Annotated in this window: 53 protein-coding genes (1 of these 53 cut by a window edge); 41 read left to right on the top strand and 12 right to left on the bottom strand. The window is 60.3% G+C overall.

Features of this window, described 5'->3' with window-relative positions:
• Both clpA and clpS read right to left on the bottom strand, forming a co-directional pair.
• Positions 1–1,616: the 5' portion of an ATP-dependent Clp protease ATP-binding subunit ClpA gene (clpA, locus tag AC07S6_RS23915; protein WP_003192090.1), read on the bottom strand. The gene continues 655 nt to the left of window position 1, outside the view; the window shows 1,616 of its 2,271 coding nt (coding positions 1–1,616); the start codon lies at positions 1,614–1,616; its stop codon lies off the left edge, out of view.
• Between the two features lie 29 nt (positions 1,617–1,645).
• Complete coding sequence (clpS, locus tag AC07S6_RS23910; protein ID WP_005789091.1) at positions 1,646–2,014, bottom strand: ATP-dependent Clp protease adapter ClpS; 369 nt, start codon at positions 2,012–2,014, stop codon at positions 1,646–1,648.
• Between the two features lie 219 nt (positions 2,015–2,233).
• Here clpS and cspD point away from each other — a divergent pair, with 219 nt between their 5' ends.
• Positions 2,234–2,518: a cold shock domain-containing protein CspD gene (cspD, locus tag AC07S6_RS23905; protein ID WP_495113178.1), complete on the top strand. Its 285-nt coding sequence runs from the start codon at positions 2,234–2,236 to the stop codon at positions 2,516–2,518.
• A 61-nt stretch (positions 2,519–2,579) separates the two neighbouring features.
• On the opposite strand, the gene icd is transcribed toward cspD, so the two are convergent.
• Positions 2,580–3,836, bottom strand: a complete 1,257-nt coding sequence (gene icd, locus AC07S6_RS23900; RefSeq protein ID WP_089042248.1) for an NADP-dependent isocitrate dehydrogenase — start codon at positions 3,834–3,836, stop codon at positions 2,580–2,582.
• Positions 3,837–4,319: 483 nt separating this feature from the next.
• On the opposite strand from icd, the gene AC07S6_RS23895 reads away from it, so the two are divergent.
• From AC07S6_RS23895 to AC07S6_RS23775, 25 genes are all read left to right on the top strand, one after another.
• The gene (locus AC07S6_RS23895) at positions 4,320–6,545 is read left to right on the top strand and encodes an NADP-dependent isocitrate dehydrogenase (protein WP_495113177.1); all 2,226 of its coding nucleotides are present in this window, start codon (positions 4,320–4,322) and stop codon (positions 6,543–6,545) included.
• 641 nt (positions 6,546–7,186) lie between these two features.
• The gene (locus tag AC07S6_RS23890) at positions 7,187–7,573 is read left to right on the top strand and encodes a hypothetical protein (protein ID WP_495113176.1); all 387 of its coding nucleotides are present in this window, start codon (positions 7,187–7,189) and stop codon (positions 7,571–7,573) included.
• Between the two features lie 686 nt (positions 7,574–8,259).
• Positions 8,260–8,706, top strand: a complete 447-nt coding sequence (locus AC07S6_RS23885; RefSeq protein WP_495113175.1) for an NUDIX hydrolase — start codon at positions 8,260–8,262, stop codon at positions 8,704–8,706.
• Positions 8,707–8,765: 59 nt separating this feature from the next.
• Complete coding sequence (gene mnmA, locus AC07S6_RS23880) at positions 8,766–9,890, top strand: tRNA 2-thiouridine(34) synthase MnmA (protein WP_034127883.1); 1,125 nt, start codon at positions 8,766–8,768, stop codon at positions 9,888–9,890.
• On the top strand, positions 9,887–10,510 hold the full coding sequence (gene hflD / locus AC07S6_RS23875; protein WP_003192101.1) for a high frequency lysogenization protein HflD: 624 nt from the start codon (positions 9,887–9,889) through the stop codon (positions 10,508–10,510). Before mnmA ends, hflD begins: the two co-directional genes overlap by 4 nt.
• 125 nt (positions 10,511–10,635) lie before the next feature.
• Positions 10,636–12,006: an adenylosuccinate lyase gene (gene purB / locus AC07S6_RS23870; RefSeq protein ID WP_014718906.1), complete on the top strand. Its 1,371-nt coding sequence runs from the start codon at positions 10,636–10,638 to the stop codon at positions 12,004–12,006.
• Positions 12,007–12,090: 84 nt separating this feature from the next.
• Positions 12,091–13,257 (top strand): ribosomal protein uL16 3-hydroxylase, encoded by a 1,167-nt coding sequence (locus AC07S6_RS23865; protein ID WP_014718907.1) that lies wholly within the window; start codon positions 12,091–12,093, stop codon positions 13,255–13,257.
• A complete protein-coding gene (locus tag AC07S6_RS23860; protein ID WP_495113174.1) occupies positions 13,250–13,672 on the top strand; it encodes a GNAT family N-acetyltransferase in 423 nt (140 codons plus the stop codon). Before AC07S6_RS23865 ends, AC07S6_RS23860 begins: the two co-directional genes overlap by 8 nt.
• 148 nt (positions 13,673–13,820) lie before the next feature.
• The gene (locus tag AC07S6_RS23855) at positions 13,821–14,558 is read left to right on the top strand and encodes a secretin N-terminal domain-containing protein (protein WP_495113173.1); all 738 of its coding nucleotides are present in this window, start codon (positions 13,821–13,823) and stop codon (positions 14,556–14,558) included.
• 493 nt (positions 14,559–15,051) lie between these two features.
• The gene (aceA, locus tag AC07S6_RS23850; RefSeq protein ID WP_003174717.1) at positions 15,052–16,377 is read left to right on the top strand and encodes an isocitrate lyase; all 1,326 of its coding nucleotides are present in this window, start codon (positions 15,052–15,054) and stop codon (positions 16,375–16,377) included.
• Positions 16,378–17,020: 643 nt separating this feature from the next.
• Positions 17,021–17,434, top strand: coding sequence for an NADH-quinone oxidoreductase subunit A (locus tag AC07S6_RS23845; RefSeq protein ID WP_003192109.1), 414 nt, complete (start codon positions 17,021–17,023; stop codon positions 17,432–17,434).
• A 10-nt stretch (positions 17,435–17,444) separates the two neighbouring features.
• Positions 17,445–18,119, top strand: coding sequence for a NuoB/complex I 20 kDa subunit family protein (locus AC07S6_RS23840; protein WP_003174719.1), 675 nt, complete (start codon positions 17,445–17,447; stop codon positions 18,117–18,119).
• Positions 18,120–18,191: 72 nt separating this feature from the next.
• Positions 18,192–19,976: an NADH-quinone oxidoreductase subunit C/D gene (gene nuoC / locus AC07S6_RS23835; RefSeq protein ID WP_003192111.1), complete on the top strand. Its 1,785-nt coding sequence runs from the start codon at positions 18,192–18,194 to the stop codon at positions 19,974–19,976.
• A 2-nt stretch (positions 19,977–19,978) separates the two neighbouring features.
• Positions 19,979–20,476, top strand: coding sequence for an NADH-quinone oxidoreductase subunit NuoE (gene nuoE / locus AC07S6_RS23830; protein WP_003232080.1), 498 nt, complete (start codon positions 19,979–19,981; stop codon positions 20,474–20,476).
• Entirely contained in the window at positions 20,473–21,828 is a 1,356-nt protein-coding gene (nuoF, locus tag AC07S6_RS23825) for an NADH-quinone oxidoreductase subunit NuoF (protein ID WP_032896666.1), read from the top strand. Before nuoE ends, nuoF begins: the two co-directional genes overlap by 4 nt.
• Positions 21,829–21,963: 135 nt before the next feature.
• Positions 21,964–24,678, top strand: coding sequence for an NADH-quinone oxidoreductase subunit NuoG (gene nuoG, locus AC07S6_RS23820; RefSeq protein ID WP_495113172.1), 2,715 nt, complete (start codon positions 21,964–21,966; stop codon positions 24,676–24,678).
• Positions 24,675–25,682 (top strand): NADH-quinone oxidoreductase subunit NuoH, encoded by a 1,008-nt coding sequence (gene nuoH / locus AC07S6_RS23815; protein WP_003174724.1) that lies wholly within the window; start codon positions 24,675–24,677, stop codon positions 25,680–25,682. Before nuoG ends, nuoH begins: the two co-directional genes overlap by 4 nt.
• Positions 25,683–25,693: 11 nt before the next feature.
• Entirely contained in the window at positions 25,694–26,242 is a 549-nt protein-coding gene (gene nuoI, locus AC07S6_RS23810; protein WP_003174725.1) for an NADH-quinone oxidoreductase subunit NuoI, read from the top strand.
• Between the two features lie 9 nt (positions 26,243–26,251).
• Positions 26,252–26,755 (top strand): NADH-quinone oxidoreductase subunit J, encoded by a 504-nt coding sequence (gene nuoJ / locus AC07S6_RS23805; protein ID WP_003174726.1) that lies wholly within the window; start codon positions 26,252–26,254, stop codon positions 26,753–26,755.
• Between the two features lie 2 nt (positions 26,756–26,757).
• Positions 26,758–27,066, top strand: a complete 309-nt coding sequence (gene nuoK / locus AC07S6_RS23800) for an NADH-quinone oxidoreductase subunit NuoK (protein ID WP_003174727.1) — start codon at positions 26,758–26,760, stop codon at positions 27,064–27,066.
• The gene (nuoL, locus tag AC07S6_RS23795) at positions 27,063–28,916 is read left to right on the top strand and encodes an NADH-quinone oxidoreductase subunit L (protein ID WP_014718912.1); all 1,854 of its coding nucleotides are present in this window, start codon (positions 27,063–27,065) and stop codon (positions 28,914–28,916) included. The genes nuoK and nuoL overlap by 4 nt, the downstream gene beginning before the upstream one ends.
• A 55-nt stretch (positions 28,917–28,971) precedes the next feature.
• Positions 28,972–30,504, top strand: a complete 1,533-nt coding sequence (gene nuoM / locus AC07S6_RS23790; RefSeq protein WP_495113171.1) for an NADH-quinone oxidoreductase subunit M — start codon at positions 28,972–28,974, stop codon at positions 30,502–30,504.
• A 7-nt stretch (positions 30,505–30,511) separates the two neighbouring features.
• Positions 30,512–31,975: an NADH-quinone oxidoreductase subunit NuoN gene (gene nuoN / locus AC07S6_RS23785; RefSeq protein ID WP_003174731.1), complete on the top strand. Its 1,464-nt coding sequence runs from the start codon at positions 30,512–30,514 to the stop codon at positions 31,973–31,975.
• 237 nt (positions 31,976–32,212) lie between these two features.
• A complete protein-coding gene (locus AC07S6_RS23780) occupies positions 32,213–32,563 on the top strand; it encodes a toxin (RefSeq protein WP_495113170.1) in 351 nt (116 codons plus the stop codon).
• Entirely contained in the window at positions 32,553–32,867 is a 315-nt protein-coding gene (locus AC07S6_RS23775) for a helix-turn-helix domain-containing protein (RefSeq protein WP_014718915.1), read from the top strand. The genes AC07S6_RS23780 and AC07S6_RS23775 overlap by 11 nt, the downstream gene beginning before the upstream one ends.
• A gap of 58 nt (positions 32,868–32,925) precedes the next feature.
• Here the strand turns inward: AC07S6_RS23775 and AC07S6_RS23770 are convergent, their stop codons facing one another.
• Together AC07S6_RS23770 and AC07S6_RS23765 are read right to left on the bottom strand one after the other, a co-directional pair.
• Positions 32,926–33,678, bottom strand: a complete 753-nt coding sequence (locus AC07S6_RS23770; RefSeq protein ID WP_038450526.1) for an outer membrane beta-barrel protein — start codon at positions 33,676–33,678, stop codon at positions 32,926–32,928.
• Positions 33,679–33,803: 125 nt separating this feature from the next.
• The gene (locus tag AC07S6_RS23765) at positions 33,804–34,637 is read right to left on the bottom strand and encodes an arylamine N-acetyltransferase family protein (protein WP_072446046.1); all 834 of its coding nucleotides are present in this window, start codon (positions 34,635–34,637) and stop codon (positions 33,804–33,806) included.
• Positions 34,638–34,757: 120 nt separating this feature from the next.
• Between AC07S6_RS23765 and AC07S6_RS23760 the strand changes: the two genes are divergently transcribed.
• A complete protein-coding gene (locus AC07S6_RS23760; RefSeq protein ID WP_003192128.1) occupies positions 34,758–34,994 on the top strand; it encodes a DUF6555 family protein in 237 nt (78 codons plus the stop codon).
• 30 nt (positions 34,995–35,024) lie between these two features.
• Here AC07S6_RS23760 and AC07S6_RS23755 read toward each other — a convergent pair whose 3' ends face one another.
• Complete coding sequence (locus AC07S6_RS23755; protein ID WP_032902837.1) at positions 35,025–35,225, bottom strand: DUF6021 family protein; 201 nt, start codon at positions 35,223–35,225, stop codon at positions 35,025–35,027.
• A gap of 12 nt (positions 35,226–35,237) precedes the next feature.
• Positions 35,238–35,417 (bottom strand): hypothetical protein, encoded by a 180-nt coding sequence (locus AC07S6_RS23750; protein ID WP_032902836.1) that lies wholly within the window; start codon positions 35,415–35,417, stop codon positions 35,238–35,240.
• A gap of 114 nt (positions 35,418–35,531) precedes the next feature.
• Here AC07S6_RS23750 and AC07S6_RS23745 point away from each other — a divergent pair, with 114 nt between their 5' ends.
• Positions 35,532–36,053 (top strand): DUF3087 family protein, encoded by a 522-nt coding sequence (locus AC07S6_RS23745; RefSeq protein WP_495113191.1) that lies wholly within the window; start codon positions 35,532–35,534, stop codon positions 36,051–36,053.
• A 20-nt stretch (positions 36,054–36,073) separates the two neighbouring features.
• Here the strand turns inward: AC07S6_RS23745 and AC07S6_RS23740 are convergent, their stop codons facing one another.
• Positions 36,074–36,934, bottom strand: coding sequence for a Dyp-type peroxidase (locus tag AC07S6_RS23740; protein ID WP_495113169.1), 861 nt, complete (start codon positions 36,932–36,934; stop codon positions 36,074–36,076).
• 138 nt (positions 36,935–37,072) lie between these two features.
• Here AC07S6_RS23740 and AC07S6_RS23735 point away from each other — a divergent pair, with 138 nt between their 5' ends.
• Both AC07S6_RS23735 and AC07S6_RS23730 read left to right on the top strand, forming a co-directional pair.
• Positions 37,073–38,689 (top strand): NADP-dependent glyceraldehyde-3-phosphate dehydrogenase, encoded by a 1,617-nt coding sequence (locus AC07S6_RS23735; RefSeq protein WP_034127893.1) that lies wholly within the window; start codon positions 37,073–37,075, stop codon positions 38,687–38,689.
• 163 nt (positions 38,690–38,852) lie between these two features.
• Positions 38,853–39,914: an FUSC family protein gene (locus tag AC07S6_RS23730; protein ID WP_186527170.1), complete on the top strand. Its 1,062-nt coding sequence runs from the start codon at positions 38,853–38,855 to the stop codon at positions 39,912–39,914.
• Positions 39,915–39,924: 10 nt separating this feature from the next.
• On the opposite strand, the gene AC07S6_RS23725 is transcribed toward AC07S6_RS23730, so the two are convergent.
• Positions 39,925–41,685: a hypothetical protein gene (locus tag AC07S6_RS23725; protein ID WP_197883282.1), complete on the bottom strand. Its 1,761-nt coding sequence runs from the start codon at positions 41,683–41,685 to the stop codon at positions 39,925–39,927.
• Between the two features lie 397 nt (positions 41,686–42,082).
• A complete protein-coding gene (locus tag AC07S6_RS23720; protein ID WP_034127895.1) occupies positions 42,083–42,814 on the bottom strand; it encodes a TetR/AcrR family transcriptional regulator in 732 nt (243 codons plus the stop codon).
• 355 nt (positions 42,815–43,169) lie between these two features.
• Between AC07S6_RS23720 and AC07S6_RS23715 the strand changes: the two genes are divergently transcribed.
• From AC07S6_RS23715 to AC07S6_RS23700, 4 genes are read left to right on the top strand one after another with little or no spacing between them, the layout of a single operon-like run.
• Positions 43,170–43,877 carry an ABC transporter ATP-binding protein gene (locus tag AC07S6_RS23715; protein WP_127880712.1) on the top strand — a complete coding sequence of 236 codons (708 nt, stop codon included), beginning with the start codon at positions 43,170–43,172 and terminating at the stop codon, positions 43,875–43,877.
• Positions 43,874–45,073: an ABC transporter permease gene (locus AC07S6_RS23710; protein ID WP_197883278.1), complete on the top strand. Its 1,200-nt coding sequence runs from the start codon at positions 43,874–43,876 to the stop codon at positions 45,071–45,073. Before AC07S6_RS23715 ends, AC07S6_RS23710 begins: the two co-directional genes overlap by 4 nt.
• Positions 45,066–46,544 carry a TolC family protein gene (locus tag AC07S6_RS23705; protein WP_096143817.1) on the top strand — a complete coding sequence of 493 codons (1,479 nt, stop codon included), beginning with the start codon at positions 45,066–45,068 and terminating at the stop codon, positions 46,542–46,544. The genes AC07S6_RS23710 and AC07S6_RS23705 overlap by 8 nt, the downstream gene beginning before the upstream one ends.
• Entirely contained in the window at positions 46,534–47,796 is a 1,263-nt protein-coding gene (locus tag AC07S6_RS23700) for an efflux RND transporter periplasmic adaptor subunit (RefSeq protein ID WP_495113168.1), read from the top strand. Before AC07S6_RS23705 ends, AC07S6_RS23700 begins: the two co-directional genes overlap by 11 nt.
• Before the next feature lie 170 nt (positions 47,797–47,966).
• Here the strand turns inward: AC07S6_RS23700 and AC07S6_RS23695 are convergent, their stop codons facing one another.
• The gene (locus tag AC07S6_RS23695; protein ID WP_495113167.1) at positions 47,967–49,361 is read right to left on the bottom strand and encodes an FAD/NAD(P)-binding protein; all 1,395 of its coding nucleotides are present in this window, start codon (positions 49,359–49,361) and stop codon (positions 47,967–47,969) included.
• 22 nt (positions 49,362–49,383) lie between these two features.
• On the bottom strand, positions 49,384–49,947 hold the full coding sequence (locus tag AC07S6_RS23690; RefSeq protein WP_057974919.1) for a helix-turn-helix domain-containing protein: 564 nt from the start codon (positions 49,945–49,947) through the stop codon (positions 49,384–49,386).
• Positions 49,948–50,039: 92 nt separating this feature from the next.
• On the opposite strand from AC07S6_RS23690, the gene AC07S6_RS23685 reads away from it, so the two are divergent.
• From AC07S6_RS23685 to AC07S6_RS23655, 7 genes are all read left to right on the top strand, one after another.
• A complete protein-coding gene (locus tag AC07S6_RS23685; protein WP_495113166.1) occupies positions 50,040–50,969 on the top strand; it encodes a DMT family transporter in 930 nt (309 codons plus the stop codon).
• Between the two features lie 205 nt (positions 50,970–51,174).
• Entirely contained in the window at positions 51,175–54,096 is a 2,922-nt protein-coding gene (locus AC07S6_RS23680; protein ID WP_014718932.1) for a monovalent cation/H+ antiporter subunit A, read from the top strand.
• Positions 54,096–54,440, top strand: coding sequence for a Na+/H+ antiporter subunit C (locus AC07S6_RS23675; protein WP_003192163.1), 345 nt, complete (start codon positions 54,096–54,098; stop codon positions 54,438–54,440). Before AC07S6_RS23680 ends, AC07S6_RS23675 begins: the two co-directional genes overlap by 1 nt.
• Positions 54,437–56,119: a monovalent cation/H+ antiporter subunit D gene (locus tag AC07S6_RS23670; RefSeq protein ID WP_014718933.1), complete on the top strand. Its 1,683-nt coding sequence runs from the start codon at positions 54,437–54,439 to the stop codon at positions 56,117–56,119. The genes AC07S6_RS23675 and AC07S6_RS23670 overlap by 4 nt, the downstream gene beginning before the upstream one ends.
• On the top strand, positions 56,116–56,604 hold the full coding sequence (locus AC07S6_RS23665; RefSeq protein WP_014718934.1) for a Na+/H+ antiporter subunit E: 489 nt from the start codon (positions 56,116–56,118) through the stop codon (positions 56,602–56,604). Before AC07S6_RS23670 ends, AC07S6_RS23665 begins: the two co-directional genes overlap by 4 nt.
• The gene (locus AC07S6_RS23660) at positions 56,601–56,879 is read left to right on the top strand and encodes a K+/H+ antiporter subunit F (RefSeq protein WP_003192168.1); all 279 of its coding nucleotides are present in this window, start codon (positions 56,601–56,603) and stop codon (positions 56,877–56,879) included. Before AC07S6_RS23665 ends, AC07S6_RS23660 begins: the two co-directional genes overlap by 4 nt.
• Complete coding sequence (locus AC07S6_RS23655) at positions 56,876–57,214, top strand: Na+/H+ antiporter subunit G (RefSeq protein WP_495113165.1); 339 nt, start codon at positions 56,876–56,878, stop codon at positions 57,212–57,214. The genes AC07S6_RS23660 and AC07S6_RS23655 overlap by 4 nt, the downstream gene beginning before the upstream one ends.
• Positions 57,215–57,295 lie beyond the last annotated feature (81 nt).

The raw sequence follows: 57,295 nt of genomic DNA, 5'->3' as shown, positions 1-57,295 counted from the left end.
CCGATCAAGCGCGACACAGTGTGGCGCTCCATGTACTCGGACATGTCGAAACGGACCAGTTCGATGCCCATGGCCTTGGCCAACTGGCGAGCCGCCTCGGTCTTGCCGACGCCGGTCGGGCCTGCGAACAGGAACGAACCGACTGGCTTGTCCGGCGACTTGAGGCCCGCACGGGACAACTTGATCGCCGTGGACAGCGAGTCGATGGCCGCATCCTGGCCAAACACGGTGAGCTTGAGGTCGCGCTCCAGGTTACGCAGCAACTCCTTGTCGGAACTGGTGACGTGTTTTGGCGGAATCCGCGCGATCTTGGCCACGATGTCCTCGACCTGAGGCACGTCGATGCGCTTCACGCGCTTCTCGACCGGCTGCAGGCGCTGGTAGGCACCCGCTTCGTCGATCACATCGATGGCCTTGTCAGGCATATGCCGGTCATTGATGTAGCGCGACGCCAGCTCAGCCGCCGCACGCAAGGCCTCATCAGTGTATTCGATGCCATGGTGCGCTTCAAAACGCCCCTTGAGCCCACGCAGGATGCCGATGGTATCTTCAACCGAAGGCTCGGACACGTCGACTTTCTGGAAGCGACGCGCCAGGGCACGGTCTTTTTCGAAGATGCCGCGGAATTCCTGGAACGTGGTCGAACCAATGCAACGGATATCACCCGAGGACAGCAGTGGCTTGAGCAGGTTGGAAGCGTCCATCACCCCACCGGAAGCTGCACCGGCGCCAATGATGGTATGGATCTCGTCGATGAACAGGATGGCCTGTGGACGCTTTTTCAACTCACCGAGCAACGCCTTGAAGCGTTTCTCGAAATCGCCACGGTACTTGGTCCCGGCGAGCAACGCGCCCAGGTCAAGGGAATAGACGACACTGCTGGCCAGCAGGTCTGGCACCTGGTTGTCGACAATGCGTTTGGCCAGGCCTTCGGCAATCGCGGTCTTACCCACGCCCGCCTCGCCCACCAGCAACGGGTTGTTCTTGCGACGACGCGCAAGTATCTGCGCTACACGCTCAACCTCATGCTCACGCCCCACCAGCGGATCGATCCGCCCCTGACGCGCCATTTCATTGAGGTTGCTGGCATACGCATCCAGCGGATTGCTTGAAGAAGAAGACTCACCACCCTCCTCGTCCTGCATATCCTGCTCACCCTCGGAATGATCGCCATGCCCAGGCACCTTGGAGATACCGTGGGCGATGTAATTGACTACATCAATACGGGCAACGCTCTGCTGCTTGAGCAGGAACACGGCCTGGCTTTCCTGTTCGCTGAAAATTGCCACCAGCACATTCGCGCCCGTGACTTCACGCTTACCGGAGCTCTGTACGTGGAACACAGCACGCTGCAATACCCGCTGGAACCCCAGGGTTGGCTGGGTTTCGCGGTCCTCGTCATGCACGGGGATCAGTGGCGTGGTGGAGTCGATAAACTCCTGCAGGTCATGCTTGAGCTTGTCGAGGTTGGCGCCGCACGCACGTAGAACGGTGGCGGCAGCTTCGTTATCCAAAAGTGCCAGCAGCAGGTGTTCGACGGTCATGAATTCATGACGCTTCGAACGAGCCTCCTTGAAGGCAAGATTGAGGGTGACTTCGAGCTCGCGGTTTAACATAGCTTCACCTCATACCCAAGTGGTCGGCGTTAACCGTCCTTCTCGATTTCACAGAGTAGCGGATGCTGGCTTTCCCTGGCGTACTGGTTGACCTGCATGGCCTTTGTCTCGGCGATGTCGCGGGTAAACACTCCACATACTGCCCGTCCTTCTGTGTGAACGGCCAGCATTACCTTGGTCGCCAACTCGCGGTTCAGGTTAAAAAACACCTCGAGCACTTCGACGACGAAATCCATCGGTGTGTAGTCATCATTGAACAAAACCACCTTGTACATCGGCGGCGCCTGTAAAGCAGGCTTGGCCTCCTGAACAGCAATGCCTGCAGAACCGTCGTCGTCATGTTCCTGATCCGGGCGATCCTGATTGAATGTTAGTCGAATCTGGCTGTTTGCATGCATGGGAAAGAAAGGTTCGTCAGTGGTTCAATTACAGTGGTGGGGGCGGCCTGTCAGAATTTCAACTCTGACCCTTTGGTCACCTTGACTATCGGCGAAACGGTGTTACAACGAATAGAGCCCACAGTGGGTAAAAAAGGTCCGCGCAGTCAACCTTATTTATTCGGGTTAGGACGGATAGACAGGATGATACTCCAGTGATGGAGTCTGGTGCAGAGGGATATGGCGATGCTAAGCGGTAAGGTCAAGTGGTTCAACAATGCCAAGGGTTACGGCTTCATTAATGAAGACGGCAAGAGTGAAGACCTTTTTGCGCATTTCTCAGCGATAGATATGGATGGGTACAAAACGCTGAAGGCGGGTCAACCGGTGTCCTTTGATATCAAACAGGGCCCAAAGGGCTTGCATGCGGTGGATATCAAGTTAGTCACAACCACGTCCACGGCAGGAAAAACTGCAGCACCCGGTCAAAAGTCAAAAAAAGAAACAGGCTTGATCAGCCACTGAACAACGCACTGAAAACAAACCGGCCGCCCATTCATCAGGGCGGCCGGTTTTTTCCGCCTGCTTACATATGCTTGATTAGCGCATCACCGAAGCCCGACGACGACAGCAACGTAGCGCCATCCATCAGACGCTCGAAGTCATAGGTCACGGTCTTGGCCGAAATCGCGCCATTGGTGCCCTTGATAATCAGATCCGCCGCCTCGACCCAACCCATATGCCGCAGCATCATTTCCGCCGACAGGATCAATGAACCAGGGTTGACCTGATCCTTGCCCGCATATTTAGGCGCAGTGCCGTGGGTGGCTTCAAACATTGCCACGGTGTCCGACAGGTTGGCCCCCGGCGCAATACCGATACCGCCCACTTCCGCCGCCAGGGCGTCGGACAGGTAATCACCATTGAGGTTGAGGGTCGCGATCACGTCATATTCGGCCGGGCGCAGCAGGATCTGCTGGAGCATGGCGTCGGCAATAGCATCTTTGACCACTACATTCTTGCCGGTCTTGGGGTTCTTGAACTGCATCCACGGCCCGCCATCGAGCAAGGTCGCACCGAACTCTTCAGCCGCCACCTCATAGGCCCACTCCTTGAAGGCACCCTCGGTGAACTTCATGATGTTGCCTTTGTGCACGATGGTCAGCGAGTCGCGGTCGTTATCCACCACATACTGCAAGGCCTTGCGCGCCAGGCGCTTGGTGCCCTCTTTGGAGACCGGCTTGACGCCAATCCCGCAATCCTGGTCGAAACGGATCTTGGTCACGCCCATTTCTTCCTTGAGGAACTTGATCACCTTGATCGCTTCCGGCGAACCGGCCTTCCACTCGATGCCCGCGTAAATATCCTCGGAGTTCTCACGGAAGATGGTCATGTCCACGTCGCCAGGCTTTTTCACCGGGCTGGGCACGCCTTCAAACCAGCGCACCGGGCGCAGGCACACGTACAGGTCAAGTTGCTGGCGCAGGGCCACGTTCAGCGAGCGGATACCGCCACCCACCGGCGTTGTCAGCGGGCCCTTGATGGACACCACGTAATCCTTGACCGCATCCAGGGTTTCCTGGGGAAGCCACGTATCCTGGTCGTAGACTTGAGTGGCCTTTTCACCAGCGTACACCTCCATCCAGGAGATTTTGCGCTTGCCGCCGTAAGCCTTTTCAACAGCGGCATCGACCACCTTGATCATCACCGGGCTGATATCGACGCCAATACCGTCACCTTCGATGTAGGGGATGATCGGTTGGTCAGGAACATTGAGAGAATGGTCTGCATTGACGGTGATTTTGTCGCCGACTGCCGGAACCTGAATCTTCTTGTATCCCATGCTGAACTCCATCTATGGATTGAACATCTGGCTGCGTTCGAGCCTACTCCAGATAAATGGCGACTGAAACCTCACGCCATGCTCATTTGCACCGAAAACAGCACATTTGGTGGCCTACAAGCCTGAAAGCAAAGGGAAAAGCGCCAATCTTGAGCACATCCCACCACCCCACGCACCTGCGACCTTTAGACCAATGGACGAGCCCCCTTTTGTATGAAGGCTCAGCGTAAGCATAGCGACCTATGTATAATGCCGCCGCTGACCAAAGAGTCACGACGGCGGACCGCTCTAGAACGTAGCCTTTCGCCAGAAAGCCGGACTATTACCATAGCCCACCCGCTTGACGCTCGACTGATGCAAACCAACATCACCGCGAAGAAACCTCGACATTTCGCTCATGGATGACTTTGAACGAACGCGCTCTACCCGGCGCATCTCGAGTTTCTGCGCACGCTTTCAGCAAAGAAGAGAGTTAATCCGAATATGCCCACCCGCTCGAAGATCATCTACACCTTCACCGACGAAGCCCCAGCCCTCGCCACCTATTCACTGCTGCCTATCGTAGAGGCCTTCACCGCTTCCGCTGATATTGCCGTGGAAACCCGCGACATTTCCCTCGCCGGGCGCATCCTCGCAAGCTTCCCCGAGCAACTGGGCACCAAGGCCATCCCGGACCACCTCGCCGAACTGGGCGACCTGGCCGTTACGCCTGAAGCCAACATCATCAAGCTTCCCAACATCAGCGCCTCGACCCCGCAGTTGCAAGCCGCGATCAAGGAACTGCAGGCCCAGGGCTACGCCCTGCCGGACTACCCTGAAACCGTAACCACCGACGCGGAAAAAGAAACCCGTGCACGTTACGACAAGGTCAAGGGCAGTGCCGTGAACCCGGTACTGCGCGAAGGCAACTCCGACCGCCGTGCACCGTTGTCGGTCAAGAACTACGCGCGCAAGCACCCACACAAAATGGGCGCCTGGGCTGCTGACTCCAAGTCGCACATCGCACACATGAGCAACGGCGATTTCTACGGCAGCGAAAAAGCCGTGCAGATCGAAACCGCTGACGCGGTCAAAATTGCGCTGGTTGCAAAGGACGGCACCACCACCGTCCTGAAGGAAAAGACCAGCGTTCAGGCCGGCGAAATCATCGACACCGCCGTGCTGAGCAAGAAGGCCCTGCGCGCGTTCATCGCCGCTGAAATCGAAGACGCCAAGCAACAAGGCGTACTGCTGTCGGTTCACCTGAAAGCCACCATGATGAAGGTCTCCGACCCGATCATGTTCGGCCAGATCGTTGCCGAGTTCTATAAAGACGCCCTGGCCAAGCACGCCACCGTGCTCGAGCAGATCGGCTTCAACCTGAACAACGGCATCGGCGACCTGTACGCCCGCATCAAGGCGCTGCCGGCCGACCAGCAAGCGCAGATCGAAGCCGATATCCAGACGGTCTACGCCGCTCGCCCTTCCCTGGCGATGGTCAACTCCGACAAAGGCATCACCAACCTGCACGTGCCGAGCGACGTGATCGTCGACGCCTCGATGCCAGCCATGATCCGTGACTCCGGCAAAATGTGGGGCACCGACGGCCAACTGCACGACACCAAGGCCGTAATCCCGGATCGCTGCTACGCCACCATCTACCAGGCGGTCATCGAAGACTGCAAGGCCAATGGCGCCTTCGACCCAACCACCATGGGCAGCGTGCCAAACGTTGGCCTGATGGCGAAAAAAGCCGAAGAGTACGGATCCCACGACAAGACCTTCCAGATCAAGGCTGACGGCGTCGTCCGCGTCACCGACAGCCAGGGCAACCTGCTGATGGAACAGAAAGTCGAAGCCGGCGATATCTTCCGCATGTGCCAGACCAAAGACGCGCCGATCCAGGACTGGGTCAAACTGGCCGTCAACCGTGCCCGCGCCAGCAACACCCCGGCCATCTTCTGGCTGGACCCACAGCGCGCTCACGACGGCGTAGTGGTCGAGAAAGTTCAGGCCTACCTGAAAGACCACAACACCGAAGGCCTGGACATTCGCATCATGGCGCCGGTCGACGCGATGAAGTTCACCCTGGAACGCACCCGCAAGGGCCTGGACACCATCTCGGTAACCGGCAACGTACTGCGCGATTACCTGACCGACCTGTTCCCGATCATGGAACTGGGCACCAGCGCCAAGATGCTGTCGATCGTGCCGCTGATGAACGGTGGTGGCCTGTTCGAAACCGGCGCCGGCGGTTCGGCACCCAAGCACGTGCAGCAACTGCTGGAAGAGAACTTCCTGCGCTGGGATTCCCTGGGCGAGTTCCTGGCCCTGGCCGCCTCCCTTGAGCATTTGGGTGTGACGTACAACAACCCGAAAGCCCTGGTGCTGTCCAAGACCCTGGACCAGGCCACCGGCCAGTTCCTGGACAACAACAAGTCGCCATCGCGCAAAGTCGGCAACATCGACAACCGCGGCAGCCACTTCTACCTGGCGCTGTACTGGGCCCAGGCCCTGGCCGCCCAGACCGAAGACACTGCCCTGCAAGCGCAGTTCGGCGAACTGGCAAAAACCCTGGCCGCGAACGAAGCAACCATCGTTGCCGAGCTCAACGCCGTACAGGGCAAGCCAGTGGACATCGGCGGCTACTACGCGCCGAACCCGGAGCTGACCAGCAAGGCCATGCGCCCGAGCAGCACCCTCAATGCGGCGATTGCCAAGTTGAAGTAAGGTTGTAAGCCAGCCTCACAATCCCGGCACCTGGCCGTATACTGCTCACTTAAGCGGAGTAGCCTTACGGCCTTCCGGGCCTTGGAAGCTCTAACTGCTCTTGGCCTTCCCGGCCTTGGGGAGTGATTCTAAAACTTCCCACCCTCCCCCCTGAGCCCCTTAACTCTCTCCTGCTGCCGGTACTCCAACCACGCCATCACTGTCTACTTTACCGCTATTTACTGGCCGGCAGGCTTAACCGTATATCTGAAGTAATTGAATTTACTCATCGAATTCATGAGCAGCTAGCGTAAAGATTCATCCGACCTACGACTGCTACAACCAACCCTCCAAGAGGATGAGTTTGCTGGCTCGCTAAAATGTCCCGCTCAGCCATTCACCATCAAATCTCTTAGAGGTAAAGGCTTCGCTGTGATACAGGCCGTTAAGTGCCCGCGCCTGTAGCTGGAACGTGCCTCCCAGCCCGTTGAGGCGCTACCCTTCGGCTATAGGCTACGAGAAACTCTTTTACTATAGCCTTGATAGCGAAATCAAATAAGAAACTGTCAATCCTGACAGGTGACGATGCACACCTCGCGTTACTAATCTATCCAGGCAGCAACAATTAAAATCTGAGAAATTTCCTTTTGGAGATACACACGATGTCAAATGCAGCCATTATGATGACAGGTGCCTACAACGCTGATCAAACTAGTGATCGTCGACGCTTAACGTTTACCTGGATGGATGAAAGTACCGGAAAGTTTAAGGGCACCTTTGGAACGCCTACCAGCTCAACTGCCATCAGCGGAGGATTTAACTTTAACACCGAAGAAAAGCGCACTGATGTGTCTTTCACAATGGGTGAGCTGCGCTACGAATTTCAGGCTCCCTATTCTCATGATGGAGAAAAGAACTTTAAAATATTTTACGGTAGAGAGTTTAGAGGTAGCGACGAAACTGCCTATTGGGTATTTCGGCATGACGACGATAGTAAAGCAGGTCTGGTCACGACTGGTACTGGAAGCGGTGATTACCGACATGATTGAGTAAGGATTTTGATTGCCGGCGGCAGCTGACTTTTGCGAGCTGCCGCCCGGCGCAGAGCTGGCGTCCGACTTCCTTTCAAACCGATAAAGAAACAAGAAAAAATTTATACAACAATATGACTCAGTAGGTTCTTAATACGAAAATCAGCCTCTTGCATTCTGTAATCTACTCAGTAAACCGTAAGACTGGCGGTGCGCAGCCTGCTCTGCCTGAGTGGACCACTGCACAGCCAAATGCCGGACTCTTCGTTCTTCTCACTTTGATAGTGCTAAACAACACTCTGTCAAAATCCCTGCCTCAGACTACGCCCTGCTCGCCTTCTCTCCAGGCATTACAGGGCGGCCGGCACAAGGCAATGGACCATCATGGTAAAGGCTCACGATCACGCGCGACTGATGTAGCTGGCACCCCATAGCTGGATGAAAGCAACGGGTGAAGTTTAGCGCTGCACACTTCGTAGTGTTTGTGGGCCATCGGGTTCATGACACTAACCGGCGGATTATTCTGGAAAAATAAACTACGCCAAGAGCTGAAATCGGTAAAATCATAGAATGTCTGATGCATTTTGCAGATTGCTTATGCAGCCTCACCGACAAAATCGAATCAAAGTGTACAAGTGAGATTGCCTGAGATCGCAGGCAAATCACATATACTGACCGCATCGCACTTGGAATTGAGACGACTTATGACCTGGCTCCCCCACATCACCGTCGCCACCCTCGTCGAAGACAACGGCCGCTTCCTGATGGTCGAAGAACTCAAGGGCGACCGCGCCGTGCTCAACCAGCCCGCCGGCCATCTGGACCCGAACGAAACCCTGACCGAAGCTGCCGTGCGCGAAACGCTGGAAGAAACCGGCTGGGACGTGGAAGCTACCGGCATCGTCGGCATCTACCTGTACACCGCACCCAGCAATGGCGTCACCTATCAACGGGTCTGCTTTATCGCCAAGGCCCTGAGACACCACCCGGACTATCAACTCGACGAAGGCATCCTGCGCGCCCGCTGGCTGACCCGTGACGAGCTGATGGCCGTGCGCGACGACTGGCGCAGCGAGCTGATCATCCGCTGCATCGATGATTATCTGGCCGGCCAGCGCCATAGCCTCGAATTGATCCGCCCTTCTCTTTAGCCTTGCGGGCGTGAGCCTGTTAGAATCGCGTCCTTTTTCAAGACACCCGTTGAAACCCTATGCGTGATCCAGCCCCTTCTGACACACAAAAGAAGCGCGTCATCGTCGGTATGTCCGGCGGCGTGGATTCTTCCGTTTCCGCCGTTCTGCTCATGGAGCAGGGTTATGAGGTGGAAGGCCTGTTCATGAAGAACTGGGAAGAAGACGATGGAACGGAATATTGCACCGCCATGGACGACCTGGCCGACGCCCAGGCCGTGTGCGACAAGATCGGCATCAAGCTGCACACCGCCAACTTCGCCGCCGAGTACTGGGACAACGTGTTCGAGCACTTCCTGGCCGAATACAAGGCCGGTCGCACGCCGAACCCGGATATCCTGTGTAACCGCGAAATCAAGTTCAAGGCCTTCCTCGACTACGCCATGATGCTCGGCGCCGACCTGATAGCTACCGGCCACTACGTGCGCCGTCGCGATATCGATGGCCGCACCGAATTGCTCAAGGGCCTGGACCCTAACAAGGACCAGAGCTACTTTTTGCACGCCGTGGGCGGCGAACAGATCGCCAAGACTCTGTTCCCGGTCGGCGAGCTGGAAAAACCCGAAGTGCGCAAGATTGCCGAGAAACACGGCCTGGCCACCGCCAAGAAGAAAGATTCCACCGGTATCTGCTTTATCGGCGAGCGGCGCTTCAGTGATTTCCTCAAGCAATACCTGCCGGCGCAACCGGGCGAGATCAAGACCACCGAGGGTGAAGTGATCGGCCGCCACCACGGCCTGATGTACCACACCATCGGCCAGCGCCAGGGCCTGGGTATTGGCGGTTTGAAGGACGCCGGTGAAGAGCCGTGGTACGTGCTGGTCAAAGACCTGGAAAACAACGTGCTGGTGGTCGGCCAGGGCAACGAGCACCCGCTGCTGTTCTCCGGCGCCCTGCTCGCTTCCGAGATTTATTGGGTCAACCCTATCGACCTGAGCACCCCGCGCCGCCTGACCGCCAAAGTGCGTTATCGCCAGAGCGACCAGCCCTGCACCCTGGAAAAGACCGCCACCGGCTACCGTGCCACCTTCGATGACCCGCAACGCGCGGTCACCCCTGGCCAGTCCGTAGTGTTCTATGACGGCGAAATCTGCCTGGGCGGCGGCGTGATTGAAGTTGCGCAAGCCTGGAGCAACCCGGCATGAGCCCGACCCAGGAGCAGTTGACAGCCCTTGGCGGTGTCTTTCTCGCTGCGGTACTGGTGGACAAGATCGCCAAGACCGGCCAAGTCACTGAAGCTGGCCTGACCTGCATGCTCGGCAGCCTGCTGATCCGCGACCCCAAGGACACCCTTGAGGTTTACGGCGGCGACGACCTGGCCCTGCGTGAAGGCTATCGCGCCCTGATCGGCGCCCTAGAGCGCGACCCAAGTACTTTGCAGCGCGAGCCGTTGCGTTATGCCCTGTCGATGCTTGGCCTTGAGCGCCAGTTGGCCAAGCGCGACGACCTGCTGGACACCATCGGCAAGCGCCTGCCGCAGATCCAGTCCCAGGTAGAACACTTCGGCCCGGCCCACGAAAACGTGATCGCCGCCTGTGGTGCGCTGTACCAGGACACCTTGAGCACCCTGCGCCAGCGCATCCAGGTGCACGGCGACATGCGTAACCTGCAGCAACCCAACAACGCGTCGAAAATCCGCGCCCTGCTCCTGGCCGGTATTCGTTCGGCACGCTTGTGGCGCCAACTGGGCGGTCATCGCTGGCAGTTGGTGATCAGCCGACGCAAATTGCTCAAAGAGCTTTACCCGTTGATGCGCAACGAATAAGTCGCACCAGCAGGCTGTTTTCAAGCCATTACGCGTAATACGCCGGTCAGTTGGCGACGGACCGGCGGATTTTTTCATGTATGATACGCGCCCCATTTCGTTGCCCGACTGTCCGAGAACACCCCATGCAGCTCTCTTCGCTCACTGCGGTTTCCCCTGTTGACGGCCGCTACGCCGGCAAAACCCAGGCCCTGCGCCCTATTTTCAGCGAGTACGGCCTGATCCGTGCCCGTGTCCTGGTTGAAGTGCGCTGGCTCCAGCGCCTGGCCGCTCACCCCGCCATCAGCGAAGTGCCGGCGTTTTCCGCCGAAGCCAACGCTGTATTGAACACCCTGGCGGAAAACTTCTCCCTGGAGCACGCCGAGCGTGTGAAAGAGATCGAGCGCACCACCAACCACGACGTCAAAGCCATCGAATACCTGCTCAAAGAGCAAGCGGCCCAACTGCCGGAACTGGCCCAGGTCAGCGAGTTCATCCACTTTGCGTGCACCAGCGAGGACATCAACAACCTGTCCCACGCCCTGATGCTGCGCGAAGGCCGTGATGACGTGATGCTGCCGCTGATGCGCCAGACCGCCGAAGCCATCCGCGAGCTGGCGATCCGTTTCGCTGCCGTGCCGATGCTGTCGCGCACCCACGGCCAGCCGGCCTCGCCGACCACCCTGGGCAAAGAACTGGCCAACGTGGTGTACCGCCTGGAGCGCCAGATCGCCCAAGTCGCCGCCGTGCCATTGCTGGGCAAGATCAACGGCGCCGTAGGCAACTACAACGCCCACCTGTCGGCCTACCCTGAGATCGACTGGGAAGCCAACGCCCGCGCCTTCATCGAAGACGAATTGGGCCTGGGCTTCAACCCCTACACCACGCAGATCGAGCCCCACGACTACATCGCCGAGCTGTTCGACGCGATTGCACGCTTCAACACCATCCTGATCGATTTCGATCGCGATATCTGGGGCTACATCTCCCTGGGCTACTTCAAGCAGCGCACTATTGCAGGCGAAATCGGTTCGTCGACCATGCCGCACAAGGTCAACCCGATCGACTTCGAAAACTCCGAAGGCAACCTGGGTATCGCCAACGCCCTGTTCCAGCACCTGGCCAGCAAGTTGCCGATCTCCCGCTGGCAGCGCGACCTGACCGACTCCACCGTACTGCGTAACCTCGGCGTCGGTTTTGCCCACAGCGTGATCGCGTACGAAGCCAGCCTCAAAGGCATCAGCAAGCTGGAGCTCAACGAGCAGAAAATTGCCGCTGACCTGGACGCGTGCTGGGAAGTATTGGCCGAGCCGATCCAGACCGTAATGCGCCGCTACAACATCGAAAACCCCTACGAGAAGCTGAAAGAATTGACGCGCGGCAAGGGCATCAGCCCCGAGGCGCTGCAAACCTTCATCGACGGCCTGGACATGCCAGCCGCAGCCAAGGCCGAGCTGAAACTGCTCACCCCGGCCAACTACATCGGCAACGCTGTAGAACAAGCCAAGCGCATCTGATCCAAGCAAGCTCCTTTGAGACGCCCGGCCGCGCCGGGCGTTTTTATTCCCGTCTTAAAAGTGCTTTTTTTCAATAGGTTACACATGAATCCTGATATCCCTCTTCAACTTCTGGGCGGCATCACAGCACGGGAATTCCTGCGCGACTACTGGCAGAAAAAACCGCTGCTGATCCGCCAGGCCATCCCTGACTTCGAAAGCCCGATCGACGCCGACGAACTGGCAGGCCTGGCCCTGGAAGAAGAAGTCGAGTCGCGCCTGGTGATCGAACACGGCGAGCGCCCGTGGGAACTGCGTCGCGGCCCGTTCGCCGAAGACGCTTTCAGCACCCTGCCCGAACGCGAGTGGACCCTGCTGGTGCAGGCAGTCGACCAGTTCGTGCCGGAGGTGGCTGAGCTGCTGGAGCACTTCCGCTTCCTGCCGAGCTGGCGTATCGATGATGTGATGATCAGCTTCGCCGCGCCGGGTGGCAGCGTCGGTCCGCATTTCGATAACTACGATGTGTTCCTGCTGCAAGCCCAGGGCAAGCGCAACTGGAAGATCGGCCAGATGTGCAATTCCGAAAGCCCGTTGCTGCAACACGCCGACCTGCGCATCCTCGCAGAATTCGAAGAAAGCGCCGAATGGGTGCTGGAACCGGGCGACATGCTCTACCTGCCGCCGCGCCTGGCCCATTTCGGTATTGCTGAAGACGACTGCATGACCTATTCCGTGGGCTTCCGTGCACCGAGCGCCGCCGAGGTGCTGACCCACTTCACCGACTTCCTCAGCCAGTACCTGACCGACGAAGAGCGTTACACCGACGCCGACGCCCAGCCGGTCAGCGACCCGCACCAGATCCAGGGCGACGCACTGGACCGCCTCAAGGGCCTGCTCGCCGAGCACATGAGCGATGAGCGCATGCTGCTGACCTGGTTCGGCCAGTTCATGACCGAGCCACGCTACCCGGAACTGGTGGCCGGCGAAGAGTTGGGCGAAGAAGACTTCATCAACAGCCTGCAAGACGGCGCGATCCTGGTACGCAATCCGAGCGCACGCCTGGCCTGGTCCGAAGTGGATGACGACGTACTGCTGTTCGCCAGCGGCCAGAGCCGTTACCTGCCGGGCAAACTGCGTGAACTGTTGAAGCTGGTGTGCTCGGCCGATGCACTGCACAGCGAAAACCTGGGCGAGTGGCTGGCCGACGAAGACGGTCGCGACCTGCTGTGCGAACTGGTCAAGCAAGGCAGCCTGGGGTTCGCGGATGAATAAAGTTCACGTAAGTGTCGCGGACTGGCGAAAGGATATCGACGAGATTCGGCGCATTCGTGAAGCGGTATTCATCGCTGAACAATCGGTCCCGCCTGAATTGGAGTGGGACGCGGACGATGCCGGCGCCATGCATTTTCTTGCATACGAAGGCGACTTCCCGATTGGCACCGCTCGATTGCTGCCCAGCGGCGAGATCGGTCGGGTATCGGTGCTCAAGGACTGGCGCGGACTGAAAGTCGGCGACAAGCTGATGGAAGCAGTGATCGGCGAGGCCGTGAAACGCGGCCAGACCAGGCAATTCCTGAGTGCGCAGGTGTATGCGGCGCCGTTCTATGAGCGACTGGGTTTCAAGATCGTCAGCGATGAGTTTCTTGAGGTCGGGATTCCGCATGTGGATATGGTGCGCGGGGACTGACCCGAGTCCGCGTCGCCTGCGATAGCGATTTCAGCAACACCACAAATGCCCTGCCTGCCAGGGCATTTTGCCGTCTACGATTCAACTTGCGACCCACCAGGCCGACAAACTGGCACTATCAAGCAAATGAACCGCAGAGATAACGGACATGTCCCTACGCACCCTGCTCACCGCCCTCGTGATGACCGTCAGCGCTTGCGCCATGGCCGCCACTGAAGTCGTCAACCTGAACAACCGCACCAGCGCCGACCTGCTGCCCGTGGCGCAGAACTTCATTGGCAAGGACGGCACCGTCAGCGCCTACGGCAACCAGCTTATCGTCAACGCTGAGCCCGCCAGGATCGAGGGCTTGCGCGCACTGCTCGGCCAATTGGATACACCGGCCAAACGCCTGCTGATCACCGTCGATACCAACGAGAACAACCAGCAGAACAGCGGTGACAGCCAGACGCGCATCATCAGCTACGGCACTGCCAGCCGCGACGGTGGCGTGCAGCAGATCCAGGCCAGCGAAGGCGTGCCTGCGCTGATCCAGGTCGGCCAGAGCGTACCGCTGATCACCACGCAACAGGACAGCTACGGCCGTCTGCAAAACCAGACCCAGTATCGCAACGTCACCCAGGGCTTTTACGTGACCGCCAGCGTCACCGGCGAGACCGTACACCTGGCCATCAGTACCAACCGTGACCGCATGAGCCAGGAACGTCCCGATGTAGTGAACGTGCAAAGCACCGACACAACTGTCAGCGGCCGCCTGGGCGAATGGATACCCCTGGCCGGCATCAATCGTGAAACCCAGGCGGACAAATCCTCTACAACCCGCAGCTACTCTACTCAGGGCCGCGATGACCTGACTTTACGGGTCAAGGTCGACACCCTGAACTGAAGCACCGAAAACTGACTGGCAAGTCGCATTAGACTAAAGATGTAGTGCCAGAAGAAAAGCACTACAAAACATTTGACGAGCCAAAAAAGCATGGGCATGATGGCCTCGCTCCCGCTAATCAGGGGCCCTGGCAAGGGCCTTCGGATCGCCGCTCTAAGCTACCCACCTGAGCCGATTCGTGTCTGTACCGCCCACAAGGTGTGTTTGACGTTGGTTGCGACTGGAACGAAGTTGTCCCGAGGGACGGAAGCTAACCAGGTAACCCGGCTACACACTGATGGATCGTACAAAGGCCCACGACGCCCGAAGACCGTTCGCAGTTTGCCCTTACCTGCTCAACTCCCCCTTGAGCCCCATCGTTCATCCCGTCGCCTACCTCCGTCAGATTTGACTTGAACCCCTGAGCTTCTGGTCAGCGAGCAATCCTACCCAGGCAACGAATGCCGGGCTGGCAAACGGATACTTCAAACAAGACGCGACGAGGTTTTTCCCCATGGCACTGACACGCGAACAGCAAATTGCAGCCCTTGAAAAAGACTGGGCTGAAAACCCACGCTGGAAAGGCGTGACCCGCGCTTATTCCGCTGCTGACGTCGTCCGCCTGCGTGGCTCGGTCCAACCTGAGCACACCTTTGCAAAACTCGGCGCCGAGAAGCTGTGGAACCTGGTCACTCAGGGTGCCAAGCCTTCTTTCCGTCCCGACAAAGATTTCGTCAACTGCATGGGCGCCCTCACTGGCGGCCAGGCAGTCCAGCAGGTAAAAGCCGGTATCCAGGCGATCTACCTGTCCGGTTGGCAAGTGGCAGCGGACAACAACTCCGCTGAATCCATGTACCCCGACCAATCGCTGTACCCGGTGGACTCGGTGCCAACCGTGGTCAAGCGCATCAACAATTCGTTCCGTCGTGCCGACCAGATCCAGTGGAAAGCCGGCAAGAACCCAGGCGATGAAGGCTACATCGACTACTTCGCGCCAATCGTGGCAGACGCCGAAGCCGGTTTCGGTGGCGTACTCAACGCCTACGAGCTGATGAAGAGCATGATCGAGGCAGGCGCTGCCGGCGTGCACTTCGAAGACCAGCTGGCTTCGGTGAAAAAATGCGGCCACATGGGTGGCAAGGTACTGGTACCGACCCAGGAAGCTGTACAGAAGCTGACCGCCGCTCGCCTGGCCGCTGACGTTGCCGGTACACCGACCATCATCCTGGCCCGTACCGACGCCAACGCGGCAGACTTGCTGACCTCGGACTGCGACCCGTACGACCAGCCGTTCGTGACTGGCGAGCGCACCCAGGAAGGCTTCTATAAAGTGCGCGCCGGTCTGGACCAGGCGATCGCCCGTGGCCTGGCCTACGCGCCGTACGCCGACCTGATCTGGTGCGAAACCGCCAAGCCAGACCTGGACGAAGCACGCCGCTTTGCCGAAGCGATCAAGAAGGAATACCCGGACCAACTGCTGTCCTACAACTGCTCGCCTTCCTTCAACTGGAAGAAGAACCTGGACGACGCGACCATCGCCAAGTTCCAGCGTGAGCTGTCGGCCATGGGCTACAAGCACCAGTTCATCACCCTGGCCGGTATCCACAACATGTGGCACAGCATGTTCAACCTGGCGCATGACTACGCCCGCAACGACATGACGGCCTACGTGAAGCTGCAGGAGCAGGAATTCGCTGACGCCGCCAAAGGCTACACCTTCGTGGCGCACCAGCAGGAAGTGGGTACCGGCTACTTCGACGACATGACCACCGTGATCCAGGGCGGCACCTCGTCCGTGACCGCGCTGACCGGTTCGACCGAAGAAGAGCAGTTCCACTAAGTACCGCGTACACGGCCACTGCGGCCCCACGGAAGACCTAACCGCAGTGCCGCGCAACAATCACGCCCCGACTGGTTCGGGGCGTTTTTTTGCCTAGGAATCACCGAAAATCAAGGGTGGGAGCTGGCTTGCCTGCGATGGCGGTGGGGTCAGAGGCAGGTGTTTCAGCTGATCCGCGGCCATCGCAGGCAAGCCAGCTCCTACATTGACCGCGCCCTATCCATAGTTTTTTGCTAAAAACATTGATCCAGAGCGGTGTCCGCGCACATCCGATCGGTTAAAAGAACCGTTGCGACAACTAAGCGACACTCAAGCAAGTAACGGTAACTTCCCGCGCCACATGAGAAACACTCGCTTACACCCCTCGCAAACAATATTCATTATCATTTGGCATCCGAAAACTTCGTTACAGCTTAAACAAAACATAATTGATGAAAAGCCCGCTAATGCCCACACCACAAGGGCTACAGCCCCAAGAAGGTGCACTATGTGCTTATTCCACCGAATAATTTCGCCCTGGGAATTTTACTTGCCCGGTGTTTAGCCATAAAATCACCGCGATTGATTGCAGTGCGACATATCGTCACTGCATCGTTACTTTTTCGAGCTCAGAGACCTTTGCTCTCTGTTAAGGATTTCCAGCATGACCGACGCGACAGGACTCATGGCCCACAACTGGGGCTTTGCCATTTTCCTTCTCGGTGTTGTAGGCCTTTGCGCCTTCATGCTCGGCGTGTCCAGCCTCCTCGGGTCAAAAGCCTGGGGCCGCAGCAAAAACGAACCGTTCGAATCCGGCATGCTGCCTACAGGTGGCGCCCGCTTGCGGCTCTCAGCCAAATTCTATCTGGTCGCGATGTTGTTCGTGATCTTCGATATCGAAGCCCTCTTTCTCTTTGCATGGTCTGTGTCCGTCCGCGAAAGCGGCTGGACCGGATTCGTCGAAGCTCTCGTTTTCATAGCAATTCTGTTGGCAGGTCTTGTCTACCTGTTCCGAGTGGGCGCCCTTGACTGGGCTCCGGAAGCTCGTCGCAAGCGGCAAGCGAAGCTGAAACAATGAGGCTTTGGCAATGCAATACAATCTCACCAGGATCGACCCGGATGCTCCTAACGAGCAGTACCCCATCGGCGAACGGGAAACCGTTTCCGACCCGTTAGAAGACCAAGTCCACAAAAACATCTACATGGGCAAGCTGGAAGACGTGCTGAGTGGCGCGGTCAACTGGGGGCGTAAAAACTCCCTGTGGCCGTACAACTTCGGCCTTTCGTGCTGCTACGTGGAAATGACCACCGCCTTCACGGCGCCCCACGACATCGCGCGCTTTGGCGCCGAAGTTATCCGGGCCTCGCCGCGCCAGGCGGATTTCATGGTTATCGCCGGTACCTGCTTCATCAAGATGGCGCCGATCATCCAGCGCCTCTATGAGCAAATGCTCGAACCAAAGTGGGTTATCTCCATGGGTTCGTGCGCCAACTCCGGTGGCATGTACGACATCTACTCCGTCGTTCAAGGGGTGGACAAGTTCCTGCCCGTGGACGTCTACGTGCCTGGCTGCCCGCCCCGTCCCGAAGCGTTCCTGCAAGGCTTGATGCTGTTGCAGGAATCGATTGGCAAGGAGCGTCGCCCACTGTCCTGGGTGGTCGGTGATCAAGGCGTTTATCGCGCCGAGATGCCGTCTCAAAAGGAACAGCGCCGCGAACAGCGAATCGCAGTCACCAACCTGCGCAGCCCCGACGAAGTCTGATCCAGCACCGCTTCTTTTATAGAACGAAAACCTGGCTTCATTCTTTACGTTGACCGAAAGCGATAAAAAACCATGACTACAGGCAGTGCTCTGTACATCCCGCCTTACAAGGCAGACGACCAGGATGTGGTTGTCGAACTCAATAACCGTTTTGGCCCTGACGCCTTCACCGCCCAGGCCACACGCACCGGTATGCCGGTGCTGTGGGTGGCGCGTGCCAGGCTCGTCGAAGTCCTGACCTTCCTGCGCAACCTGCCCAAGCCGTACGTCATGCTCTATGACCTGCATGGCGTGGACGAGCGTCTGCGCACCAAGCGCCAGGGCCTGCCGAGCGGCGCCGATTTCACCGTGTTCTACCACCTGATGTCGCTGGAACGTAACAGCGATGTGATGATCAAGGTCGCGCTGAGCGAGAGCGACCTGAGCATCCCGACCGTCACCGGTATCTGGCCGAACGCCAGCTGGTACGAGCGTGAAGTCTGGGACATGTTCGGTATCGACTTCCCGGGCCACCCGCACCTGACGCGCATCATGATGCCGCCGACCTGGGAAGGTCACCCGCTGCGCAAGGACTTCCCTGCCCGCGCCACCGAATTCGACCCGTTCAGCCTCAACCTGGCCAAGCAGCAGCTAGAAGAAGAGGCGGCGCGCTTCCGCCCCGAAGACTGGGGCATGAAGCGTTCCGGCACCAACGAGGACTACATGTTCCTCAACCTGGGCCCGAACCACCCTTCGGCTCACGGTGCCTTCCGCATCATCCTGCAACTGGACGGCGAAGAAATCGTCGACTGTGTCCCGGACATCGGCTATCACCACCGTGGTGCCGAGAAGATGGCCGAGCGTCAGTCCTGGCACAGCTTCATCCCGTACACCGACCGTATCGACTACCTCGGCGGCGTGATGAACAACCTGCCGTACGTGCTCTCGGTCGAGAAGCTGGCCGGCATCAAGGTGCCGGACCGCGTCGACACCATCCGCATCATGATGGCCGAGTTCTTCCGCATCACCAGCCACCTGCTGTTCCTGGGTACGTATATCCAGGACGTCGGCGCCATGACCCCGGTGTTCTTCACCTTCACCGACCGTCAGCGCGCCTACAAGGTCATCGAAGCCATCACCGGTTTCCGCCTGCACCCGGCCTGGTACCGCATCGGCGGCGTAGCCCACGACCTGCCGAACGGTTGGGAGCGCCTGGTCAAGGAATTCATCGACTGGATGCCCAAGCGTCTGGACGAGTACCAGAAAGCCGCCCTGGACAACAGCATTCTCAAAGGCCGCACCATCGGCGTCGCGCAGTACAACACCAAAGAGGCCCTGGAATGGGGCGTCACCGGTGCCGGCCTGCGTTCCACCGGTTGCGACTTCGACCTGCGTAAAGCGCGCCCGTACTCCGGCTACGAGAACTTCGAGTTCGAAGTACCGCTGGCGGCCAATGGCGATGCCTACGACCGTTGCATCGTGCGCGTCGAAGAAATGCGCCAGAGCCTGAAGATCATCGAGCAGTGCATGCGCAACATGCCGGCCGGCCCGTACAAGGCGGATCACCCGCTGACCACGCCGCCGCCAAAAGAACGCACGCTGCAGCACATCGAAACCCTGATCACGCACTTCCTGCAGGTTTCGTGGGGCCCGGTCATGCCGGCCAACGAATCCTTCCAGATGATCGAAGCGACCAAGGGTATCAACAGTTATTACCTGACGAGCGATGGCGGCACCATGAGCTACCGCACCCGGATTCGTACCCCAAGCTTTGCCCACTTGCAGCAGATCCCTTCGGTGATCAAAGGCGAGATGGTCGCGGACTTGATTGCGTACCTGGGTAGTATCGATTTCGTTATGGCCGACGTGGACCGCTAAGCATGAACAGCACGCTTATCCAGACAGACCGTTTCACCTTGAGTGAAACCGAGCGCTCGGCCATCGAGCACGAGCTGCATCACTACGAAGACCCGCGCGCGGCGTCTATCGAAGCCCTGAAGATCGTCCAGAAGGAACGTGGCTGGGTGCCCGACGGCGCCCTCTACGCCATCGGCGAGATCCTCGGCATCCCCGCCAGCGACGTTGAAGGCGTGGCGACGTTCTACAGCCAGATCTTCCGCCAACCGGTGGGCCGCCACATCATTCGCGTGTGCGACAGCATGGTCTGCTACATCGGTGGCCATGAGTCCGTGGTCAGCGAAATCCAGGCCAAGCTGGGCATCGGCCTCGGCCAGACCACCGCCGACGGCCGCTTCACCCTGCTGCCGGTGTGCTGCCTGGGCAACTGCGACAAGGCGCCGGCGTTGATGATCGACGACGACACATTCGGTGACGTGCAGCCTGCTGGCGTGACCCAATTGCTCGAGGGCTACCCATGACCCTGACTTCCTTCGGCCCGGCCAACCTGATCAAGCGTTCGGCCGAGACTCACCCACTGACTTGGCGCCTGCGTGACGACGGCGAGCCGGTATGGCTCGACGAGTACCAGGCCAAGAACGGCTACGCCGCTGCGCGCAAAGCTTTCGCCGACATGGCCCAGGACGATATCGTCCAGACCGTGAAAGACGCCGGCCTCAAGGGTCGCGGCGGTGCAGGCTTCCCCACCGGCGTGAAGTGGGGCCTGATGCCCAAGGACGAATCCATCAACATCCGCTACCTGCTGTGCAACGCGGATGAAATGGAGCCCAACACCTGGAAAGACCGCATGCTGATGGAGCAACTGCCCCATCTGCTGATCGAAGGCATGTTGATCAGTGCCCGTGCGCTCAAGACCTACCGTGGCTATATCTTCCTGCGTGGCGAGTACACCACCGCCGCCAAGCACTTGAACCGTGCCGTGGAAGAAGCCAAGGCCGCCGGCCTGTTGGGCAAGAACATCCTCGGTTCCGGTTTCGACTTCGAACTGTTCGTGCACACCGGCGCCGGGCGTTATATCTGCGGTGAAGAAACCGCACTGATCAACTCCCTCGAAGGCCGCCGCGCCAACCCGCGCTCCAAGCCGCCCTTCCCCGCCGCCGTGGGCGTGTGGGGCAAGCCGACCTGCGTGAACAACGTCGAGACCCTGTGCAACGTGCCGGCGATCATCGCCGACGGCGTGGACTGGTACAAATCCCTGGCCCGCGAAGGCAGCGAAGACATGGGCACCAAGCTCATGGGCTTCTCCGGCAAGGTCAAGAACCCTGGCCTGTGGGAACTGCCGTTCGGCGTGACCGCACGCGAGCTGTTCGAGGACTACGCCGGCGGTATGCGCGACGGCTACACCTTGAAAGCCTGGCAGCCAGGCGGCGCCGGCACCGGTTTCCTGCTGCCCGAGCACCTCGATGCACAAATGTATGCCGGCGGTATCGGCAAGGTGGGCACCCGGATGGGTACCGGCCTGGCGATGGCGGTCGACAACACCGTGAACATGGTCTCGTTGCTGCGCAACATGGAGCAGTTTTTTGCCCGCGAATCCTGCGGCTTCTGCACCCCATGCCGCGACGGCCTGCCTTGGAGCGTCAAGCTGCTGATGGCCCTGGAAAATGGCGAAGGCCGCGAGGGCGACATCGAAACCCTGCTGGGTCTGGTCGGTTTCCTCGGCCCAGGCAAGACTTTCTGTGCTCACGCACCGGGCGCCGTGGAGCCATTGGGCAGCGCAATCAAATACTTCCGCTCGGAGTTCGAAGCCGGCATCGCGCCCACCAGCGCCGCCGTCCCGCCTCTGGCGAAGCCGATCGTAGTCGGCGCGTAACGCTTAAACAGGCGAAGGGTTCGTGCCCTTCGCCTGCTCATGTGCTGACGCCGTAAAGGCTGTGTAGATGCACATGAATAACAAGATTCCATTAGCCACGCCCGCTGACAACGGGCCAACGAAGAACTTTGAACCATGGCCACTATCCACGTAGACGGCAAAGCGCTCGAAGTCGATGGGGCGGACAACCTGTTACAGGCGTGTCTGTCACTCGGCCTCGACATCCCGTATTTCTGCTGGCACCCCGCGCTTGGTAGCGTCGGTGCCTGTCGCCAGTGTGCGGTCAAGCAATACACCGACGAGAACGACACCCGTGGTCGTATCGTCATGTCCTGCATGACCCCAGCCACCGACAACACCTGGATCTCCATCGACGATGAAGAATCCAAGGCGTTTCGCGCCAGCGTTGTCGAATGGCTGATGACCAACCACCCCCACGACTGCCCGGTCTGTGAGGAAGGCGGTCACTGCCATCTGCAAGACATGACGGTGATGACCGGCCACAACGAGCGCCGTTATCGCTTCACCAAGCGTACCCACCAGAACCAGGACCTCGGCCCGTTCATTTCCCACGAAATGAACCGCTGCATCGCCTGCTACCGCTGCGTGCGCTTCTATAAAGACTACGCCGGCGGCACCGACCTCGGCGTGTTCGGCGCCCACGACAACGTGTACTTCGGTCGCGTTGAAGACGGCGTGCTGGAGAGCGAGTTCTCCGGCAACCTCACCGAGGTCTGCCCGACCGGTGTGTTCACCGACAAGACCCACTCCGAACGCTACAACCGTAAGTGGGACATGCAATTTGCGCCGAGCATCTGCCATGGCTGCTCCAGCGGTTGCAACATCTCCCCGGGCGAGCGCTACGGCGAACTGCGTCGTATCGAAAACCGCTTCAATGGTTCGGTCAACCAGTACTTCCTGTGCGACCGTGGCCGTTTCGGCTACGGCTACGTCAACCGCGAAGACCGCCCACGCCAGCCCCTGCTGGCCGATGGCGCCAAGCTGAGCCTGGACGCCGCGCTGGATAAGGCTGCCGACCTGCTGCGCGGGCGCAATATCGTGGGTATTGGTTCGCCACGCGCCAGCCTCGAAAGCAACTTCGCGTTGCGCGAGCTGGTAGGTGCCGAGCACTTCTACTGCGGTATCGAAGCGGGCGAGCTGGAGCGCATCCGCCTGGTCCTGCAAGTGCTGAACGACAGCCCGCTGCCAGTGCCGAACATGCGCGACATCGAAGACCACGATGCGATCTTCGTACTCGGTGAAGACCTGACCCAGACCGCTGCACGCATCGCGCTGTCGCTGCGTCAGTCGGTCAAAGGCAAGGCCGAAGAAATGGCCGACGCCATGCGCGTACAGCCGTGGCTTGACGCCGCCGTGAAGAACATCGGCCAGCACGCGCTGAACCCGCTGTTTATCGCTTCCCTGGCTGAAACCAAGCTCGACGACATCGCTGAAGAATGCGTACACGCCGCGCCGGACGACCTGGCGCGCCTCGGTTTCGCCGTGGCCCACGCCCTCGACGCCAGCGCACCCGCCGTTGAAGGCCTGGACGCTGAAGCTGCCGAGTTGGCTCAGCGCATTGCCGACGCCCTGCTGGCGGCCAAGCGCCCGCTGATCATTGCCGGTACCTCGTTGGGTTCCAAAGCGCTGATCGAAGCCGCCGCCAACATCGCCAAGGCCCTGAAGCTGCGCGACAAGAACGGTTCCATCAGCCTGGTGGTGCCGGAAGCCAACAGCCTTGGCCTGGCCATGCTCGGTGGCGAGTCCGTGGACGCGGCGCTGCAAGCGGTTATCGACGGCAACGCCGACGCCATCGTGGTGCTGGAAAACGACCTGTACACCCGCACCGCTGCGGCCAAGGTTGATGCGGCACTGGATGCGGCCAAGGTGCTGATCGTCGCCGACCACCAGAAGACCGCCACCAGCGACCGCGCCGATCTGGTGCTGCCAGCCGCCACCTTCGCCGAAGGCGACGGTACCCTGGTCAGCCAGGAAGGCCGCGCCCAGCGCTTCTTCCAGGTGTTCGATCCGAAGTACATGGACGCCAGCATCCTGGTGCACGAAGGCTGGCGCTGGCTGCATGCCCTGCGCGCCACCCTGCTGAACCAGCCGATCGACTGGACTCAGCTCGACCACGTGACCGCTGCCACCGCCGCCAGCGCGCCTCAGCTTGCTCGTATCGTCGATGCCGCGCCGTCCGCCGCGTTCCGCATCAAGGGCCTGAAACTGGCACGTGAGCCGCTGCGTTACTCCGGTCGTACCGCCATGCGTGCTGACATCAGCGTGCACGAGCCACGTACCCCGCAAGACAACGACACCGCGTTTGCCTTCTCCATGGAAGGTTATTCGGGTTCGGCCGAACCCCGTCAGCAGGTGCCGTTTGCCTGGTCGCCGGGCTGGAACTCGCCGCAAGCCTGGAACAAGTTCCAGGACGAAGTCGGTGGTCACATCCGCGCTGGCGACCCGGGCACTCGCCTGATCGAAAGCAGCGGTGACTCGCTGAACTGGTTCGCTGCGGTACCGCGTCCGTTCAATCCGGCGCCGGGTACCTGGCAGGTCGTGCCGTTCTTCCACCTGTTCGGCAGCGAAGAAACTTCTTCCAAGGCCGCGCCGGTTCAAGAGCGCATTCCTGCCGCCTATGTGTCCGTGGCCAAGTCCGAAGCCGACCGCCTGGGCGTCAACGACGGTGCCCTGCTCAGCCTCAACGTGGCCGGCCAGACCCTGCGTCTGCCGCTACGTATCAATGACGAGCTGGGTGCCGGCCTGGTTGCACTGCCTAAAGGCATCGCCGGTATTCCGCCTGCCATTTTCGGCAAAACCGTTGACGGTCTGCAGGAGGCAGCGCAATGACTTGGTTCACGCCGGAAGTAATTGACGTGATCATCTCGGTGGTCAAGGCCATCGTGATCCTGTTGGCCGTGGTCGTCGCGGGCGCCCTGCTCAGCTTCGTCGAACGTCGCCTGCTGGGCTGGTGGCAGGACCGTTACGGTCCGAACCGCGTTGGCCCGTTCGGCATGTTCCAGATCGCTGCCGACATGCTGAAAATGTTCTTCAAGGAAGACTGGACCCCGCCGTTTGCCGACAAGGTGATCTTCACCCTGGCACCGGTGGTCGCCATGAGCGCCTTACTGATTGCTTTTGCGATCATCCCGATCACCCCGACCTGGGGCGTGGCGGACCTGAACATCGGTTTGCTGTTCTTCTTCGCCATGGCCGGTTTGTCGGTATACGCGGTGCTGTTCGCCGGTTGGTCGAGCAACAACAAGTTCGCCCTGCTGGGCAGCTTGCGTGCCTCGGCCCAAACCGTATCCTATGAAGTGTTCATGGGGTTGGCACTGATGGGCATCGTGGTGCAGGTTGGCTCGTTCAACATGCGCGACATCGTCGAGTACCAGGCGCAGAACCTGTGGTTCATCATTCCGCAGTTCTTTGGCTTTTGCACCTTCTTCATCGCTGGCGTGGCCGTGACTCACCGTCACCCGTTCGACCAGCCGGAAGCGGAACAGGAACTGGCCGACGGTTACCACATTGAATATGCCGGCATGAAGTGGGGCATGTTCTTCGTCGGTGAGTACATCGGCATCATCTTGATCTCGGCCCTGCTGGTCACGCTGTTCTTCGGCGGCTGGCACGGGCCGTTTGGCATCCTGCCGCAGTTGGCCTTCTTCTGGTTCTTCCTGAAGACCGCGTTCTTCATCATGCTGTTCATCCTGCTGCGCGCCTCGATTCCGCGCCCGCGTTATGACCAGGTGATGGATTTCAGCTGGAGATTCTGCCTGCCGCTGACCCTGATCAATTTGCTGGTGACGGCTGCCGTCGTGTTGTTGAACACGCCAGCTGCCGCGGTTCAGTGAGGATTTGACCCATGTTCAAATATATTGGCGACATCGTTAAGGGTACCGGTACCCAGTTGCGAAGCCTGGTGATGGTGTTCGGTCACGGCTTTCGCAAACGCGACACCCTGCAATACCCCGAAGAAGCGGTGTACCTGCCGCCGCGCTATCGCGGCCGCATCGTACTGACCCGCGACCCCGACGGCGAAGAGCGTTGCGTAGCCTGCAACCTGTGCGCCGTGGCGTGCCCGGTGGGTTGCATCTCCCTGCAGAAAGCTGAAACCGAAGACGGTCGCTGGTACCCGGACTTCTTCCGCATCAACTTCTCGCGCTGCATTTTCTGCGGCCTCTGCGAGGAAGCTTGCCCGACCACCGCGATCCAGCTCACACCGGATTTCGAGATGGCCGAGTTCAAACGTCAGGACCTGGTGTACGAGAAAGAAGATCTTTTGATCTCTGGTCCCGGTAAAAACCCTGATTACAACTTCTATCGTGTTGCAGGTATGGCCGTTGCCGGTAAGCCAAAAGGCGCCGCACAAAACGAAGCCGAGCCGATCAACGTGAAGAGCTTGCTGCCTTAAGGAAGAAAGATGGAATTCGCTTTCTATTTCGCATCGGGTATTGCAGTGGTGTCCACGCTTCGCGTGATCACCAACACTAACCCCGTGCACGCCCTGCTCTACCTGATCATTTCGCTGATCGCCGTGGCCATGACCTTCTTCAGCCTCGGCGCACCGTTCGCCGGTGTGCTGGAAGTGATCGCCTATGCCGGCGCCATCATGGTGCTGTTCGTGTTTGTGGTGATGATGCTCAACCTGGGGCCGGCTTCGGTCGCCCAGGAGCGCGTCTGGCTCAAGCCCGGCATCTGGCTCGGCCCGGTTGTCCTCGCAGCGCTGCTGCTGGGTGAACTGCTGTATGTGCTGTTCGCTCACCAGAGCGGCCAGGCCATCGGCCACACCACCGTAGACGCGAAAGCCGTGGGCATCAGCCTGTTCGGCCCGTACCTGCTGGTGGTCGAACTGGCTTCGATGCTGCTGCTCGCCGCAGCCATCACTGCCTTCCACTTGGGCCGCAACGAAGCCAAGGAGCAATGACGATGCCTGCTATCCCTTTGGAGCATGGTCTGGCGGTCGCCGGCATCCTGTTCTGCCTTGGCCTGGTCGGCCTGATGGTTCGCCGTAACATTCTGTTCGTGTTGATGAGCCTGGAAATCATGATGAACGCCGCGGCACTGGCGTTCATTGTGGCAGGCGCACGTTGGGGCCAGCCGGATGGGCAAGTGATGTTCATCCTGGTGATCAGCCTGGCAGCCGCCGAAGCCAGTATTGGCCTGGCGATCCTGCTGCAGCTGTATCGTCGCTTCCACACGCTTGATATCGACGCTGCCAGTGAGATGCGCGGATGAACATGATCTTTCTGACTTTCGTATTCCCCCTGATCGGTTTCCTGCTGCTGTCGTTCTCTCGCGGGCGCTGGTCGGAAAACCTCTCGGCCCTGATCGGCGTGGGCTCCATCGGCCTGTCGGCCATCGTGGCCGCCTACGTCATCTGGCAATTCAACGTGGCACCGCCTGAAGGCGGTCACTACACCCTGGTGCTGTGGCAGTGGATGGCGGTCGAGGGCTTCAAGCCCAACTTCGCCCTCTACATCGATGGCCTGTCGATCACCATGCTCGGCGTGGTGGTGGGTGTGGGCTTCCTGATCCACCTGTTCGCATCCTGGTACATGCGCGGTGAAGCGGGTTACTCGCGCTTCTTCTCGTACACCAACCTGTTTATCGCCAGCATGCTGTTCCTGGTGCTGGGCGATAACCTGTTGTTCCTGTACTTCGGCTGGGAAGGCGTGGGCCTGTGCTCGTACCTGTTGATCGGTTTCTACTACAGCAACCGCAACAACGGTAACGCGGCACTCAAGGCGTTTATCGTCACCCGCATCGGCGACGTGTTCATGGCCATCGGCCTGTTCATCCTGTTCCAACAGGTGGGCACGCTGAACATCCAGGAACTGCTGGTGCTGGCACCGCAGAAATTCCAGGTCGGCGACTTCTGGATCACCCTGGCCACCCTGATGCTGCTGGGCGGCGCCGTGGGTAAATCTGCGCAACTGCCACTGCAAACCTGGCTGGCGGATGCGATGGCCGGCCCTACCCCAGTGTCGGCACTGATCCACGCCGCCACCATGGTGACCGCCGGTGTCTACCTGATCGCCCGTACCCACGGCCTGTTCACCCTGGCGCCGGACATCCTGCACCTTGTAGGCATCGTGGGCGGCGTGACCCTGGTACTGGCCGGCTTCGCCGCGCTGGTGCAGACCGACATCAAACGTATCCTCGCCTACTCGACCATGAGCCAGATCGGCTACATGTTCCTGGCCCTGGGCGTTGGCGCCTGGGACGCGGCGATCTTCCACCTGATGACACACGCGTTCTTCAAGGCCCTGCTGTTCCTCGCCTCCGGCGCCGTGATCGTGGCCTGCCACCACGAGCAGAACATCTTCAAGATGGGCGGCCTGTGGAAGAAACTGCCACTGGCGTACGCCAGCTTCATCGTCGGTGGTGCCGCCCTGGCCGCCCTGCCGCTGGTGACCGCCGGTTTCTACTCCAAGGACGAGATCCTCTGGGAAGCCTTTGCCAGCGGTAACCAGAACCTGCTGTACGCAGGCCTGGTGGGTGCGTTCATGACCTCGCTGTACACCTTCCGACTGATCTTCATCACCTTCCACGGTGAAGCCAAGACCGAAGCGCACGCAGGCCACGGCATCTCCCATTGGTTGCCACTGTCGGTGCTGATCATCCTGTCGACCTTCGTCGGTGCGATGATCACCCCGCCACTGCACGGTGTATTGCCACAAAGCGTCGGCCATGCCGGCGGCGAAGCCCAGCACAGCCTGGAAATCGCCTCGGGCGCCATCGCCATCGCCGGTATCCTGCTGGCGGCCCTGCTGTTCCTTGGCAAGCGTCGCTTCGTGACTGCCGTGGCCAACAGTGGCATTGGTCGCTTCCTGTCGGCCTGGTGGTTCGCTGCCTGGGGCTTCGACTGGATCTACGACAAACTGTTCGTCAAACCTTACCTTGCGATCAGCCACGTGCTGCGTAAAGACCCGCTCGACCAGACCATCGGTTTGATCCCGCGTGCCGCCAAGGCCGGTCACACCGCCCTGAGCCGCAGCGAGACCGGCCAATTGCGTTGGTATGCAGCGTCCATGGCGGCGGGTGCCGTTCTGGTGATCGGCGCCATCGTCGTGGTAGCGGTCTGACTATGTTTAAGTGCACTGCGTACTTTGCGAACTTGCGAAAGGAAACGAGCCCGTCATGATTCTGCCCTGGCTAATCCTGATCCCCTTTATCGGCGGCCTGCTCTGCTGGATGGGTGAACGCTTCGGCGCCACCCTCCCCCGCTGGATTGCGTTGCTGACCATGTCCCTGGAACTCGCGCTCGGCCTCTGGCTGTGGGCCCACGGTGACTATTCATTCGCTCCGGCACCGGGTGTCGATCCCACCTTCGCGCTTGAATTCAAGCACGTGTGGATCCAGCGCTTCGGCATCAATGTGCACCTGGCCCTCGACGGCCTGTCGCTGTTGATGATCCTGCTGACCGGCCTGCTGGGTATCCTCTCGGTACTCTGCTCCTGGAAAGAGATCCAGCGTCACGTGGGCTTCTTCCACCTGAACCTGATGTGGATCCTGGGCGGCGTTGTCGGCGTGTTCCTCGCCCTCGACCTGTTCATGTTCTTCTTCTTCTGGGAAATGATGCTGGTGCCGATGTACTTCCTCATCGCGCTCTGGGGTCACAGCTCTTCGGACGGCAAGAAAACCCGGATCTACGCAGCGACCAAGTTCTTCATCTTCACCCAGGCTTCCGGCCTGATCATGTTGGTGGCGATCCTGGGTCTGGTCCTGGTCAACTTCCACAACACCGGCGTGATTACCTTCAACTACGCCGACCTGTTGAAAACCAAGATGTCGCTGACCACCGAGTACGTGCTGATGCTGGGCTTCTTCATCGCCTTCGCGGTGAAGCTGCCGGTGGTGCCGTTCCACTCCTGGTTGCCTGACGCTCACGCCCAGGCGCCGACTGCCGGTTCCGTGGACCTGGCCGGTATCCTGTTGAAGACCGCCGCCTACGGCCTGCTGCGTTTCGCCCTGCCGCTGTTCCCGAATGCCTCGGCCGAGTTCGCGCCGATTGCCATGACCCTGGGTCTGATCGGGATCTTCTACGGTGCGTTCCTGGCCTTCGCCCAAACCGACATCAAGCGCCTGATTGCCTTCTCGTCCGTTTCCCACATGGGTTTCGTACTGATCGGCATCTACTCCGGCAGCCAGCTGGCGTTGCAAGGCGCAGTGATCCAGATGTTGGCCCACGGTGTTTCTGCCGCTGCGCTGTTTATCCTGAGTGGCCAGCTGTACGAGCGCCTGCACACACGCGACATGCGTGAAATGGGTGGCGTGTGGTCGCGCATCGCATACCTGCCGGCGATCAGCCTGTTCTTCGCCGCCGCATCCCTCGGCTTGCCGGGTACCGGTAACTTCATCGGCGAGTTCCTGATCCTGATGGGTGCCTTTGTGCAGACGCCGTGGATCAGCGCCATCGCCACCTCCGGCCTGGTGTTCGGTTCGGTCTACTCGCTGATCATGATCCACCGCGCCTATTTCGGCCCGGCCAAGTCCGACACCATCCTGCAAGGGATGGATGCGCGCGAACTGATCATGGTGCTTGGCCTTGCGGTGTTGCTGATCTTCATCGGCGTGTACCCGCAACCGTTCCTGGACACTTCTGCCGCAACGATGCATGGCGTGCAGCAGTGGTTCGGCACCGCCTTCTCCCAACTCGCTTCGGCCCGGTAAGAGCGCTATGGAATTCACGATCCAACACTTTATCGCGCTTGCGCCGCTGCTGATTACCAGCCTCACCATCGTGGTGGTGATGCTGGCAATCGCCTGGCGCCGCAATCACTCGCAAACGTTCCTGCTGTCCTGCGCCGGGTTGAACCTGGCCCTGCTGTCGATCATCCCGGCCCTCAAGGTCGCGCCACTGGCAGTCACGCCATTGATGATGGTCGATGACTTCGCGCTGCTGTACATCGCCCTGATCCTGGTGGCGACCCTGGCCTGCGTCACCCTCGCCCACGCCTACCTCGGCGAAGGCGGCACCGGCTACCCGGGCAACCGCGAAGAGCTGTACCTGCTGATCCTGCTGGCTGCGGCCGGCGGTATCGTGCTGGTCAGCGCACAGCACCTGGCGGGCCTGTTCATCGGCCTGGAACTGCTGTCGATCCCGACCTACGGCCTGGTGGCCTACGCCTTCTTCAACAAACGCTCCCTGGAAGCCGGCATCAAGTACATGGTGCTGTCGGCAGCCGGTTCCGCGTTCCTGTTGTTCGGTATGGCCCTGCTCTACGCCGAAGCCGGCAGCCTGAGCTTCACCGGTATCGGCCACGCCCTGGCCGCTACCAACAGCCCGGCGCCGATTGCCCAGCTGGGCCTGGCGATGATGCTGATCGGCCTGGCGTTCAAGCTGTCGCTGGTGCCATTCCACCTGTGGACCCCAGACGTGTACGAAGGCGCCCCGGCGCCGGTGGCCGCGTTCCTGGCGACCGCGTCGAAAGTGGCCGTGTTTGCAGTGATGGTGCGTCTGTTCCAGATCTCCCCTGCCGCCAACACCGGCGTGCTGAGCAACGTGCTGACGGTGATCGCCATTGCGTCGATCCTGTTCGGTAACCTGCTGGCGCTGACCCAGAACAACCTCAAGCGTCTGCTGGGTTATTCGTCCATCGCCCACTTCGGCTACCTGCTGATCGCCTTGGTGGCGAGCAAAGGCCTGGCCGTGGAAGCCATTGGCGTGTACCTGGTCACCTACGTGATCACCAGCCTGGGTGCGTTCGGCGTTATCACCTTGATGTCGTCGCCGTACAAAGGCCGTGACGCCGACGCCCTGTACGAATACCGCGGCCTGTTCTGGCGCCGTCCGTACCTGACCGCCGTGCTCACCGTGATGATGCTGTCCCTGGCCGGCATTCCGCTGACGGCGGGCTTTATCGGCAAGTTCTACATCGTCGCGACCGGTGTCGAAGCCCACGAATGGTGGCTGGTTGCCTCGCTGGTACTGGGCAGCGCCATCGGCGTGTTCTACTACCTGCGCGTGATGGTCACCCTGTATCTGATCGAGCCAAACCTGCGCCGTGTGGATGCCGAGCTGCATTGGGAACAGAAGGCAGGCGGCGTCATGCTGCTGGCTATCGCCCTGCTCGCGTTCTTCCTGGGCGTGTACCCACAACCGTTGCTCACCCTGGTGCAGCACGCGGTGCTGGGCGTTTGATCGTTTAGGTTGATGCAATAAACAGAACGGCGCCTTTGGGCGCCGTTTTGCATTTCCCAGAAACTTGCTTTTCCCTCCTCGACTCGCTGAATTCTCCTCCTCGATCTACCTCTTCATCTGGCATCTACCCGCTGAAGCCGGCCGTATGGTGTCTGCGTTTTAAGAAAGTTCCCACAGCAAGGTCACTTGACCCAACGCGGGTGGGCCACCAAACTCTACGCAGGCAACGTACAGAACATGGATGCTCTATTTATCGAACTGCCGGCATTCGAGCGGTATCGCAAGGACTATCTGAGTGACGAGCTTTACCGCGGTTTTCAACAGGAATTGATGAAGAACCCCGAAGCGGGAGACGTGATCGAAGGAACGGGTGGGTTGAGAAAGGTTCGCTTCGTCGATGAGCGGCGAAACAAAGGCAAGCGCGATGGCCTGCGGGTCATTTATTACTGGTGGTCAGGCGGTACGCAATTCTGGTTATTCACCTTGTACGGCAAACACGAACAAAACGACCTGGCACCGCAACACAAGAAAGCCCTTAAACACATGCTGGACAGGGAAATCAAAGCGAGAATGCACGATGAAACGTGACATCTTTTCCGAACTGGTCGAAGGCTTCGACGCCTTGGCCGATGAACGCCAGGGTAAAATCACCCTGCGCAACCACAAAGTGCACCTCAACAAGCTGGCGCCGCTTACCGCAGACGAGGTGATCGCTGTGCGCCAGCAACTCAACCTCTCCCGGTCGGTATTCGCCATGTATCTGCGTACCAACACCCGCACCCTGGAGAACTGGGAACAAGGCCGGGCCAAACCCAACGCCCAGGCCGTCACCCTGATCCGCCTGGTGGCGCGCTTTCCGGAAACCGTGGCGCAACTGGCCGCACTGGGCTGACCTGCAAGCCGAAAAAAAACGCCCCGGCAGTTCGGGGCGTTTTTTCAGTGCAACAGCGTCAGAACGCGATACCCACCTTGAAACCATACTCATCACGCTTGAGCTTGGTGTTATCGGCCACATAGGAGTCGTCGTCGAGCTTGTACTCGGTACGCGTGTAGTACAAGCCCGCCATCACTGGCAGGTCGCCCTTCTGGTTCATCAGCAGGCTGACTTCGGCATAAGGGTTGGTGCGGTCCTTGAGGTCCACGCTGTCGCTGCCAACGCCGTCCACCTTGAGCTTGGCGCGGCCGTCGATGGTGTGACGGGCGCCGGCTTCAACGCGCAGGGTCATGTCATCGAACTGGTGGTTGTAGCCCAGAGCGGCCTTGGCAAACGGCGACTTGTTGGTGAGCTTCATGTCGTAGCCATTGGTGTCCGGCTCGTAGCGGGTCCAGGTGTAACCACCACCCACGATCACGTCGACGAAGTTGCGCGCATCCAGCGCGGCACGCCAGCCGAGGTCGAGGTCGGCCTGGCCTTCCTTGAGTTTGTTATCGCTTTTTTCGCCGTACTTGGCTTCGATACCGGCCTGGTAGATAAAGCCCGACTCGGCGGTGAGCTTGTTGCCGAAGTTGTAGAACAGGCCGGCTTCGGGCATGTGCTCCTTGTCGCTTTCGCTACCGCCTTCAAGTTTGAAGTCGTTGTAGCTGCCCATGATTCCGAACGTGGAAATCGGGTCGGTGGAGGGTGCAGCAAACACCACGCCTGGCGCAGCGACCAAGGCCAGCAGCGAGGTGCTCTTGATGAATTTTCCGAATAGTTTGGACATCGTTTTACATCTCCATTTTAAGGTGGGCAAAGTATTCAGGAATCGGTTCGAACCTTGGCGTTTGCAAAAAGTTCGAACTGATTTGCACCAAAATGGAGAAAAAACGGTTCAGCGAAGGCTCTATCTCAATACTCTTCGAGATCGGCCCTGATCAGGTGCTCAACCGCTTCGCGAAGTTGCGGCTGAGCCGGCAAACAAATGCCGAAGGTGTCGCGCAATAACGTCAGCAACTCATCAGCACTCTCCAGCTTGCGCTTCTCGCTGGGCCGGTCCAGGTAATGAACCGCATAGCGGGCGTTGGCCAACGTATGGCGCCTGCCAGGCGCAAGCAACGCGGCTTTCAACTGCCCTACAAACGGGGAGCCTGGGTGCGTGGAGACGTACCAGTTGCCGATTTCATAGTCGATGTCGGCCTGGGTTTGCAGATCGAACACGTACAGGCCACGCCACTCCTCGCCCACCTGCGCCCACAGCGTGTAGCTGCCGTGTTTGAGCGTCAGGCGATAAGGCTCATGAGCGGTGGCCTGGGGTGCGTCGTTGTCCAGTTGCAACGGGCTGCTGGGCACCATGCCGCCAAAACCGACATCGGTGATATAGCGCACGCCGTCGAGGGTCACCAGGCTCAAGCGATGGGTGCGCCCAGTGTGGGCGTCTGGTGGGCCGCCGATCACCACACGCCCGGTGATGCCACGGGCTTCGAAGCCCAACTCCTGCAAGAGTGCCAGGAACAGCTGATTCAACTCGTAGCAATAGCCGCCGCGCCCCTCGTGCAGCACCTTGCGCTCAACGCTGGGCAGGTCGATCGGTACCGGTGCATGCATCAACGTCGACAGACTTTCAAAGGCAAAGCTGCACACATGGCGCAGTTGCAAGTCCCGCAGGGTTTGCAGGGTGGGCGGCGGTGGCGAGGCATAGCCCAGGCGTTGCAGGTACAGGCGGCTATCGGTGAGTGTGTGCATGGCACGGTCCTTGGGCGCGGGGCAAGAGCGTCACTATGCCGCGCCTCTGCGTGCGTTGTCATTTTGAATGAACCTTTTGGAGCGCCGGCCTATCCATCTATAACAAGATTGGGAGGCAGCATGAGTACCGCAAAAATCTACACCGTCCACTATCAGCTACACGGTAAACCCAAGTCTTTCGTGGTGCGCGCCGAAGTGATGAACAACGCCGAGGCCTGGCATTGGGCGGCCGTCGATGCCGACATTGCCCATGTCAGCCGCATCGGCCGCGTAGGTCACGAACAGGTGAAAAAGACCACCCGGCCCTGGGCGGAAAAATACGGTATCAGCGACGTCAGCTGGTCGCCGCCCAGGTAAACAAAGCCCCGCATAACGGCGGGGCTCGGTTCATTGCTTCAAGTCGCCCAACGGATCGTAGGGCGGCTTTTTTTTCGCTGTCTCGTCGTCCTTTTTGTCCAACGGCGCAATAGCCGGGCCGATGGGATCGACCTGTGGGTCGGCTACATCCGGCGAATCCGGGTCGAAGCCCAGTTCATCCTTGCCACTGGCGTGTTCGTTGGAAGAGGGACCATCGGTAGGTTTGTTCATCATATTCTCCTGCTAAAGCGGGCGGGCTCTGTCGTGGAGGTTTTCCAGGTCTTCTTCGACGCGCTCGACATCGTTGTCCGGACCGCGCTCTTTGGGATCGTTGGGGCGTAACGCATCGTTATCACGCTCCTCCTCACCCGGCGTACGGTTCGGATCCGGTGTACCTGGGGGTGGCTGCTTGTGTTCAGACATGATGACTGACCTCATGAGGGGTTCACCATTTTAGAGAAACCGCCCCGCGCCATCGTTCAACTTCATTACGCCAGGCGTGAGAAGATGACCGCCCTTTTTGGAGACCTGCCCCGGATGTTCGAACTCAAACCCTGCGACCCCACTGCCTATCGCCAACAGACCCGCCGTAGCACGTTGATCGTCGCGGCGCTGTTCCTGGCCTTGGCCATGCTGCTGTCGAGCCTGGCGGTGATGCTGTTCGGTGAGCCTGGCGGTGACAATTTTCGCTTCAATGTCGGTGGCGTCTTCGCCGGGGTGTTGATCACGGTCGCGCTGGTGCGTGGCCCGTTCTGGAGCCAGGCCTGGTTGGCGCCAGCGGTGTATGGCTGGCAACTCAAGCGCAGCCTGATGAGCGTGACCAATGTGATGCACAAGGTCACCGAGCGGGTGCAAGCCAACGACCCCACTGCCATCAAGCTGTTGCGTTTCTATCACTTGGGGCTGACGCAGATGCATGAGCTGGACGCCAACTCCAGCGCCCAGGCGCAACTGGTCGGCGAGATTGACGCACACAAGGCGAAGATGCACGCGATGGGGATCGATACCGAACAAACCCGGCTCGATCCCGCGTGGCTGGAAGCGCTCAAAAGCGCTTGAGGGAGCAGGCAAAAAGGCGGTTAAAAAACCAGACTCAGGTCCAGGCGCCCTTCCCTGACCGGCGGACACCAGTAATAGCCACCGGTCAACGGCTTACTGATGCGATACAGGCCATCGACGATCCCATCCTCCAACCCGCTCATACGCCGAAGCTGGGCCTCAAACGCATCGAAGGAATGCCCGAAGGCGAGAAACATCAACCCCGCCTGACCATTCTCGGCCCAGGGCATCGAGCGGCGCACCACGAAGGCTTCCGGGGTAAAGCTTTCCTGGGCGGTGCGCTTGGTATGGGCCGATTCCGGGGCGTCGTCGAGTTCTTCGTTGTCGCCATGGCGGCGGCCAATGATGTGGTCACGCTCCTGGGCAGGCAATTCGGCGAAACCGTCGAGGTCGTGCTGCCATTGCTGGATCGCGGCAAAGCTGGCGCCGCTGTCGGTCAAGGCGGCTTCCACGGCGGCATCGTCGTGGGGGTTTTCGGTGCCATCTTCGTAGTCGGTCAGGTCAAAGCCGGTCTTGTAGCGGAAGCCTTCAATCGATTGCACCAGGCGAAACGCCGGAGCCAGCGCTTTTTCCACGGCACGGCTGCGCAGCAACAACTCACCGCGATCCACCCCATGCAACCATACCCACAGCGCCTGCTGAGTCGACGGGTTGTGCGCGCCAGGGCCGCTAACGGCCGGGAATGAGCGCAGCCCTGGGATCTGGGCACCCAGCGCTTTTACCAGCGGCTCACCGAACCCCACCACGGCCGCCGCATCCGTCAACTGCACCAGCACGTCCAGCGCAGCGGGCACGGCTTGCAACGAATCCAGGGCAAAAAACAGATGGCGGGCCTGCAAAGGCACCGGTGCGGCAAGAATGCCCGGCTGGTACTGACTCATGTGAACTCCTTCTGAAAAGCCGCGCAGTTTACCCGGCGTACACCACCCTGCGAACAAGAATGCGCGCAAGCCTTGCGTTAGAGCCGCTTGTTGGGTGACTCTCTAGTCATGTTTTGCAACTATTCCAGGGGTAGCGACATGACCACCAGCAACCTGCTCGCCCAGCTGTTTCCCACCTCCACCGCGCAGATTCCCGAGCAATTTCGCCTGGCGGCGCCCATTGAACAACGTGAATACCTGGTCGATGGCCAGTTGCAGGTGTGGAACGGCCCGCTCGCCCGCGTGCAAAGCCCCGTGCAACTGGGTGATGAGCGTGTACACATCGGCAGCACGCCGTTGCTGGATGCCGACACCGCCCTCACCGCCCTGGATGCTGCCGTGCGCGCCTACGACCGTGGCCAGGGTGCATGGCCGACGATGCGCGTGGTCGAGCGTATCCAGCACGTCGAAGCGTTTTTGCGGCGCATGCGCGAACAGCGCGATGCGGTGGTCAAGCTGCTGATGTGGGAGATCGGCAAGAACCTCAAGGACTCGCAGAAAGAATTCGACCGTACCTGCGACTACATCACCGACACCATCAATGCCCTCAAGGAACTCGACCGCCGCAGCAGTCGTTTTGAACTGGAGCAGGACACCCTCGGCCAGATCCGCCGCGTCCCCCTGGGCGTGGCGTTGTGCATGGGGCCTTACAACTACCCGTTGAACGAGACCTTCACCACGCTGATCCCGGCCTTGATCATGGGCAATACCGTGGTGTTCAAGCCGGCCAAGCTGGGTGTGCTGTTGATCCGCCCTTTGCTGGAAGCCTTCCGCGACAGCTTCCCGGCCGGGGTGATCAACGTGATCTACGGCAGCGGCCGCGAGACCGTGAGCGCGCTGATGGCCAGCGGCAAGATCGATATCTTTGCATTTATCGGCACCAACAAGGCCGCCAGTGATTTGAAAAAACTGCACCCCAAGCCACACCGTTTGCGTGCTGCGCTGGGCCTGGATGCCAAAAACCCGGGGATCGTGCTGCCCGAAGTGGACCTGGACAATGCGGTGAACGAAGCGGTCACCGGCTCGCTGTCGTTCAACGGCCAGCGTTGCACCGCGTTGAAGATCCTGTTCGTGCATGAAGACGTGGTCGAGCGCTTTATCGAGAAATTCAACGCCAAGCTGGCGACGCTCAAGCCCGGCATGCCGTGGGAGGATGGCGTGGCGCTGACGCCACTGCCGGAAGTGGGCAAGGTCGATTACCTCAGCGAACTGGTGGCCGATGCGGCGCGCCATGGCGCCAAGGTCATGAACCCCGAGGGCGGCAGCAGCCGTGGTTCGTTCTTCTACCCGGCGGTGCTGTACCCGGTAAACCCGCAGATGCGCGTCTACCACGAAGAGCAATTCGGCCCGGTGGTGCCGATCGTGCCCTATCGTGACCTGGAGACCGTGATCGACTACGTGCTGGACTCGGATTTCGGCCAGCAGTTGAGCCTCTTCGGCACCGACCCCGTGGCAGTCGGACGCCTGGTGGACACCTTCGCCAACCAGGTGGGCCGTATCAATATCAATGCCCAATGCCAGCGCGGTCCGGACACATTCCCCTTCAACGGACGCAAGAACTCGGCCGAGGGCACGTTGTCGGTGCATGACGCCTTGCGCGTGTTCTCGATCCGAACTTTGGTGGCGACCAAGTTCCAGGAGAGTAACAAGGCGTTGGTCAGCGATATTTTGCGCAACCGCGATTCGAGCTTCCTGACCACCGACTACATCTTCTGAAGCCAACTCCGTTCCAATGTGCAGACAGGTCAGTGTGGGAGCTGGCTTGCCTGCGATGCCAGCTCCTCGGTCTTTCAGTCAGGTCGCGGTGATGCTATCGCAGGCAAGCCAGCTCCCACATTTGATCAAGCACATTCATACATTTGAGGCCATTTTAAGACTGATGAACCTGCCCTTCTTTGCCCGGCGCCTGCTGCGCCCTTTGCTCGACCCCTACCGCCGCTTTCGCCATGCCAAGCTGATCCACGCCGCGCGCGTGTCGGTGGGGTTGCTGGCAACCATCCTGCTGACCACCGGCCTCAACCTGCCCCACGGTGAATGGGCGTCGGTGACCATGCTGATCGTGATCGGCGGGTTGCAGCACCACGGCAATATCGGCAAGAAAGCCGTCGAGCGCGCCTACGGCACCTTGATCGGCGCCAGCGTCGGCTTGCTGCTGGTGGTGCAGCAGGCTTACTTCGGCCTGCCGTTGCTCACCTACCTGTTGATGTCGGTGGTGTGCGGGTTCTTTTCCTATCACGCCATCGGCAAAGGCGGCTATATCGCACTGCTGTCGGCGATCACGGTGTTTATCGTCGCCGGCCACGGCGATAACCCTATCTCCGATGGATTGTGGCGCACCGTCGATATCCTGATCGGAATTGTGCTGGCCCTGGCGTTTTCCTTTGCCTTGCCGTTGTACGCCGTGTATTCGTGGCGCTACAACCTGGCCAGCGCCCTGCGTGACTGCGCGCAGATTTATAGCCGGATCATCAATGGCCAATCGGTAACTGACGATGAACACCTCAAGCTGCTCAACCGCTTGAACGGGGCGATGGTGCAACTGCGTTCGTTGATGCCGTCGGTGTCCAAAGAAGTGCGGATTTCCATGACTGAACTGGACGCGATCCAGCGGCACCTGCGCCTGTGCATCAGCACCCTGGAGATTCTGGGCAATACCCGGCCGGACCCGCGCGACGAGCAGGCCACGGCGCGGATGCAAGTCATGTTGAAAGCCGAGCATCGGCAAATTCGGGTGCAGTTGGTGGGGATGGCGCGCGCGTTGAAATCGGGGGTGACGGAGCGGTTGGAGCGTACCGGTCACGCCCATGCCAGTGAGCCTGCGCTGGATGCACCGGTGTACAGCGCGCTGGATGGGTATCGGTTGCTGACGGTGCAGCTGGCGGCGAATGTGGATGGGATGCGCCAGCGCCTGGCAAAGACCGCCCGGCACTGGAAGATCTGACCAATAGCGCTCAAACCATACGCAATGGTGTAGTCAGGGAATAGCGCTCGGGCAAGTTCCCGCGTTTTAGGGTGTAGTAGAGCGAAGTATCTTCACCTCGATTGGGCTCCAGATCCTGAGGCAATACGTCAAACGATACAGCAACGCCGGGAATGTTCGCCTGCTTGGGCAGGTCGATGCTGTGAACGCCCTTGATGCAGAGCGTTATCCAATCGCCGAACTCCACATCGCTGAACGGTGCGTCGATAGGCGTACCGAACGGTGACACGTTATCCAGGTGGAGTTCACCCTCAAGCTCATCTCGAACGATCGGCGCGGGCATGTCCGGCTGCAGCTCACCGATCCTCAATGATCGACGCCACGACTCACGTGGCTTTTCGCCGTCCTTGGTTGCGCGATAGAACAGGTCGGCCAAACGGCCTTTGAATCGTCTGAGGTCATCGCCTTCAAGTACCACCGTCAATTGATCCTCAGCGGCAGACAACTCACCTAGATCAATGCCGACACGGTGCTCGATAGTGCCCCCGGCATCACTGGCCAAAAGGATCAATTCCAGTGCCTGGAATGATTGCCAGCCCGGTTGGACCGGTATGTGGACCTTGGCCTGCGCAAGGTCGGGATCAATCTGCCCATCGGACTCGCCCTCCACGCTGGGGGCCAACCATTGTCTGATCTCTCCGATGACAGTCACATGACGATAGTTCGAACGGGGGGCACTGCCGTGCTGGCTATCGAGTACGTAATAGACAATTGCACGCCCCCGGGCAATGGCGGCGACCACAGCATTGGGTATCTCGAAATAATAAGCCTTGGTACCGGCCAGCTCTCGCATCTCGGAATGAGGAACCGTCCCGCCATCCTCTAGAGTGCCAATCCAATAAAAGTGGACATGGGTGTAGCGATGGGCATCTTCCGATGTCAGGTAGAAACCGACCCGTACAGCGTCGTTACCGATATTCGCCAAGTTGATTTCGGATTCGGTCAAGGGGTAGTCAACCCAAGGCGGCTCCATACGCTGACTGTCGGTGTAGACCTCTACGTATGAGACCACCGACCACATTGCATCCTCATCCGGCAAATTGCCGGTGTTCCCCGTGACGGTCATTGCCACGGGGAGAATGTCGCTGTTACCCGCAGCGAGGATCATCTCGGGGGTCACAGTGATTTCAATGTCACGCCCCACCTCATTCGGCTGTACCCGATGCTCAACTTTTTCTGATCCCCAGACCAACGTGAGCAGGTCATAAGGGCCCATGTTCTCCCACTTGTGACAGGTGACCGTCACCCCATCCCGGGCTTTTTGTTCATCGACGCCTTCCAACTCCACCTGTGGCTCAAGTTTGAATACCAGCCCGCCATGGCCTTTATCCGTGGGTTCGGGAGCCTTGCCACCAGGTCTCTGCAAGTTGATCCTGAGGCGCAAGGGAGGGGTCTGCTGAGGGGGCTCATTGTCGGGGATGATTCTGCAATACATCGCGTCAGCCCAGCCCTCGAGGATCGAGTGAGCGGGCACAGTGAGTGGGAAGCGGGTGCGTGGAGGGTCGCCATCACGCACCAGGTAGAAACCTACCGGCGTTGGTCCATGCCATATCAGCTGGAATGTGGTGCCCACCGGCGCAGAAAAGGGATAGTCCACGTAAACGACAAGATCACGTGTCACATGCAGCCTGCCGATGCCGCCATCTGCGCCTTCCGCATCATCGGCAATCGGCGGATACATCAATGGAATATCGACGGGTTCCAGTACGTGCTTATCAAGGTTACGCACCATTCTTCGCTCCTTGTTCGACGCCTCGCGGTGCACCGTTTTCGATGTGCCGCGTCTTTGACGAATCAAACGCCCAAACAAATAACTTGCCTACTGTCAGAGTTAACAGGGTGCGACGAAAGGTATTAAGCCAGCCGTAAATTTAATAGGTTCAAACTCTAATCTTTCTTACATTTTTTTCACGATTTATTCACATCAAGAGACGTAGTGTGAAGCCTCATCCGTTACAAACGTTGCATATCAAGCCCGCCGCCCCAGCGGGCTTTTTTTTGCCTGTTTTTTGGCTCCGAAAAAGGGCCAACCTCTGTAGGAGCGAGCTTGCTCGCGAAGAACGCAATGACGCCGCGGTTAGCCAGAATGCTCGCGTTATCGTTGACGTTTTACGCGAGCAAGCTCGCTCCTACAGGGCGTGGTGTTCGCGTAGGGCGCGCTGGGTTTCCAGCACCTTGGCCAGTGCCGTTTCGGCTTCCTGGCTTTGCTGCGGCACCCGAATCGCCGCCGACACCAGCGTGATCAGCTTGGCCATCACCTCGGCATCCGTGGCCGGGCGGCCCAGGCTCATGGAGTTCATCAGCAGGCGCAGTTCGGTGCCTGCCATGACCCCGGAAATGGCCTTGAGGGCAAATTGCAGGCGCACCCCCAGTTCATTACGTGGCAAATCCGGCAGGGCCAGGGCGAAGGCTTCGAAGAAGCGCTGGAACACCGGCTGATAATGGACCTTGAGGTATTCCTGGATAAACGGCGAGGTATCGCTGTAGACCCGGCCCAGGAAGCGAATGAACGAACGCCCTTCCCCGCTGGCGGGGTCGCTGCGCTCCAGGCCCATGGCCGGGGCAAACAGCACGCCCAGGAGTGTGTCGCAATCGAGCGGGCCATCGGATTCGGCTTCACAGCGCGCCAGCAGTTCCAGGCGTTGCTCGTTGAGGGGCTCCAGGCGCTGCATCAGCAAGGTTTTCATCAGGGAGTCCTTGTCCCCGAAGTGGTAGTTCACCGCGGCCAGGTTGACCTGGGCACGCTCGGTTATCTGCCGTAGCAACACGGCGTCATAGCCGTACTTGATGAAAAGAGCCTCTGTCGCATCCAGCAATCGAGTCTTGGTAACGTTTGGAGCGCTGAGTTTCTTCGCGACCATATGGGTTCCACGGCGGAAATATTGTTTTAAAAAATAATTTGATTTTTTATACCGGGGCGGCCCGTCGAAAGCAAGTAGTGACACTCCGCCATATCATGCAAAGCCCTTATATCCGGGCTTTTGAGGCAAATCGTAGGGGTTTTACCCACCTCTGATACCCGCTGAGAAAATCGTTTCAACCGGTAAAACCGCTCTACCTCGACGGCTGGCGAAGCGTCAGGAAGGCAGTTACTATTCAAACAATATTTTAAAAACAAGAAATAAAACCAGTCCGTGACGGCTACAGGCAGCTTCTGAACTTGTTACAAGGAGTTTCGGGGAGCAAGGCGGTACCGTCGAGACTGCAGGCGTAGTCATGATGACACAGACCCCCGCGCAACCCGGCTTGATTTCCCTGCAAGGCATCGGTAAGCGCTATCAGCTCGCCGGGCAAGAATTGAGCATTCTCAATGACGTGTGCCTGTCTATCGCCAGCGGTGACAGCTGCGGCATTCTCGGTGCCTCTGGCTCCGGCAAAAGCACCCTGCTCAATATCCTTGGCCTGCTGGACCTGCCCAACTGCGGCCAGTACCACTTTGCCGGCCACGATATTTTCAACGCCACTCCCGATGAGCTGGCGGCGATCCGCAACCAGCAGATCGGTTTCGTGTTCCAGAGCTTCAACCTGCTGCCACGCCTAAGTGCCCTGGACAACGTCGCACTGCCCTTGAGTTATCGCGGCGTGTCGCGGCATGAATCGGTGGAACACGCCCAGCGCATGCTCGCACAAGTCGGCCTCGCCGAACGCGCCCACCATCGCCCCGCCGACCTCTCCGGTGGGCAGCGCCAACGTGTGGCCATTGCCCGCGCCTTGGTCGGCAAACCCTCGGTGATCCTGGCCGACGAACCCACCGGCAACCTCGACAGCACTACCGCCCAAGAGATCATGGACCTGCTGTTGAACCTCAACCGCGAGCAACAGGTGACGCTGATCATCGTCACCCACGACCCCCACATTGCCGAGCGCCTGGAGCGCAAGATCCTGGTGCGCAACGGCGTGGTGCATGAGGCTGGGCGCCCATGAGCCTGCGGGTCGAGCAGAGCCTCAGCCAACTGCTGCATGAAGCCTTTATCAGCCTGCGTACCCTGGGCAAGCGTTCGATCCTGGCGCTCTTGGGGATCGTCATCGGCAGTTCCTCGGTGGTGGCGCTGATCAATATCGGCCACAACGCGGCGGTGGATGCGGCGATGATTTTCAAGGACATGGGTACCGATACCCTCATCGCCCAGTTCCCGCCCAAGGGCAGCATCAACGTACCGATGCGCACCCAGCTCGACCTGGATGCGGTACGCCGGGCAGTGCCGGGCATTGCCCATATCGGCGCGCTCAGCCTGTTCAGCGGGCCCATTGTGTTTCATGGGCGGACCGCCAATGCCAACTTTGTCGGCAGTACTACGGGTATCCAGGATGCCATGCGCCTGGCGCTGCGTGAGGGGCGCTTCCTGTCACCCTTCGATGCCAACGAAACCTACGGAGTAATCGGCGACCAACTCGCCCAGGCCCTTGGCGCGCCAGGTGACCCGCTGCAACTGGGCGACCGTGTGCGTATCAACGATTACCTGTTTTTGGTGGTGGGCATCCTGCGCAACCAGCCCAGGGCCATGCTGATGCCGGTGCAAGCCAACGAATCGTTGTTTATTCCCGCCGAGGGCATGCGCCGCATCTACGCCAACCCGCAGATCAACAACCTGATCATTCGCGCAGCGCCGGGACAGGACATGGAACGTATCGCCAAGGATGCCGCCGCCGCGCTGCAACCCCAGCTCACCGACCATAGCGTCGACATCACAGTGCCCCAGCAAATGATCGATGGCATGACCCGCCAAAGCCGCACCTTCGCCTATCTGCTGCTGGCCCTCGGCGCGATCTCCCTGGTGGGCGGCGGTGTCGGGGTGATGAACGTGATGCTGATGAACGTTTCGGAACGCCGCCGTGAGATCGGCATCCGCATGGCCCTGGGCGCGCGCCAGCGGGATATCCGCAACCTGTTTTTGCTCGAAGCGGTCACCCTCACCGCCGTGGGTGCGCTGTGCGGCGCAGTCCTGGGCATGACCGCTGCCTGGCTGTATGCGTGGCTGTCGGGCTGGGCCTTTGCGTTGGCAGTGGCTGCCCTGCCCCTGGGCGTGGGCAGTACGTTGCTGGTGGGTTTGTTCTTTGGCATCTACCCGGCGGTGTCGGCCTCACGCTTGCAGCCGGTCGAGGCCCTGCGCGATGAATAAGTACCTGGCACTGCTCATGCTGATCAGCCTGCCGGGCATGGCCGCCGACGTGGTGATCAACCCTCAGGCACCCAGCACCACCCGCAGCGGCTACGAGCGTAGCGTCTCGCTGAATGCCCAGGCCACCACCATGACCCTGGGGGACGCGGTGTACCTGGGCCTGCGTAATAACCCGGCGATCCGCAGCGCCTACTTGCAACGGGTGGCGCAGAAGTTCGACCTGCGCGTGGCCGAAGACGTGTTCAACCCCAAGCTCACCCTCAACAGCTATTACCGCAGCACCCGCGGCTCCCAAGACAATGCGCGCAACGCCAACGTCGCGCCCACCAGCAGCCTGCTCGGCGAATACGGCACGCGCTTGAGCATGGCCTGGACCCAGCAGTTGAACAACGCCAACCGCGCCGGCCGCTACCGCAGCGACGGCCTGGACCTGGCGGTCATCCAACCGCTGATGCGCGGGGCCGGCTGGGATGCCACCACCGCACCGCTGCGCCTGTCGCGCCTGGCCGAGCAGGCCAACCGCCTGAACCTCAAGGCCACCGTGGCGCAGACCATCAGCCAGATCATCGCCACCTACCGCGAATTGTTGCGCGCCCAGGAACAGTTGGTGATCGTCCAGGAAGCGCTCAAACGCTCCACTACTTTACTGGAGGTGAACAAAGCGCTGATCAGCGCCGGGCGCATGGCCGAATTCGAGATCGTGCAGACCGAAGCCGATATCGCCACCCAGCAATTAGGCGTGGAAGAAGCGCGCAACCAACTCGACACCAGCCGCCTGGCGTTGCTGCGCCTGCTGGCCCTGGACTTGTCGACACCGGTGCGCGCCACCGAGGCCCTGGAAGCCACCCCCATGGAGATCGACAAACGCCAGGCCTTCAACCTCGCGCAAAACCAGCAACCGGAATACCTCGCTGCCCTGCTCGGTAGCCAACAGGCCGACCTCGACCTGGTGATCGCCAAGGATTCCGGGCGCTGGCAGGTGGACCTGGTCGCCGGCGCCAACCAGATACGCGCCGCCACCGATAACGACAACGGCCATAACAATAACCGCACCTGGGACAGTTACGCCGGGGTGCAAGTGCAAATTCCTATTGGCGATATCAGCACGCGCCAGGCCGAAGTGCGTGCACGGGTAAATGTAGAAGACCAGGAAATCCGCATTACCGACGCCCGCCAGGAGCTGGAGCGCAACGTCAACAATGTGGTGCGTGACCTTGGCACCCGCTGGCGCCAATATGAAATATCCAAGCGCGCCGTGGAGTTGTCGCGGCGCAAGATCGAGATCGAGCGGGAAAAGCTCAGCGCCGGGCGCTCCACCAACTTTCAGGTGCTGAGCTTCGAGACCGACCTGCGCAACGCCGAAAACGCCCAGCTCAATGCGCTGATCGCTTATTTGAACGCCCAGACTCAGCTTGATCTGACCCTGGGCATGACGCTGGAAAGTTGGGAAATTGCCCTTAATGACTACTAATAAAAAACCCCTGCTGGCCGTTGCCTTGTTCCTGCTGTTGGCCGGCGCGGCCGCCGCCCTGCTCAGTCAACGCAGCGGGGCTGAGCAGGCGGGTACAGGCGAACAGTGGCTGGCCGTAAAGCCCGACCCGTTGGTGCACCAGATCGGCCTGGTGGGCAAGATCGAGCCTGACACCACCGTCGTCCTGACGGCGCCGTTCGACGGCAATGTGCTGGCCAACCTGGTCGAACAAGGCCAGCGCGTTGAGGCCGGTCAAGTCCTGTTGCGCATGGACCCGGCGACGCTTGAAGTACAGCTGCGCGACGCCCTCTCCGCGCAACTCAAGGCCCGACGCACCGTGCAGGAAATGCAGGACTGGGGCAGCAGCCCCACCGTCAGCCGCGCCCGTCGCAGTTTACGCACCGCTGAAATGACCGCGGGCAACACCCAACGCAAACTCACCGAGAGCGAAAACCTGTTCAAGCGCGGCATCATCCCGCGCAACGAACTGGATGACCTCAAACAGCAAACCCAGCAACAGCAATTGGACTTGGTGGCGGCGCGCAGTGAGCTGCAACAAGCCCTGGACCAAGGCCAGGGCGAATACCGGCAGATCGCCGAAATGGAGCTGACCAATGCCACGGTGAAGTACGAAGCCTTGCAAACACTGCTCGAAGGCAAGGAGGTCAAGGCGCCCTTCTCCGGCATCGTGGTACCGGCGCCCGGCAGCACCAGTACCGCTCAAGGTGGCGGCAATAACAACGCGCCGGTGCAGGCCGGCAGCAAGGTCAGCCAGGGCCAGGTGCTGTTCGGGCTGGCCAATATCGAACGCTTGAAAATCGTGGCCAAGGTCTCAGAGCTGGATATCAACCAGCTGCGTCAGGGCCAGACCGTTGAAGTCATGGGCGATGGCTTTGATGGCGAGCGGCTGACAGGTTCAGTCAGCGTGGTCAGCGGCCTGGCCATCGCCAGCGACAGCCAGGGCAGTGCGCAGTTTCCGGTGACCTTGTCGATCCCCACCCTGACGCCCCAGCAGTTACAACGGGTGCGCCTGGGCATGAGTGCGAGGTTGACGATTGTCACTTATAACAATGACCAGGCGATCGTGATTCCCAGCCAGGCGATCCAGGCGGACATGACGGTGGAGTATCGGACGGCGATGGATAAACCGGTGCAGCGGGTAAAAGTCACCACCGGGCAATCGACGCCGCAGGGGGTTGAGGTGTTTGGGCTTGAAGCGGGGTTGGTGAGGGTCGGGGGAATCAATCACTGATCCTCGATCCAGATGTGGGAACGCTGCACTGTGGCGAGGGAGCTTGCTCCCGCTGGGCTGCGCAGCGGCCCCAAGATCCTGGGAGCGCTTCGCACTCCAGCGGGAGCAAGCTCCCTCGCCACAAGATTACCGGTTACTTGCATTGGGGCAATCAATGCCAGCTCCAACATTCAGCGCTGTGTCAGCCTGGCGGCCAGTGCCTTGGCCTGCAGCGCCACATCGGTCACCGCCGTACTCTCCCACCACATGCCCCGCAACGGCGGCCCCATGGCGAACAGTCGCTGGCTGACCTCGCCGCGAGCATCCAGCACCGCCCCCGTTGAATCCGCCGCAATCCCCAGCGCCAGCGGCCCAGGTTGGATCAACCCGCGCTTGAGCAGTTGCTGCGGTAAAGGACGGGCCACCCGGCGCCAGTCGTATTCGATGCCGCTGGAATTGATCAGCGCAGCGCCCAACATCTTGGTGATCACATCCTCGCCACGGTAGCGCACCGCAATGGCAACCCCCTTCTGCGAAGGCACCAAGCCCTTGAACGACGCCGCCTGAATCCGCAACCGCCCTTGCCCCTGCAACCGCGCTACCAACTGCGCACTCAAGGGCGGCGAACGGTGGTGATGGCTTTCCCACCAAGGCCGTACATGCCGCACGAACTGGCGCTTCTGGGCCTCACTGGCCTGGCTCCACAGCCGCGCGATATGCCCGCGCACCGTGTCCAGCGGCGCCTGCCAGTCTGTGCCTTGCCCCAACGCGAGCTGGCATTGGCGTCGCACCTCACGCAGCAATTGTCGGGGGCTGCTCAGGCTGTGGTCAGCGGCGAGGAAGTCGTCCCAGCTCGGCGGTTGCCGGCGTACATGGGGCAACAAGCCGTGGCGCGAAAAAACCTCGATAGGCCCGCGATGGCCGGCCTGCTCCAGGGAGACCACGGCATCGACCATGGTCAGGCCCGAGCCGATGATCAGCACGGTCGATTGTGGGTCGAGCCGGGTCATCGCGGGTACATCCCAAGGGTCCAACGCGGCGGCATTCAATCCTGTGGACTCGGTCTGCGGAGTGCGCGCCGCCGGGAACATGCCGGTGGCCAATACCGCACAGACGCCGCGCAGTTGCTCGCCAGTATCGAGAGTCAACAACGCCGAGGTGGCATCGACTTGCAGGTCTACCCCTTCGGCGCGGATGTGCTCGACGCTCGATGTAGAAAGCGCCTTGGCTTGCGCCAGACGCTGCTGCGCGTACAGGCCGAAAAGCCCCCGTGGCGGGAACAGCTCGCTGATAGGCACATGCTGTTGGTTCGACTCGGGCCATCCGCCGGCGCTGATGTAGTCGGTGAGCCATTGGGTCAGGTCGTCGGCGTTGTCCGGGTCAACGCTCATACGCGCCGCATTGCCGTTCAGCGTATGGCCCAATTCGACCGCGCTGTAGGCTTCGCCGCGCCCCAGCTCAGCACGGGGTTCGACTATCAGGATGCGCCGCGTGCCCGGCAGGCGCAGCAGTTGCACGGCCAGCATCGTGCCGCTCAGGCCACCACCGATGATCAGTACATCTGCAACGCGGGTGGATTCACTCATGCCAGTTCGCCCTTATTGCTGCTCAAATCACCACATTTCGAACAAACCGTACCGCCGCGTTCCCATCATTGCGATAAGCATGGGGCTGGTGGCTGGCGAACATAAAGAACTCTCCAGCCTCGATGAGATTTTCCTGATCACCTATCACCAGCGTCAGGCTGCCCTCGAACACAAACAGTTGTTCGCTCCACCCTTCCAAGTCAGGGTCCGGGCAATAACGGTCACCGGGCTCAAGCCGCCACTCCCATAGTTCGACCTCACGCCGTGCCGTAGCCTTGGCCAGCAACACCGCCTTACTGCCGACAATCTCGCCCGCCCAGGCCAGCTCATTGATACGACTGTGGTCGCGCACATCCGGCGCCTGGATCAGATCACTGAACGCCACGCCCAACGCTTCGGCGACACGGTCCAGGGTCGACAGGCTGACGTTCTTCTCTCCCGCTTCTATCGCCACCAGCATGCGCCGGCTGACTCCGGACTTTTCCGAGAGCGCGGTCTGGCTCAAGTCGGCGGCATGGCGCAGGCGACGAACGTTCTGGCTGACGTGCTGCAGGACCGAAGCCCGTTGCGGATTTTCTTTGTGCACTATATTGCTCAATAGGTGGGTGTGCGCAGTATACTGCCCAGCGTGCGGCGCATTGTGCGGTCCGTGCTTTCCCCTTGCAAGACCGAGCCGCCATGACCGCCCCGAACTCCCCTTCGCGTTTCAACCGTTTCAGTAAAGCCGAATGCATCCTGGTGGTGATCACCATGATCTGGGGCGGCACCTTTTTGCTGGTGCAGCACGCCATGGCGGTCAGCGGGCCGATGTTTTTTGTGGGGCTGCGCTTCGCGGCAGCGACGATTGTGGTGGGGTTCTTTTCCTTGCGCACCCTGCGCGACCTGACCCTGTTCGAATTGAAGGCCGGGGTGTTTATCGGGGTGGCGATCATGTTCGGCTACGGTTTGCAGACCATTGGCCTGCAAACCATCTTGAGCAGCCAATCGGCGTTTATCACCGCCTTGTATGTGCCGTTCGTACCGCTGTTGCAGTGGCTGGTGCTTGGCCGTCGCCCCGGCTTGATGCCCAGCATCGGCATCATGTTGGCGTTTGCGGGGTTGATGCTGTTGACCGGCCCGGCGGGGGCCTCGCTGAATTTCAGCGCGGGTGAAATCGCCACCTTGATCGGTGCAGTGGCCATAGCGGCCGAGATCATCTTGATCAGCGCATTTGCCGGCCAGGTGGATATTCGTCGGGTGACCGTGGTGCAACTGGCCACCGCTTCGGTGCTGTCCTTCATGATGGTGGTGCCCATGGGCGAGGCGTTGCCGGGCTTTTCCTGGCTGTTGCTGTTCAGTGCCGTGGGTCTGGGCTTGACCAGTGCGGTGATCCAAGTGGCGATGAACTGGGCACAGCAGAGTGTCTCGCCAACGCGGGCGACGTTGATTTATGCCGGTGAGCCGGTGTGGGCAGGCGTTGTGGGGCGAATCGCCGGGGAGCGGTTCCCACCGATCGCGATGCTGGGCGCGGTACTGATTGTGGTGGCGGTGATTGTGAGTGAATTGAAGACGAAGGGGCAGAAGGCCGTTGAGTTGGCAGATGCCTTGGAACAGGAGCGTCAGGGCTAACCTGGGAACGCTGGGGTGCCAGGTCTATGTTCATCGCGGGCAAGCCCGGCTCCCAGAGGGTCGGCATTTCAGTTCAGAGGGAGGTTGAAACAGTGCCAAATGGGAGGTTTCAGCCTACTTTGTAGGATCCTGCCACATCTTGCCGTTTGGTGATCGTGAAAGCGGCACGTATGATGCATCCCAAACTCCCGCAGATTAGAAGCCTATGTCCCTGATAGTTCTACTGCTTCTGCCTTTTATCGGCAGCTGTCTGGCGGCCTTGCTGCCGCATAACGCACGTAACACCGAATCCCTGTTGGCCGGCCTTGTGGCGCTGGTCGGTACTATTCAAGTCGCCCTGCTCTACCCCCAGATCGCCCACGGTGGCGTGATCCGCGAAGAATTCATGTGGTTGCCCAGCCTGGGGCTCAACTTCGTGCTGCGCATGGATGGGTTTGCCTGGCTGTTCTCGATGCTGGTGCTGGGCATCGGCACGCTGGTATCGCTGTATGCGCGCTACTACATGTCGCCGGACGACCCGGTGCCGCGTTTCTTTGCATTTTTCCTGGCGTTCATGGGCGCCATGCTGGGTTTGGTGATCTCTGGCAACCTGATCCAGATCGTATTCTTCTGGGAACTGACCAGCCTGTTCTCGTTCCTGCTGATCGGCTATTGGCACCACCGCGCCGATGCGCGGCGGGGTGCGTATATGGCGCTGATGGTCACTGGCGCAGGTGGGCTGTGCCTGTTGGCGGGAGTGATGCTGCTGGGGCATATCGTCGGCAGCTATGATCTGGACCAGGTGCTGGCGGCGGGCGATCAGATTCGCGCGCATTCGCTGTACCCGGTCATGCTCGCCCTGGTGCTGATCGGCGCCTTGAGCAAAAGCGCGCAGTTCCCCTTCCATTTCTGGCTGCCCCACGCCATGGCGGCGCCGACGCCGGTTTCGGCCTATCTGCATTCGGCGACGATGGTGAAAGCCGGCGTGTTCCTCCTGGCCCGCCTGTGGCCGTCGCTGTCCGGCAGCGAAGAATGGTTCTGGATCGTCGGCGGTGCCGGCGCCCTCACTCTCCTCCTCGGCGCTTACTGCGCCATGTTTCAAAACGATCTCAAGGGCCTGCTGGCCTACTCCACCATCAGCCACCTCGGGCTGATCACCCTGCTGCTGGGCCTCAACAGCCCACTGGCCGCAGTTGCCGCGGTATTCCACATTCTCAACCACGCTACCTTCAAGGCTTCGCTGTTCATGGCAGCGGGCATCATCGACCACGAGAGCGGCACGCGGGATATCCGCAAGCTCAGTGGGCTGGTGCGCCTGATCCCGTTTACCGCGACCCTGGCGATGGTCGCCAGCGCGTCCATGGCCGGGGTGCCGTTGCTCAATGGCTTCCTGTCCAAAGAGATGTTCTTTGCCGAAACCGTGTTTATCTCGTCGACCCAATGGGTGGAAATCGCCCTGCCGGTGATCGCGACCATTGCCGGTACATTCAGCGTGGCCTATGCCCTGCGTTTTACCGTGGACGTGTTCTTCGGCCCGCCCGCCACCGACTTGCCGCACACGCCCCACGAGCCGCCGCGCTGGATGCGCGCACCCGTCGAGCTGTTGGTGTTCACCTGCCTGCTGGTGGGGATTTTCCCGGCCCAGGTGGTCGGTTCGATCCTCGCCGCTGCCGCCCTGCCGGTGGTGGGCGGTACATTGCCGGAATACAGCCTGGCGATCTGGCACGGCTGGAACGCGCCGATGATCATGAGCCTGGTGGCGATGACCGGCGGCGTGGTGCTGTACCTGATGCTGCGCAAGCAACTCAAGCGTGGCCGCTTCGAATACCCGCCGCTGATCGGCTATTTCAACGGTAAGCGCGGCTTCGAGCGCTGCCTGGTGGTGATGATGCGCGGCGTGCGCCGCATCGAGAAACGCATCAGCACCAAGCGCCTGCAAACCCAGTTGTTCCTGTTGGTGCTGCTGGCAGTGATCGGCGCGATGATCCCGATGATCAACAGTGGCCTCAGTTGGGGCGACCGCCCGAAAATCCCGGGTTCCATCGTATTCGTAACCCTGTGGTTGCTGGCGATTGCCTGCGCCCTTGGCGCCGCCTGGCAAGCCAAGTACCACCGGCTGGCGGCCCTGACCATGGTTAGCGTGTGCGGCCTGATGACCTGCGTCACCTTCGTGTGGTTCTCGGCGCCGGACCTGGCCCTCACCCAATTGGTGGTCGAAGTGGTCACCACCGTGCTGATCCTGCTCGGCCTGCGCTGGCTGCCAAGGCGGATCGAAGAGGTCTCACCCCTGCCCAGCTCGCTGCGCAAGGCGCGTATCCGCCGCCTGCGTGACTTGCTGCTCTCCACTGTGGTGGGTGGAGGCATGGCGCTGCTTTCCTACGCGATGCTGACCCGCCAGACGCCCAACGATATCTCCTCGTTCTACTTAAGCCGTGCCCTGCCCGAAGGCGGCGGCAGCAATGTGGTGAACGTGATGCTGGTGGACTTCCGTGGCTTCGACACCCTGGGCGAAATCACCGTACTGGGCGCTGTGGCCTTGACCGTGTACGCCTTGCTCCGTCGCTTCCGTCCGTCCAAGGAAAGCATGGAGTTGCCACCCCAACAGCGCCAACTGGCGCCGGACGTGGCCACCGACCTGGTCAACCCGCGCCAGGCCAGCGACACCGCCCTGGGCTTTATGATGGTGCCGGCGGTGCTGGTGCGCCTGCTGCTGCCGATTGCGCTGGTGGTGTCGTTTTATCTGTTCATGCGCGGCCACAACCAACCTGGGGGTGGTTTCGTCGCCGGGCTGGTGATGTCGGTGGCGTTTATCCTGCAATACATGGTCGCCGGTACCCAGTGGGTCGAGGCGCAGATGAGCCTGCGGCCCATGCGCTGGATGGGCTTCGGCCTGCTGTCGGCCACCTTGACCGGGCTGGGCGCGCTGTTCGCCGGGTACCCGTTCCTCACTACGCATACCTGGCATTTCAGCCTGCCGTTACTGGGCGATATTCATATCGCCAGTGCGCTGTTCTTTGACGTCGGCGTGTACGCCATGGTCGTGGGCTCGACCCTGTTGATGCTCACCGCCCTCGGCCACCAGTCGGTGCGCGCGCATAAACCGAGCAACCAGCCCAAAGTGGTTGCTGCAACCGAAGGAGCCGCCTGATGGAAGAAGTCATCGCAATAGCCATTGGGGTCCTGGCGGCCTCCGGCGTCTGGTTGATACTGCGGCCACGAACGTTCCAGGTGGTCATGGGTTTGTGCCTGCTGTCCTACGGCGTCAACCTGTTCATCTTCAGCATGGGCAGCCTGTTTATCGGCAAGGAGCCGATCATCAAGGACGGCGTGCCCCAAGACCTGCTCAACTACACCGACCCACTGCCCCAGGCCCTGGTGCTCACAGCCATTGTGATCAGCTTCGCCATGACCGCGCTGTTCCTGGTGGTGCTGCTGGCATCCCGGGGCCTCACCGGCACTGACCATGTAGACGGCCGGGAGCCCAAGGAATGACGTGGATGAATCAACTGATCGTCGCGCCGATCCTGCTGCCGCTGCTCACCGCCGGGCTGATGCTGATGCTGGGCGAGAAACGCCGCCCGCTCAAAGCCCAGATCAATCTGTGCTCCAGCATCGTCGGACTGGGCGTTGCTATCCTGCTGTTGTACTGGACGCAACAAGGCGGCCCCGGCTCCATTGGCGTGTACCTGCCGGGCAACTGGCAGGTGCCGTTCGGCATCGTCCTGGTGGTGGACCAACTGTCGGCGATGATGCTGGTGCTGACCGGGGTTATCGGCGTCAGTGCGCTGCTGTTCGCCATGGCCCGCTGGGACCGTGCGGGCACCAGCTTCCATGCCCTGTTCCAGATCCAACTGATGGGGCTGTATGGCGCCTTCCTCACCGCCGACCTGTTCAACCTGTTCGTGTTCTTCGAGGTGCTGCTGGCCGCCTCCTACGGCCTGATGCTGCACGGTTCCGGCCGTGCGCGGGTGTCGTCGGGGCTGCATTACATTGCGATCAACCTGCTGGCGTCGTCGCTGTTCCTGATCGGCGCGGCGATGATCTACGGCGTCACCGGCACGCTGAACTTCGCCGACCTGGCGTTGAAAATCCCGCTGGTGCCGGAGGCCGATCGCGGCCTGTTGCATGCCGGTGCAGCGATCCTGGCTACGGCGTTCCTGGCCAAGGCCGGCATGTGGCCGCTGAACTTCTGGCTGGCACCCGCCTATTCCTCGGCCAGCGCGCCGGTGGCGGCAATGTTCGCGATCATGACCAAGGTCGGCGTGTACACCGTGCTGCGCCTGTGGACCCTGCTGTTCTCCGGCCAGGCCGGGGCTTCGGCACTGTTTGGCGGCGATTGGCTGGTGTATGGCGGCATGGCGACCATCATTTGCGCGGCACTGGCGATGGTGGCGGCGCAGCGTCTGGAACGCATGGCCAGCCTGAGTATCCTGGTGTCGGCCGGAATTCTGCTGTCAGCGGTAGGGTTTGCCCAGCCGAGCCTGACCGCTGGGGCGCTGTTCTATCTGGTCAGCTCCACCCTGGCACTGAGTGCATTATTTTTGCTGGCGGAATTGATCGAGCGTTCGCGTTCGGCCAACGACCTGCCGCTGGATGAGGAGATTGATGCGCTGCCCAAAGCCATGGAATCGCTGCATCCGCGCCCGGGCGTGAACCTGGACGATGAGCAAAAAGCAGTGATCGGCCAGGTCATCCCTTGGACCATGGCCTTCCTGGGCTTGAGCTTTATCGCCTGCGCGCTGCTGATTATCGGCATGCCACCGCTGTCCGGGTTTATCGGCAAGCTCAGCCTGTTGAGCGCGCTGATCAACCCACTGGGCCTGGGCAACGCCGTGGACGAATCGATCCGCCCGGCGGCCTGGGGCCTGGTCGCGCTGCTGATTCTCTCTGGCCTCGCCTCGCTCATCGCTTTCGCCCGCCTCGGCATCCAGCGCTTCTGGACCCCGGAAGAACGCCCATCACCGCTGCTGCGCCGCTACGAGTGTGTACCGATCTTCCTGCTGCTGGGGTTGAGCATCGCGCTGACCTTCAAGGCCGAGGCGCTGATGCGCTACACCCAGGCCACCGCCCAAAGCCTGAACAACCCGGAACACTACGTGATGGCAGTGCTCGCGACCCGGCCAGTGCCCAGCCCTGAAGCCAAGGCCGCCGCCCTGGAGGTACAGCCATGAAACGTCTGTTCCCGGCTCCCTGGCTGTCGTTGGCGTTATGGGTGTTGTGGCTGGTGCTGAACTTGTCGATCAGCCCCGGCAACCTGCTGCTGGGCGCACTGTTGGGCTTTCTTGCGCCGCTGATGATGGCGCCGCTGCGCCCGCTGCCGATCCGCATACGCCGCCCTGGGGTGATCATCCGCCTGTTTTTCCGGGTCGGCCTCGATGTGATCATCTCCAACCTGCACGTGGCATGGGGCGTACTCACCTGCGGCTCCCGCCCACCGCGCTCGCGCTTTATCAAGATCCCCCTGGACCTGCGCGACGCCAACGGCCTGGCTGTGCTGGCGATGATCACCAGCGTGACCCCCGGCACCGTCTGGTCGGAACTGGCCCTGGACCGCAGCATCCTGCTGCTGCACGTTTTCGACCTGGATGACGAAGCCTCGTTTATCCAGCAATTCAAGCACGCCTACGAACGGCCCCTGATGGAGATCTTCGAATGAGCGCCCTGCTCGCCAATGCGATCCTGTTCAGCCTGTTCCTGTTCTCCCTGGCCATGGTGCTGACCCTGGTGCGCCTGTTCAAAGGCCCCTCGGCCCAGGACCGGGTACTGGCGCTGGACTACCTGTACATCCTGGCGATGCTGATGATGCTGACCCTGGGTATTCGCTATGCCAGCGACACTTACTTTGAAGCGGCGCTATTGATCGCGCTGTTCGGCTTCGTCGGCTCGTTCGCCCTGGCCAAATTCCTGCTGCGTGGCGAGGTGATTGAATGATGCCGTTATGGGTTGAAATTATCGTGGCGGCGTTGCTGTTGCTCAGCAGCCTGTTTGCCTTGATTGGCGCGATTGGCTTGCTGCGGATGAAGGCGTTTTTCCAACGCATGCACCCACCGGCACTGGCCTCGACGTTGGGGGCGTGGAGCGTGGCGCTGGCGTCGATCATCTACTTTTCAACGCTCAAATCCGGGCCGGTGTTGCACGGCTGGTTGATTCCGATTTTGCTCGCGATCACCGTGCCGGTCACCACACTGCTACTGGCGCGAACCGCCCTGTTCCGCAAACGCATGGCCGGCGATGACGTCCCCGACGAAGTCAGCAGCCGCCGCTGATTCTTCAGGCGAATTCAGTAAAAATGTGGGAGCTGGCTTGCCTGCGATAGCGGAATTTCAGTCAATGATGCTGTGACTGAT

This window comes from Pseudomonas sp. GW821-FHT07B01 (assembly GCF_059419065.1).
Note: the sequence above shows the minus strand (reverse complement) of the source record. Positions and strands in the feature narration are given on the sequence as shown.

Coding starts and splice junctions, on each gene's coding strand:
- clpS (WP_005789091.1), bottom strand. CDS start 2,014: ATGCATGCAAACAGCCAGATTCGACTAACATTCAATCAGGATCGCCCG.
- cspD (WP_495113178.1), top strand. CDS start 2,234: ATGGCGATGCTAAGCGGTAAGGTCAAGTGGTTCAACAATGCCAAGGGT.
- icd (WP_089042248.1), bottom strand. CDS start 3,836: ATGGGATACAAGAAGATTCAGGTTCCGGCAGTCGGCGACAAAATCACC.
- AC07S6_RS23895 (WP_495113177.1), top strand. CDS start 4,320: ATGCCCACCCGCTCGAAGATCATCTACACCTTCACCGACGAAGCCCCA.
- AC07S6_RS23890 (WP_495113176.1), top strand. CDS start 7,187: ATGTCAAATGCAGCCATTATGATGACAGGTGCCTACAACGCTGATCAA.
- AC07S6_RS23885 (WP_495113175.1), top strand. CDS start 8,260: ATGACCTGGCTCCCCCACATCACCGTCGCCACCCTCGTCGAAGACAAC.
- mnmA (WP_034127883.1), top strand. CDS start 8,766: ATGCGTGATCCAGCCCCTTCTGACACACAAAAGAAGCGCGTCATCGTC.
- hflD (WP_003192101.1), top strand. CDS start 9,887: ATGAGCCCGACCCAGGAGCAGTTGACAGCCCTTGGCGGTGTCTTTCTC.
- purB (WP_014718906.1), top strand. CDS start 10,636: ATGCAGCTCTCTTCGCTCACTGCGGTTTCCCCTGTTGACGGCCGCTAC.
- AC07S6_RS23865 (WP_014718907.1), top strand. CDS start 12,091: ATGAATCCTGATATCCCTCTTCAACTTCTGGGCGGCATCACAGCACGG.
- AC07S6_RS23860 (WP_495113174.1), top strand. CDS start 13,250: ATGAATAAAGTTCACGTAAGTGTCGCGGACTGGCGAAAGGATATCGAC.
- AC07S6_RS23855 (WP_495113173.1), top strand. CDS start 13,821: ATGTCCCTACGCACCCTGCTCACCGCCCTCGTGATGACCGTCAGCGCT.
- aceA (WP_003174717.1), top strand. CDS start 15,052: ATGGCACTGACACGCGAACAGCAAATTGCAGCCCTTGAAAAAGACTGG.
- AC07S6_RS23845 (WP_003192109.1), top strand. CDS start 17,021: ATGACCGACGCGACAGGACTCATGGCCCACAACTGGGGCTTTGCCATT.
- AC07S6_RS23840 (WP_003174719.1), top strand. CDS start 17,445: ATGCAATACAATCTCACCAGGATCGACCCGGATGCTCCTAACGAGCAG.
- nuoC (WP_003192111.1), top strand. CDS start 18,192: ATGACTACAGGCAGTGCTCTGTACATCCCGCCTTACAAGGCAGACGAC.
- nuoE (WP_003232080.1), top strand. CDS start 19,979: ATGAACAGCACGCTTATCCAGACAGACCGTTTCACCTTGAGTGAAACC.
- nuoF (WP_032896666.1), top strand. CDS start 20,473: ATGACCCTGACTTCCTTCGGCCCGGCCAACCTGATCAAGCGTTCGGCC.
- nuoG (WP_495113172.1), top strand. CDS start 21,964: ATGGCCACTATCCACGTAGACGGCAAAGCGCTCGAAGTCGATGGGGCG.
- nuoH (WP_003174724.1), top strand. CDS start 24,675: ATGACTTGGTTCACGCCGGAAGTAATTGACGTGATCATCTCGGTGGTC.
- nuoI (WP_003174725.1), top strand. CDS start 25,694: ATGTTCAAATATATTGGCGACATCGTTAAGGGTACCGGTACCCAGTTG.
- nuoJ (WP_003174726.1), top strand. CDS start 26,252: ATGGAATTCGCTTTCTATTTCGCATCGGGTATTGCAGTGGTGTCCACG.
- nuoK (WP_003174727.1), top strand. CDS start 26,758: ATGCCTGCTATCCCTTTGGAGCATGGTCTGGCGGTCGCCGGCATCCTG.
- nuoL (WP_014718912.1), top strand. CDS start 27,063: ATGAACATGATCTTTCTGACTTTCGTATTCCCCCTGATCGGTTTCCTG.
- nuoM (WP_495113171.1), top strand. CDS start 28,972: ATGATTCTGCCCTGGCTAATCCTGATCCCCTTTATCGGCGGCCTGCTC.
- nuoN (WP_003174731.1), top strand. CDS start 30,512: ATGGAATTCACGATCCAACACTTTATCGCGCTTGCGCCGCTGCTGATT.
- AC07S6_RS23780 (WP_495113170.1), top strand. CDS start 32,213: ATGGATGCTCTATTTATCGAACTGCCGGCATTCGAGCGGTATCGCAAG.
- AC07S6_RS23775 (WP_014718915.1), top strand. CDS start 32,553: ATGAAACGTGACATCTTTTCCGAACTGGTCGAAGGCTTCGACGCCTTG.
- AC07S6_RS23770 (WP_038450526.1), bottom strand. CDS start 33,678: ATGTCCAAACTATTCGGAAAATTCATCAAGAGCACCTCGCTGCTGGCC.
- AC07S6_RS23765 (WP_072446046.1), bottom strand. CDS start 34,637: ATGCACACACTCACCGATAGCCGCCTGTACCTGCAACGCCTGGGCTAT.
- AC07S6_RS23760 (WP_003192128.1), top strand. CDS start 34,758: ATGAGTACCGCAAAAATCTACACCGTCCACTATCAGCTACACGGTAAA.
- AC07S6_RS23755 (WP_032902837.1), bottom strand. CDS start 35,225: ATGAACAAACCTACCGATGGTCCCTCTTCCAACGAACACGCCAGTGGC.
- AC07S6_RS23750 (WP_032902836.1), bottom strand. CDS start 35,417: ATGTCTGAACACAAGCAGCCACCCCCAGGTACACCGGATCCGAACCGT.
- AC07S6_RS23745 (WP_495113191.1), top strand. CDS start 35,532: ATGTTCGAACTCAAACCCTGCGACCCCACTGCCTATCGCCAACAGACC.
- AC07S6_RS23740 (WP_495113169.1), bottom strand. CDS start 36,934: ATGAGTCAGTACCAGCCGGGCATTCTTGCCGCACCGGTGCCTTTGCAG.
- AC07S6_RS23735 (WP_034127893.1), top strand. CDS start 37,073: ATGACCACCAGCAACCTGCTCGCCCAGCTGTTTCCCACCTCCACCGCG.
- AC07S6_RS23730 (WP_186527170.1), top strand. CDS start 38,853: ATGAACCTGCCCTTCTTTGCCCGGCGCCTGCTGCGCCCTTTGCTCGAC.
- AC07S6_RS23725 (WP_197883282.1), bottom strand. CDS start 41,685: ATGGTGCGTAACCTTGATAAGCACGTACTGGAACCCGTCGATATTCCA.
- AC07S6_RS23720 (WP_034127895.1), bottom strand. CDS start 42,814: ATGGTCGCGAAGAAACTCAGCGCTCCAAACGTTACCAAGACTCGATTG.
- AC07S6_RS23715 (WP_127880712.1), top strand. CDS start 43,170: ATGATGACACAGACCCCCGCGCAACCCGGCTTGATTTCCCTGCAAGGC.
- AC07S6_RS23710 (WP_197883278.1), top strand. CDS start 43,874: ATGAGCCTGCGGGTCGAGCAGAGCCTCAGCCAACTGCTGCATGAAGCC.
- AC07S6_RS23705 (WP_096143817.1), top strand. CDS start 45,066: ATGAATAAGTACCTGGCACTGCTCATGCTGATCAGCCTGCCGGGCATG.
- AC07S6_RS23700 (WP_495113168.1), top strand. CDS start 46,534: ATGACTACTAATAAAAAACCCCTGCTGGCCGTTGCCTTGTTCCTGCTG.
- AC07S6_RS23695 (WP_495113167.1), bottom strand. CDS start 49,361: ATGAGTGAATCCACCCGCGTTGCAGATGTACTGATCATCGGTGGTGGC.
- AC07S6_RS23685 (WP_495113166.1), top strand. CDS start 50,040: ATGACCGCCCCGAACTCCCCTTCGCGTTTCAACCGTTTCAGTAAAGCC.
- AC07S6_RS23680 (WP_014718932.1), top strand. CDS start 51,175: ATGTCCCTGATAGTTCTACTGCTTCTGCCTTTTATCGGCAGCTGTCTG.
- AC07S6_RS23675 (WP_003192163.1), top strand. CDS start 54,096: ATGGAAGAAGTCATCGCAATAGCCATTGGGGTCCTGGCGGCCTCCGGC.
- AC07S6_RS23670 (WP_014718933.1), top strand. CDS start 54,437: ATGACGTGGATGAATCAACTGATCGTCGCGCCGATCCTGCTGCCGCTG.
- AC07S6_RS23665 (WP_014718934.1), top strand. CDS start 56,116: ATGAAACGTCTGTTCCCGGCTCCCTGGCTGTCGTTGGCGTTATGGGTG.
- AC07S6_RS23660 (WP_003192168.1), top strand. CDS start 56,601: ATGAGCGCCCTGCTCGCCAATGCGATCCTGTTCAGCCTGTTCCTGTTC.
- AC07S6_RS23655 (WP_495113165.1), top strand. CDS start 56,876: ATGATGCCGTTATGGGTTGAAATTATCGTGGCGGCGTTGCTGTTGCTC.